This window comes from Streptomyces sp. NPDC058579 (genome assembly GCF_042718575.1).
Taxonomy (GTDB): domain Bacteria; phylum Actinomycetota; class Actinomycetes; order Streptomycetales; family Streptomycetaceae; genus Streptomyces.
In genome coordinates this window covers 1-55,987 of sequence record NZ_JBHXPI010000040.1, presented here as the reverse complement: position 1 = coordinate 55,987, position 55,987 = coordinate 1, and the positions used below count along the sequence as shown (strand labels likewise).

The following is a 55,987-nucleotide window of genomic DNA, read 5'->3' as shown; positions in this document are numbered from 1 at the left end:
GCGGTTGATCTCGCCGGTACGGGCGAGGATCTTGCCGTCCGCGTACTTGTACACGTTGCTCTGCATGGTCGCCTGGGCGTTGGCCTGCGGCACCGGGACCATCAGGTAGATCGCGTAGAAGGCGCCCATCAGAAGCAGGCAGCCGACGAAGAACGTGCCCAGGAGTTTCTTCCAGGTGAAGAGGCGGCGTATCCGCCCGCCCTTCTTCCCCTGGCTCTTGTCCGCTCGGCCCATGTTCTCCGTCGCTCCGCTCGTCGTGGTGTCGGGCGTCTCCGCTCCGAATCAGCTCAGCAAGCTAACACCGCCGATGCTGACAAAGGGCGATCGATCCGGTCTTTCCGGACGTGACAATCAGCACCTGTCCCGGTGGAACCGACGCGCATGGGGCCCGGATGGTTGTGCGGCGCCGGTCACATCACTCCTTCGGGGCGAATTCGTTGGCTATGCGATGGGTACGCGATGGCCACGCGGCGGCTATACATCGTGCGTATACACCCGGTGTAGAGTGACCGCATGTCAATAGGACACACGCTCCTCGGGCTCCTGGAGTCCGGTCCGCGCCACGGCTACGACCTCAAGCGCGCCTTCGACGAGAAGTTCGGCCACGACCGGCCGCTGCACTACGGCCAGGTCTACTCGACCATGTCCCGGCTGCTGAAGAACGGCCTCGTCGAGGTCGACGGCATCGAGGCCGGCGGCGGCCCCGAGCGGAAGCGGTACGCCATCACCGAGGCCGGCGTCACCGACGTCGAGCAGTGGATCGGCCGGCCCGAGAAGCCGGAGCCGTACCTCCAGTCCACGCTCTACACCAAGGTCGTCCTCGCCCTCCTCACCGGCCGCGAGGCCGCCCAGGTCCTCGACGTGCAGCGCGCCGAGCACCTGCGCCTCATGCGCGAGCTGACCCGGCGCAAGAAGGACGGCGACCTCGCCGACCAGCTGATCTGCGACCACGCCCTGTTCCACCTCGAAGCCGACCTGCGCTGGCTGGAACTGACCGCTGCCCGCCTCGACCGGCTCGCCGAGGAGCTCCACCGATGACCACCACCCCCCTGCTCCGCGCGACCGGCCTGACCAAGGCGTACGGGCCGACGCCCGCGCTCTCCGGCGCCGAGTTCGCCATCCGGTCCGGCGAGGTCGTCGCCGTGATGGGCCCCTCGGGCTCGGGCAAGTCCACGCTGCTGCACTGCCTCGCCGGGATCGTCCGGCCCGACGCCGGCACCATCACCTACGACGGGCGGGAGCTCACCGCCCTCTCCGACGGCGCCCGCAGCGCGCTGCGCCGCACCGACTTCGGCTTCGTCTTCCAGTTCGGCCAGCTGGTGCCCGAGCTGACCTGCGCCGAGAACGTGGCCCTTCCGCTCCGCCTGAACGGCGAGCGGCGCAAGGCCGCCGAGGCCCGGGCCCGGGAGTGGCTGGACCGCCTGGAGGTCGGCGACGTCGCCGGCAAGCGGCCCGGCGAGATATCCGGCGGCCAGGGCCAGCGCGTCGCCGTCGCCCGCTCCCTGGTCACCGCCCCGCGCGTGCTCTTCGCCGACGAACCGACCGGCGCCCTCGACTCCCTCAACGGCGAGCGCGTGATGCAGCTGCTCACGGACGCGGCCCGGGACACCGGCGCCGCCGTCGTCCTGGTCACCCACGAGGCGCGGGTCGCCGCCTACTCGGACCGCGAGATCGTCGTCCGCGACGGCTCCGTGCGCGACGCGGAGTGGGCGGTATGAGGCTCCGTACCTGGTTCCGCGATCTGGCGCTCGGCGCCCGGTTCGCGGTCACCGGCGGCCGCAGGGGCTGGATCCGGACGGCCCTGACGGCCGTCGGCATCGGCCTCGGGGTGGCCATGCTGCTCGTCGCCTCCGCCGTGCCGCACATGTCCTTCGCCCGCGAGGTGCGCGAGTCGCAGCGCAGCGTCGACGCGAGCGGGAACAACCCGAACCCCACCGCGGACTCCTTCCTGTACGCGACCCCGTCGACCGTCTACCGCAGCGACTCCGTCACCGGCCTGGTCCTGCGCCCCGAGGGCACGGACGCGCCCACCCCGCCGGGGCTGCCGAGGATCCCCGCGCCGGGCGAGATGTGGGTCTCCCCCGCGCTCGCCGACCTGCTCGACTTCCCCTCGGGCGCGCTCCTGAAGGAGCGGCTGCCGTACAAGGTGGCGGGCACGATCACCGAGCCCGGGCTCATCGGCCCGGCCGAGCTGCGGTACGTCGCCGGAAGCGCGACGCTTAACCCCGACACGTACGACGGCCGCGGCCGTGCCTACGGCTGGTCTGTGCCGGAGGAGCCGTTCAACGCCTTCCTGCTGCTGCTCGTCGTCATCGCCTGCGTCGTGCTCCTGCTGCCGGTCCTCGTCTTCGTCGCGACCGCCGTCCGCTTCGGCGGCGAGCAGCGCGACCGGCGCCTCGCCGCGCTGCGGCTCGTCGGCGCGGACACCGCCATGGTGCGGCGGATCGCGGCCGGCGAGTCCCTCGCGAGCTCCCTCCTCGGCCTCGCGCTCGGCGGCGTCTTCTTCGCCCTGGGCCGGCAGGCCGTCGGCCTGGTGACGGTCTGGGACGTCAACGCCTTCCCCTCCGACGTCGTACCGCTGGCCCCGCTCGCCGCGCTCGTCCTCACGGTCGTCCCCGTCTCGGCGGTCGTGGTGAGCCTCTTCGCGCTGCGCGGGGTCGCGATCGAGCCGCTGGGAGTCGTACGGTCCGCCACGCCCCGCCCCCGCAGGCTGTGGTGGCGGCTGCTGCTCCTCGCGGCCGGGCTCGCGCTGCTCCTGCCGATGGCCGGCGACGTCAACCTGCGGGACACGGCGATCAACACCACCGGGGTCGCCGCGGGCGCCACGCTCACCCTGATCGGCCTGACCACGCTGCTGCCCTGGCTGGTGGAGGCCTGCGTCAAGCGGCTGCGCGGCGGCCCGGTTGCCTGGCAACTGGCGACCCGCCGCCTGCAGTTGAGCAGCGGCACTGCGGCCAGGGCGGTCAGCGGCATCGTCGTCGCGGCGGCCGGGGCGATCGCCCTGCAGATGATGTTCCACGCGATGCAGGACGACTTCATGAACGTCACGGGCGCCAACTCCGAGCGGGCACAGATCCAGTCGACGATCGACGCCAAGGACGGCGGCGAGGCCCGCGAGATGATCGAGAAGTTCTCGAGGACCGAGGGCGTCACGGCCGTCGTCGGCACGATCGAGTCGCACGCCTGGCGGCCAGGACCGCTGAAGCAGGGCGAGCAGTTCGCCCCGATCACCCCGCTCGTGGTCGGCGACTGCGCCTCGCTCAAGGAGCTGGCGAACCTGCCCTCCTGCGCGGACGGCGACGTCTTCGTCTCCCTCGCCCACGGGCAGCGGGGCGCGGCGGACGACGACTGGGTCAAGCGGACCGCGAGGCCCGGCGCCGACATCGCGCTCCGGGACCCGGGCGAGCGCCGCACGGCGGCGCCGACCTGGCGGATCCCGGCCTCGGCCCGCACGGTCGACGCGCGCGTCGACCCGGTCGGCCACTACCAGTTCGGGATCTTCGCCACCCCGTCGGCGATCGACGTCACGCGGATGGACGCGCCGGAGGCGACCGCGCTGGTGCGGGTCGACCCGGCGGTGCCGGACGCCACCGAGCACGTACGGAACACGGCGGCGTCGATCACCCCGCTGGCCTGGGTCCGCACCCTGCAGAACATGGAGCGGGACGAGCAGTACTCCAGCGTCCGCACGGGCATCCTGGCCGGTGCCACCGCGACGATGACACTGGTCGCGGCCTCGCTCCTGGTCACGACCCTGGAGCAGCTGCGGGACCGCAAGCGGCTGCTGTCCTCGCTGGTCGCCTTCGGCACCCGGCGTACGACGCTCGGCCTGTCGGTCCTCTGGCAGACCGCGGTCCCGATCGGCCTCGGCATGGCGCTCGCCGTCGTCGGCGGACTCGGGCTCGGCGTGGTGCTCCTGAAGATGATCGGCAAGCAGGTCGTGGACTGGTGGGTGTTCCTGCCGATGGCGGGCGTCGGCGCGGCGATGGTCGCGCTCGTGACCCTGCTCTCCCTGCCGCCGCTGTGGCGCCTGATGCGCGCGGACGGCCTCAGGACGGAGTAGCGGCTCTCCAGTAGCGGGTCGTACGAGTACGGGTGGTGGGCGTCGGTCAGTGGCCGGCGCCCACCACCCGTACCGGCAGCCGCTTCATCGCGCCGCGCAGCGCGCCGGCCAGCTCCTCGAACTCGGCCTGCCGTGCCGAGCCCGTGCGCATGGCGAGGGCGACCTGCCGGGTCGGCGCGGGGTCGGTGAAGCGGCCGGTGAACAGGGCCGTGTTGCGCGCCGTCTCGACCTTGACCGCCGTGTGCGGCAGCAGGGTCACCCCGAGACCGCCCGCGACGAGCTGCACGAGCGTGGAGAGCCCGGCGGCGGTCGTGGTGACCGGCGCCCCCTCCGTGCGGCCGGCCTCCCGGCAGATGTCGAGGGCCTGGTCGCGCAGGCAGTGACCCTCGTCGAGGAGCAGCAGGTTGAGCTCCTTGAGGGCCTCGCGCGGAATGTCGTCGCGGCCGGCCAGCGGGTGGCCCTGCGGGGTGACGAGCACGAAGTCCTCGTCGAAGAGCGGGAGTTCGGTGACCCCGGGCATCCCGAGCGGCACGGCGAGCAGCAGCAGGTCGAGCCGCCCGGCCGCGAGCCCCTCCAGGAGCGAGGAGGTCTGCTCCTCGTGGACCTGGAGGTCCAGTTCCGGGTAGCGCTCGTGGACCAGGCTCAGGACGCTGGGCAGCAGGTACGGGGCGACGGTCGGGATCACGCCGAGCCGCAGCACCCCGGTGAACGGCGCCTGCGCCGCCTCGGCCTCCTCCATCAGCTCCGACACGGCGTCCAGCACCGCCCGGGCCCGGGCCGCGAGCCGCTCACCGGCGGGCGAGAGCAGCACCTTCCTCGTCGTACGCTCGAGGAGCTGGACACCCAGTGCCTCCTCGAGGGCCGAGACCGCGCCCGAGAGCGCCGGCTGGCTCATCCCTATGGCCGCCGCCGCGTCCCGGAAGTGCAGATGCTCCGCGACCGCCGCGAACGCTCTGAGCTGGGACAAGCTGGGCTGCTTCACACGCCGCACCGAAACCACTGATAACCACCTTCGATCAACCCGACCCAGTCTAGCTATTTCACTGATCAATGCACTCCGTGCCAGGATGGCGACCGTCCAACCCCTCACGGAAGCCCCAAAAGGGATCTTCCAACCTGCAAGGAGAGCGCGTGCTCACTGTCGGCGACCAGTTCCCCACCTACGACCTGACCGCCTGCGTGTCGCTGGAGAGCGGCAAGGAGTTCGATCAGATCGACCACAAGTCCTACGAGGGCAAGTGGCGCGTGGTGTTCTTCTGGCCCAAGGACTTCACCTTCGTCTGCCCGACCGAGATCGCCGCCTTCGGCAAGCTGAACGACGAGTTCGCGGACCGCGACGCCCAGATCCTCGGCGTCTCCGGCGACTCCGAGTTCGTCCACCACGCCTGGCGCAAGGACCACGCCGACCTGCGTGACCTGCCCTTCCCGATGCTCGCCGACTCCAAGCACGAGCTCATGCGCGACTGCGGTGTCGAGGGCGAGGACGGCTTCGCCCAGCGCGCCGTCTTCATCGTGGACCAGAACAACGAGATCCAGTTCACCATGGTGACCGCCGGCTCCGTGGGCCGTAACCCCAAGGAGGTCCTGCGGGTCCTGGACGCCCTGCAGACCGACGAGCTGTGCCCGTGCAACTGGAACAAGGGCGAGACCACTCTCGACGCGGCCTCGCTCCTGTCGGGCGAGTGATCTGACATGGCTCTCGACGAACTCAAGTCCGCCGTACCGGACTTCGCCAAGGACCTGAAGCTGAACCTCGGTTCGGTCATCGGCAACAGCGAGCTCCCGCAGCAGCAGCTGTGGGGCACGGTCCTCGCCTGCGCGATCGCCTCGCGCTCGCCGAAGGTCCTGGCGGAGCTGGAGCCGGAGGCCAAGGCCAACCTCAAGCCCGAGGCGTACACGGCGGCCAAGTCCGCCGCCGCGATCATGGCGATGAACAACGTCTTCTACCGGACCCGGCACCTGCTGTCGGACCCCGAGTACGGGACGATGCGCGCCGGTCTGCGGATGAACGTCATCGGCAACCCGGGCGTCGAGAAGGTCGACTTCGAGCTGTGGTCGCTGGCCGTCTCGGCGATCAACGGCTGCGGCCAGTGCCTGGACTCGCACGAGCAGGTCCTGCGCAAGGCCGGTGTCGACCGCGAGACGATCCAGGAGGCCGTCAAGATCGCCTCGGTCATCCAGGCCGTCGGCGTCACGCTGGACGCGGAGGCGCTCCTCGCCGAGTAAGGCGTACGAGCGTACTCACGCGAAGGGCCCCGGGGCGCAAGACCCGGGGCCCTTCGCGTCACTTCTTCAGCGCGGCCATCAGCGCGGTCAGGTCCTGCGCGAAGACGGTGTCGATGCCCGAGAGATCGACCTTCTTCGTGTCTCTGACCGCCTGGCCCGCTTCCTCGTCCCAGACGGTGTTCATGCTGACCGAGATCTCCAGCTCCACCTGACCGTCCAGGACGGCCATCTCCGCACCCTCGTCGCCCGGGTGCGGCAGGTAGAAGGCGGCCTCCCCCACGCCGTCGACGCGCTGGAAGTCCCCCCACGAGGACCCCTCGTAGCGGGCGAGGAACTCCGGCCCCGGGTCGGTCACCTTGTGCAGCCGGTAGCTGATCGAGACCCCGTGTCCGGTCGCCGGGTCCCCCATCGTCAGCGAGCAGTGCGCCGTGTCCAGCGCCTCGTGGTCCTCCGAGGAGGCCCCGACGTCCGCGGACTTCGGGCCCAGGACGCCGGCGAGCCCCTTCAGTTCGGCCGCCACGCAGAGGTCCGCGACGGTCCGGTACCCCGCGAGGTCCGGGCCGCCGTCCTGGCTCCGCCCGTACGCGTAGAGCCCACCGGCCCACACCGCCGAGGCCACCACCGCGCCGCCGAGCGCCCACAGCCAGGGGCGGCCCGGGCCCTTCGGGCGGTCGGGCGGCTCGACGGTCTCCGGCACCGGGATCTGCCCGGCCGGGAAGTCCTCACCGCCCACCAGCTCCGGCTCCGATATCACGCGTCGTCCCGTCCCTTCGTGCCCGGCGCGGGTGTGGGCGCCACCGCCCACGCGGTCGCGCCGCGCGGTTCCGGGGTGCTGAGCAGCGCCTGTTCATGGCTGTACGCGCGGAGGTAGCCGACCACGGTGTTGGTGACGGCGACCAGCGGCACCGCGACCACCGCGCCGCCGATGCCCGCGGTCAGTCCGCCGGCCGCGACCGCGAGGACGACGGCCAGCGGGTGGACGCGTACCGCGCGGCCCAGGATGAACGGCTGCAGCACATGGCCCTCGATCTGCTGCACGGCGAGGACCACCACCAGGACCATGAGGGCGGTGAACACGTCGTTGGTGACCAGGGCGACCACGACCGCGAGGGCGCCGGAGATGACGGCGCCGACCAGCGGGATGAACGCGAACAGGAAGATGAACACGGCCAGCGGCACGGCCAGCGGCACGTCGAGGAAGTACAGGCCGAGGCCGATGAAGACGGCGTCGATCAGGGCGACGAGCACCGTGCCGCGCACATAGGCGGTCAGCGTCCGCCAGGCCCGGGGCCCCGCGCCCGCGACACCGGGGCGGGCCTGCGCGGGCACCAGCTTGAGCGTCCACTGCCAGACCTTCTTCCCGTCGTAGAGGAGGAAGAGGGTGCAGAACATCGCGAGCAGTATCCCGGTGATCGCCTCGATGACGACGGTCACGCCCTGGAGTCCGGCGGAGGTGATCTGCTCGGTGTTGGAGCCGATGGTGTCGCTGAGGTTCTTGGCGATGTCGTTGATCTGGTTCTCGGTCACATGGAACGGGCTGTCCAGGAGCCAGCGCTTGAGCTCCTCGATGCCGTCCCGGACGCGGTCCGAGAGGTTGTCGATGTTGTCCAGGACCTGCCAGACCACGAACCAGCCGACCAGGCCGATGATCACGAACCCGGAGACGGCGGTGACGGCCGTGGCGACCCCGCGCGGCAGCCCCATGGAGCGCAGCCGGGCGACGGTGGGCTGGAGCAGGGCGGTGATGAGGAGCGCGGCGACGAAGGCGAGGACGACCAGCTGCACCTCGCTGATCACCTTCATCAGCACCCAGACCGTGCCCGCGAGCACGAGCAGCCGCCACCCGGCCTCGGCGGCGACCCGCATGCCCCACGGGATCGCGGCGACGGGATCGGGGCGCGCCGCTATGGCCGGGGCGTAGGCGGGCGGCGCGGGTACGGAGGTGACGGCGCCCTGCGGCGCACGGCGGCCGGGCCACCGCTCACCGGCGGGCGTTCCCTCACCGGCGGCCGGTCCGCCTGCGGCCGGTCCGTCCGCGGCCGGTCCGCCGGCGGACTCCTCGGGCGACTCCTGCCGTGACTCCCGCTCGGCGCCCGCGCCCGTGGCGGGGCCCGCGCCCGTGGGCGGCTCGGCGCCCAGGTCGTCCGCGCGCTCCGCGCGGGCGCGGCGCTCGCCCATGCGGCTGAGCTCCTCGCCCAGCCGGCTCAGCCATCCTGGCAGTCTCGACATCCTCTTCCCTCTTCCCCCGCTCACTCCCCCGGGGAGCACATGGGCCCGAACCTACACGCATGAAGCCCCCCACCGTAGGACGGTGAGGGGCTCAGCGAGGTTGAGAGCGCCGGTACTAGTACCAGCGGTTGGCCTGCCAGAAGTTCCACGCGCCGCAGGGGCTGTCGTAGCGGTTGTTCATGTAGTTCAGGCCCCACTTGATCTGGGTGGCCGGGTTCGTCTGCCAGTCGGCGCCGGCCGACGACATCTTCGAACCCGGGAGGGACTGAACGAGACCGTACGCGCCCGAAGACGGGTTGGTCGCGCGGTAGTTCCAGCCGGACTCGTGGTCCACGATGTTGCTGAAACACTGGAACTGCGAGGCCGGGATCATCTGCCTGGCCATGGCCTTGACCTCGGCGATGGAGTAGGAGCCCTGCGCGGAGAAGCTCGACGCGTCGCGGACCGAGGAACGCTCGGCGCGCTCGGCGGCCTCCTTGCGGTCCTTCTCCGCCTTGTCAGCGACCTTCTTCTTCGCCTCGGCGTCCTTGGCGGCCTGGATGCGGGCAGATTCCTCCGCGGACTTCTTCGCGGCCGAGTCGGCCGCGGCGGCCTGCACATCGGCCTGCTCCGAGAGCGAGGAGATCTGAACCTGGGCCTGCTCGCCCACGGGAATGTCCGCGAGCAGCGTGGTGTCGGCCGCGGTGGCCTCGAAGTTGTCGCCCGAGGGCTGGGTGTCGCCCGAGGCAACACCCACGACGGCGCCGACGGTGGTGACCGCAGTGGCCGAAGCCACCGCGAATCCCCGGACCGAGATCCGGCTCACACGGTTTCCTTCCAGCATCGCCCACGCAGGTGACCAAGCGGGCGAAATCGTGCCCCTTGCGCTGGTCTCCGACGTACTGGGTCACAGAAGACACGGGCCCGTGGTGCTGTGGGCGGCATACGGCAAACGACTGTTGAGTTGTGTGGTGCCACACCTCTGGAGGTGTGCGTGGGCCGTATGCGGGGCCTGACGGAAGCAAGACTCTGCCGGACGCCGACACCGCAAGGCAATTCTGTGTTGCGTGTGAAAGCTCACACCTCGTAAGTCACAGAAGTTTTGGCCTATTTACCGGACAGCACGACGCCGCCCGGCTAAGCTCCTGCGCTCTGCCGGGCGGCGCCAACTCCCGTATCCCTACGGGATCATCCGAATCGGATCAATCAGCTCAGATCTGACCTTCCTCCAGCATTTCGGTCACCAGCGCGGCGATCTGCGAGCGCTCCGAGCGCGTCAGCGTGACGTGCGCGAAGAGCGGATGCCCCTTCAGCTTCTCGACGACGGCGACGACTCCGTCGTACCGGCCGACCCTGAGGTTGTCGCGCTGGGCCACGTCATGGGTCAGCACAACACGGGAGTTCGCCCCGATCCGGGACAGAACGGTCAGCAGGACGTTCCGCTCCAGGGACTGGGCCTCGTCCACGATGACGAACGCGTCATGGAGGGAACGGCCCCGGATGTGCGTGAGCGGCAGGACCTCCAGCATCCCCCGGCCGAGCACCTCCTCGATGACCTCACGGCTCGCGACGGCCGACAGCGTGTCGAAGACGGCCTGCGCCCAGGGGCTCATCTTCTCGGCCTCGCTGCCCGGCAGATAGCCGAGCTCCTGGCCGCCGACCGCGTACAGCGGACGGAACACCATCACCTTCTTGTGCTGCTGGCGCTCCAGGACCGCTTCCAGGCCCGCGCAGAGGGCCAGCGCCGACTTGCCCGTACCGGCCCGGCCGCCCATCGAGATGATGCCGACGTCCGGGTCGAGGAGCAGATCGAGCGCGATCCGCTGCTCGGCGCTGCGGCCACGGATGCCGAACGCCTCCCGGTCGCCGCGCACCAGGCGGACGTTGCCCTCCGCCGTGATCCGGCCGAGCGCCTTGCCCCGCTCGGACTGCAGGACCAGGCCCGTGTGCACCGGAAGCTCGGCGGCCTCCGGCACGTACAGCGTCTCCTGGTCGTAGAGGATGTCGACCTGGTCGGCGGAGAGCGCCAGTTCGGACATTCCGGTCCAGCCGGAGTCCGTGATGGCGAGTTCCGCGCGGTACTCCTCGGCGAGGAGCCCGACCGAGGACGCCTTGATGCGCAGCGGCAGGTCCTTGGAGACGACCGTGACGTCGTACCCCTCGGCCTGCAGATTGCGCGCGACGGCCAGGATCCGGGAGTCGTTGTCCCCGAGCCGGTAGCCGGCCGGGAGGACACCGGGGTCGGAATGGTTCAGCTCGACACGCAGGGTGCCGCCCAGCTCCCCGATGGGGAGCGGGGCGTCCAGGCGCCCGTACCGGACCCGGAAGTCGTCCAGGAGGCGCAGGGCCGCCCGGGCGAAGTAGCCGAGTTCGGGGTGGTGGCGCTTGGCCTCCAACTCGGTGACCACGACGATCGGGAGCACGACCTCGTGCTCGTCGAACCGTGACACGGCGTTGGGGTCGGCCAGCAGGACGCTGGTGTCGAGAACATAGGTGCGCCTGTCGGACAAGCGGCGCTTAGTGCTGGTCACCACGGAAGGACAGACCCCCTTTGACGACCCCTGAGAGGTCGGGGCGCGACGGAAGCGGTGTCGCTGCGGGATGGGACCGGGCTCTGGCCACGATGCGCGGGCCGAGCTCCGGCCCTCCGCTCCGTCCGTACATGTCCTGCACGGTCGTCCTGGTGCAACGGGCCTCCCGGGTGGCGGTCTCCGTGCCGCTCACTCTGGAAGGGATATGCCCTCGATCACGCGCCGCCATGCCATGGCATATGACGACGTGTTCGTGAACAGAGTCGAACGTGCGGTGATCGCTCCCGCGGACGGACCAGGGAGGAGGGGGTGAAGAGGGTGAAGGGGGGTGCCGGGCGTGCCGGGGTGCCAGGCGTGCCGGGGGGTGCCAGGAATGTCGGGGGGGTGACGCGGATGTGGTTCAGGATCCGTAGCGGCGGTGGCGCGCCGCGTAGTCGCGCAGCGCCCGCAGGAAGTCGACCTTGCGGAAGGCCGGCCAGTGGACCTCACAGAAGTAGTACTCCGAGTGCGCGCTCTGCCACAGCATGAAACCGGACAGCCGCTGCTCGCCACTGGTCCGGATCACCAGGTCCGGGTCCGGCTGGCCGCGCGTGTACAGGTGCTCGGAGATGTGTTCGACGTCGACGATCTCGGCGAGCTCCTCGAAGCTCGTCCCCTTCTCCGCGTGCTCCAGGAGCAGCGAGCGGACCGCGTCCGCGATCTCCTGGCGGCCGCCGTAGCCCACCGCGACGTTCACGAGTATCCCCGTGTTGTCGTGCGTGGACTGCTCGGCCTCCTTCAGCACGGACTGCGTACGGGCCGGCAGCAGGTCGAGCGTGCCCACGTGGTGCACCCGCCAGCGGCCGTCCGCCGCCAGGGCGCGCACGGCGTCCTCGATGATGGCGAGCAGCGGGCGGAGCTGGTCCTCGGGCCGGTTCAGATTGTCCGTGGACAGCATCCAGAGCGTCACGACCTCGACGTCCGTCTCGGCACACCAGCCGAGCAGCTCCTGGATCTTGTCGGCGCCGGCCTTGTGGCCCTGCTCGGGGGTGCCACCTGAGGCCTTGGCCCAGCGCCGGTTGCCGTCCAGGATGACGCCGATGTGCTTGGGCACCTGGGCGTGGTCGAGGCGGCCTTCCACCCGGCGTGCGTAGAGCCCGTACACCAGGTCGCGCAGGTTCACTGTTCTTAACCCCTCCATGCCGCGGCGGTCCCCGAATCCGACACCCTACTGCGGACGGGTAACAGGCTCCCAGCCCGGGACTGTCACAAGTACGTGATAAGCAGAGATACGTGACTGATTCCCCGATCTACACCGCCTCCGCGGACCGCTACGAGCACATGGAGTACCGCCGCACCGGCCGCAGCGGACTCAAGCTCCCCGCCGTCTCCCTCGGCCTCTGGCACAACTTCGGCGACGACAAGGCCCTCGGCACGCAGCGCGCGATCCTGCGCCGCGCCTTCGACCTCGGCGTCACCCACTTCGACCTGGCGAACAACTACGGGCCGCCGCCCGGCTCCGCCGAGCTGAACTTCGGCAAGATCTTCGCCCAGGACTTCGCGCCGTACCGGGACGAGCTGATCGTCTCGACCAAGGCCGGCTACGAGATGCACCCCGGCCCGTACGGCGAGTGGGGCTCCCGCAAGTACCTGATGTCCTCGCTCGACGCCTCCCTGAAGCGGATGGGCCTCGACTACGTCGACATCTTCTACTCGCACCGCTTCGACCCGCACACCCCGCTGGAGGAGACGATGGGGGCGCTCGCCTCCGCCGTCCAGCAGGGCAAGGCGCTGTACGTCGGCGTCTCCTCCTACAACAGCGAGCAGACCGCCGAGGCCGCGCGGATCCTCAAGGAGATGGGCGTCCCGGCCCTCATCCACCAGCCGTCGTACTCGATGATCAACCGCTGGACCGAGGAGGACGGCCTCCTCGACACGCTGGAGGCGGCCGGCATGGGCTGCATCTCCTTCGTGCCGCTGGCCCAGGGCCTGCTCACCAACAAGTACCTGAAGGGCATCCCGGAGGGTTCGCGGATCACGCAGGGCAAGTCCCTCGACCCGAACCTGCTCTCCGACGAGGTCCTGCGGCGGCTGCGCGGCCTGGCCGAGATCGCCGAGCGGCGCGGCCAGGCCCTGGCGCAGCTGGCGCTGTCGTGGGTGCTGCGCGACGAGCGGATGACCTCCGCGCTGATCGGCGCGTCCAGCGTCGCCCAGCTGGAGGAGAACGTGGCCGCGCTGACGGCGCCGCCGCTGACGGAGGAGGAGCTGAAGGAGATCGACTCCTTCGCCGTGGACACCGCGGGCACCAACATCTGGGCCGGCCGGGGCTGACGTGCCCTGAGGCGCCGACGTGCCCTTCGGGGCTGAGGCGCCGGGGCGGGTGCGGGTGCGGGGGAAAGAAAAACGGGCCGGTCCGTGGGGGGGATACGGACCGGCCCGAGGGGGGGGTTTCCACCATAACCCTTCATAAGCGGTCCTGCGTGCCACACGACAGCGCCGGTCCCACCCGGATTACCCGGAGCCCAGTCGCGACAAGGGCCGTGAGGGTCTCTGGCGGGTTTGCGCCCCGGCGTGGCGGCGGATTCCGTACCTCCCAAGAGGGACCCCCTCGGATGGGCCTCCGGTTGACGGACACCCACCGCCCGGCGCAGGTCAGGCGGCCTTCACCGCGCGCCGGTCCTCGCCCTCGACCGCGGGCTCGGGAGCGTCCTCGGGCTCGTCCTCGGCCGCGCGCCGGGCCTCCTTGATCTTGGCCATCGCCAACTCCTCGTCCGGCCCCGACTCTTCGGCGTCCACGCCCACCCCCTGGGCAAGGCGGACAGGCCCTGACCTATTCCGCGCCTACCGTCGGAACATGACGACCTCCACCCCACCAAAGGTCAGCTGGGCGCAGGCCGACGCCCGCAGGATGCACCGGCAGTTCCTGGCCGAACCCACGGACGCACCGCCCGCGACGGTGGCCGCCGCGATGCTCGGCGCCCACGCCCAGGTCCTCTCCGCCGCCGAACTCTCCCTCGCGCTGCGCACCACGGACGGCACCCGGGCGGACGTACGGGCGGCGCTCTGGGAGGACGGCACGCTCGTCAAGACGCACGGCCCGCGCGGCACGGTCCATCTGCTGCCCGCCACCGACCTGCCCATGTGGACCGGCGCCCTCTCTGCCATCCCCACCGGCGCGAACCCGATGCCCGCGGACGTACGGATGACGGAGGAACAGACCGACCAGGTCCTGGCGGCCATCGCCGACGCCCTCACGGACACGGAACTCACCGTGGACGAGCTGACCGACGCGATCGTGGCCCGCACCGGCCCCTGGGCGGGCGACCGGGTCATGGAGGCCTTCCAGGACAAGTGGCCGCGCTGGCGCCAGATCACCCATCTGGCGGGCCACCGCGGAGTGCTGTGCTTCGGCCGGGACCGCGGCCGGAAGGTCACGTACACCAACCCCGGGGTCCGCCCGGCGGAGGGGACGGGGGCGCTCGGCGACCTCGTGGAGCGCTACCTGTACGCGTACGGCCCGGCGGGCCCCCGGCACTTCGCCAAGTGGCTCGCGGCCCCGGTCGGCTGGGCGACCGGGCTCTTCACCTCGCTCACCGGGGCGGGGCGGATCGAGGAGGTGGAGTTCGAGGGGGCGCCGGGGTGGGTCGTCGCCGGGGACACCGCGTTCCCGGACGCCCGTCCGGCGCGCGGGGTGCGGCTGCTGCCCTACTTCGACGCCTTCACCATCGCCTCGCAACCCCGCGAGGCCCTCTTCCCCGGCGACGCGTACGACCGCGCACTCGCGGGCGGCCAGGCCGGGAACTACCCGGTGCTCCTGATCGACGGCACGGTCGCGGGCGTCTGGCACCAGCGCCGTTCGGGCAGACGGATCACGGTGACGGTCGAACCGTTGACGTCGCTGAAGACGCCGAAGACTACGACGGCTCCGAAGGCTCCGAAGGCGCTTCACCCGCTGAGCGCGACCCGGCTGCGGGCCCTGGAGGCGCAGGCCGAACGTGTCGGCACGATCCTGGAGGGCCGTGCGGAGCTGGTGGTCGGGCAGGTGACGGTGGGCCCGCACGCGTAGTCATGCTCCGCTAGGTGGTACGGCGCAGGAGGGTCACGCCGTCCCGGGCGGCCACCACCTCGTAACCGTGCTTCTCGCGCGCCGCCCGCAGCTCGGCCTCCTGCTGCTCGGCGGGGTAGGGCCACGGGCCGCTCTTCTGCGGCCACGCCTGCGGCGGTACGGAGTCGTAGACGATCCACTCGGCCGTCGGGGCGGGCAGCGGGCCGGTCTCCCGGCGGTCGAGGCGGGTGTCCACCGGGAACGTCGGGAAGATCACGACCTCGCAGCGCGACGTGAGCTGCGGGGCCAGCCGGTTGGAGGCGGCGACGGTCGCCCCGTCCGGAACGCGCGCGAGCAGCGCGCGGGCGGCCTCGATGTGGGGCGTCGTCCGCCAGGTGGGCCGCTGCGCGAGCTGGGCCAGCGGGAACGACGGGAGCAGCACGGCGGTCACGGCGAGGACGGTGACGAGGGAGGCGCGCACGTTCCGGGCGGACCGCTCCCGTGCGAGGACGTCGATCAGGCCGGCGAGGACGACGGGCATGAGGATCGCGCTGTAGTGGTACGCCGTGCCCCAGTGGAAGGGGTTCTCGGAGACCATCCGCCACGCGAGCGTGGGGACGGCGATCATCGCGAGCGGCGAGCGCAGCGCGAGCAGCGCGGACGGGGCGAAGACCAGGATCAGGGTCAACGCCTTGACGTCGGGGCGCAGCGCGTCGAGCGGCGCGTGGGCCAGGGTGGAGAGCAGCGAGCCGTGGCCGTCGGCGAGGTTGCCGCCGTGGGCGTAGCCGCCGCCGATGTTGAAGGCGGGCAGCAGGACCTTGATCTCGACGAGGGAGCCGAGCAGCCCGACGGCGGCGGTGGCGATCCCGAGCCGCCGGGGCCCCTTCACCGCGACATAGACACCGACGGCGGCGAGGGTGAGCCCCAGGTCCTCCTTGATGAGCAGGAGCGGCGCGGCCCAGGCGACGGCGGCGCGCCAGCGGCGGTGGGCGAGCGCTTCGAGGGAGAAGGCGAGCAGCGGTACGGCGAGGGCGACCTCGTGGAAGTCGAACGCGGCGGCGGAGGCGATGCCCCAACTGAGCCCGTACCCGGCGGCGACGGCGTGCGCGGCGCGCACACCCAGCGCGCGCCGCGCCCAGCGGGCGAGGGGGACGACGGCGAGGGCGAGGAGGGCGGACTGGGCGACGAGCAGACAGAGGGGCGAGGGCCAGAGGCGGTAGAGGGGGGCGAGGGCGGCGAGGAGGGGGTGGAAGTGGTCGCCGAGGAGGTTGAAGCCGGGGCCGCGCAAGGGGACGACGGGGGCGCGGAGTTCGGCGTAGGCGCGGACGGCCTGCTCGAAGATGCCCAGGTCGTAGCCGGTGGTCCGGAGGAGCTGGTGACGGCGGACGGCGACGGTCGCGTAGAGCAGACAGAGCCCGGCGGCCCACGCCCAGGGGAGGAGGGCGGGGCGGCGGTACCAGGGGGCGGGGGCGGGAGGGGCCTGCGCCGGCTTCCTCTCCGACCCAACGGGCAGATTGTCATTGATTGTCCGCATGTGCCGGAATGCTAGGTCGCGAACCTCAGGGGGAGGCGGAGAGCGCGCCGAGGAGCAGCCCGAGCAGGGCCCCACCGATCATGAACGGCCCGAACGGGATCGCGGACTTCCGGCTCCCGCGCCGGACGAGGACCAGACCGAACCCGTACAGCGAACCGAAGAGGAAGCCCGCGAACGTACCGGCGAACAGAACCCCCCAGCCGTACCAGCCGAGGACCGCGCCGACGGAGAGCGCGAGCTTGACGTCCCCGAAGCCCATGCCGCCCGGCCGGATCAGGTGCAGCAGGAAGTAGCCGCCGCCCAGGGCGAGTCCGCCGAGCAGGGCATGGAACCAGGATCCGGCGTCGTACGGGAGGAGTTCGACGGCCAGGAGGAGGAGCGGGGCGACGGCGGCGAGCGGGAACGTGAGCAGGTCGGGCAGCCGGTGCACGCGGACGTCGACGGTCGCGAGCAGCACGGCGACGGGCGCGCAGAGCAGCCAGACGACGAGCTCGGGCCGGGGCCCGGTGGCGGCGGCGAGCGCGGCGCAGGAGAGGCCGGTGAGGAGGACGGGGGTGAGTGCGGGCCCTAGGGGATGAGGCCGGCCCTCGGGCGAGCGGCAGCCCGGGGCGCCGAGCCAGCCGCGCGCCGGGCCGGCCAGGACGTGACCGGCCTCGCAGGCGTCGCGCCACGGCTCCTCCGGCTCGACCGACAGCCGGTACGCGGCGCGCGGCACGAGCAGCCCGGTGGCGGCGCCCCAGAGCGCGGCCACTGCGATCAGCATGGCGAACACCCGCCGCACCCTACCCAGCCGCACCGCTACCGTCTCCCCCATGGGGAGACCGGGGAAGTGGCGCGACGGCGGAGCGGGCTTGCTGGTCGGCGAAGCAGAGGACCCGATCCCACTGGAGGTGGCGGCCTCCTACCGGGCCCGGCGGCGCGGCCTGCTCGGCCGGGACGGTATCGAGGGCGCGATGCTCATCACCCCGACGAACAGCATCCACACCTTCGGCATGCGCTTCGCCCTGGACGTGGCCTACCTGGACCGGAATCTCCGCGTCCTGGACGTGGTGACCATGAGGCCCGGGCGGCTCGGCATGGTGCGCCCGCGCGCCCGGCACGTGCTGGAGGCGGAGGCCGGGGCGATGGCGGGCTGGGGGCTGCGGAAGGGCGTACGGGTACAGGTGCAGGTTCGGGTCACGGGGGTCCCGAGCCGAGAAGCGTGAAGGCGCCGTAGGCGCCGGACGCGAGCGCGAGCCCGGTGAGCACGAGGACCTGGTTGCGCGGGCGGAGCCGTACGAGCGCCACGGCGGGCGGCAGGAGCAGCCCGAACGCGGGCATCATCAGGCGCGGCCGGGAGCCGAAGTACGCGGCGCCGATGAGCGAGATCACGACGACCGCGATCGTGTACACGAGGAGCGGCAGGGGCTGCTTCTGCCGTACGCAGAGGGCGACGAGCCAGCCGAGCAGGCCGAGCGCGGCGACCAGGCCGAGCGCGGCGAGCGGCGGGAGCCCCCAGATGAAGCGGGCGAGGGCGACCCCGCCGTCGATGGAGTTGCCCCAGGCGGCCTGGACGTCGAAGTAGGCGGTGGGGCTGGATTCGCGGACGCCGACGTAGACGACGTACGCCAGCCAGCCCAGCGGCGCGAGGAGGACACCGGTCACCATGCGGACGGACAGCTTCCGTTCGCGTACGACGGTGACGACGGCCGTGATGCCGAGCGCGGCGATCAGGGCGGCGGCCGTCGGCCGGGTGAGCCCGGCGAACGCGCACAGCGCGCCGGCGAGGATCCAGCGCCCTCGGAGGACGGCCAGGATCGACCAGGCGGCGAGGGCTGTGAAGAGCGTCTCGGTGTACGCCATCGACTGGACGAACGCGGTCGGGTACACGCCCCAGAGGACGGCCAGCACGACTCCGGCTCGGTGACCTGCGACGTGCGTGCCGACGGCGTAGATGCCCCAGGCGGCGGCGAGCGAGGCGGTCCAGGAGACGAGGAGTCCTGCGGTGGCCGCGTCGACGGGGAGGACGGCGGACAGGCCTCGTTCGAGCGCGGGGAAGAGCGGGAAGAAGGCGAGGTCGGAGTGGACGCTGCCATCGGGGAGGGTGACCTGGTGGCCGTAACCGTTCTCGGCGATGCGGACGTACCAGACGGAGTCCCAGCGACCGCGCAGCCGATGCAGCCCGTCCTTGCCGGTCGCGACGGCGGCGAGCGCGAGGATCGCGAGGCCGATGACGCGGGTGGCGGCGTAGCCGCCGAGGGCGAGGGGGAGGGTGGGGGCGGGGCCTGAGGTGGGGGCGGAGGTGGGGGCGGGGGCGATCGAATCGGGAGTTCGGCGCTTATCGGGCGCATCGGACGAACGGGACCGGTCTGGGGACATGCGCTCGATTATGTCCGGCGGGTGGAGGTGGCCGGGTCGGGGCGGGGCGGGGCGGGGCGCGGATCCGTACCCGTACCCGTACCCGTACTCGTACCTGTACCCCTATCCCCTGCCCGGTCAGCCCCCGGGGCGGATGCGGACGAACCTCGCCGCCATGACCGGGCCGAGCTCCTGGACGATGGCGTGCCCGGGCTCGTGCGGGTACGGCAGGTCGTTGAGGAACGAGGTGACGATGACCTCGTCGACGCCGAGGTCCCCGCGCGCGCTCTGCTCCTCCAGGAAGTCGAGCGTGCGCCGCCAGTCCGCCGCGGCCGGGTCCTCGCCGAGGTAGGACCGCACGCAGTTCTGGACGACGTCCCAGAAGAAGACGTGCGGCAGCACATCACCCTGACTGAAGATGTGGGACTCGTACGCTCCCCGGAACTCGGGGATGCACGTCACGAGGTCGCTGACCAGCCGAACGCTGGGGGATGTGGTCTTCATCGGCAGTCCACTTCGGTGCGGGCCCTGCGCCCGTTCGAACCAGGATGCGGCATGACGGCACGAGTTATCCACAGGGGGTGCGAATAATCCCCCGTCCGTGGATCGTTGAGTCATGGCGGGAGAGACGGAGGAGTTGGTGAGGGTCGCCCGGGGCGGGGTGCTCCTCACGGCGTGGGCCTACGAAGCGGGTTGGCCGCCGGGCAACGGCCGGCTCGGAAGACGGCTGCGCACGGAGGGCTGGCAGCGGATCTGCCGGGGCGCATGGGCGGCCCCCGGCAAGGACGTGGACTGGCGCGTCCGCGCCCGAGCCCACCAGCTGCTCCGCCCGGAGCTGGTGTGCAGCCACGGCACGGCGGCGACACTGCACCGCATCGAGGTACTCGGGGGGTGGGGGGAGGGGGTGGGGGTGGGGGGACCCCCCGGGGACAGGTAGTGGCGGGACACGTGGCACCTCGGCGGCGAGGTCGGCGGCAGCGTCGGCCGGCTCGGCGGCTTCGGCGGCTTCGGCGGTGAGGTCGGCGGCGGCAGCGGTGCCGGATGGGCCGGATGTCCTCGAGTTCACCGTGCGCCGCCCGTACTCCTCCCGTACCGGCGAGGGTGTGCGCGTCCATTCGACGGAGCACCTGGCCGACTCCGACTGCGTCATGCGCGCGGGCCTTCGGACGACGGGTCCGGCGCGGACGGTCGGCGACCTCCTGCGGAGGTGCCGTACGCGCGAGGCGGCGGTCGTGGTCGCGGACTCGGCGCTGTCGCGGCGCACGGTCCGGGGCGTCCGCCGCGAACCGCTCGTGCACCGCGCGCAACTGGCGGCCGAACTGTCGGCGCCCCGCCCCGGCGCCGCCCTGGCCCGCCGCTGGCTGAAGCTCGCGGACCCGGCGTGCGGCTCGCCGGCGGAGACGGTCGCCCGCCTCCACATGCGCGACGCCGGCCTCCACCCGGAGTCCCAGCCGCTCCTCGGGTCCCGCTCCGGCCGCACCCTGCGCCCGGACTTCCTCTTCCGGAGGGCGGGCCTGGCCGTCGAGATCGAGGGGTACGCCTACCACGGCACCCGCCAGGCCCACGACCACGACATCCGCCGCTACAACGACCTCGCCGACTGCCCGGAGGTCCGCCGGGTCCTGCGCTTCACGGCACGGGACGTCTTCCGCCGCCCGGACGCCGTGGTCGCCACGATCCGGGCGGTGCTGGGGCAATTGGCCGGAGGCTAAGGCTGAGGCTAGTACTCCAGCCGTAGATCGTGATCTCGGTGGCGAGGGGCGCCGAGGTGGCAGGTGGCAGGTGGCAGGTGGCAGGTGGCAGGTGGCAGGTGGCAGGTGGCAGGTGGCAGGTGGCAGGTGGCCAGCGTCGATCATCTCGCCCGAGATCGCCCACGCCGTCGCGGACGTCGGCTACTTCTCCGTCTACCCGAGTTCACCGAGACGGAGGGCATCCCTTATCTCGCTGAGCTTCGCGGTCGTGGCCGGGGTCCGCTCCTGCGCTTGTTCAGCGAGTCGGAGGGCGTCGTCAATCTCGCTGAGCTTCACGGAGGACAGGACGGCCGCCCGCTCTATCAGGTCGTCCCGGGACACAGTGGTCAGCCACGTGCACGGGGTGAAACCTGGGCGCGGGAACGCGAGCCGCAGCACGCCTTCGAACGGCAGTCCTTCACCGGCGCCGACCGTCACTTCGATGCCCAGACCGCTGATGTCGACGCCCGCCGGAGCGACGACCTGCATCACCCGGATCCCGGACGTGTCGTCTCCCGACAGCAGTACGACCAACCTCCGCTCGTCGAACTGGACCCACCAGACTTCGCCACGTTGCACAAGTCCTCCAGACACATGACGGCAGGCAGACGCTGCGGAGACTTTCCAGTCCGGCAAGGGCCTGGCGGCCTTGGACGAGCACCAGGTCCGCCGCTACCCGTCCTGGTCCCGCTGGGTCACCCTGGCCATGCTCGCGCACGCCTTCCTCGCCGTCGTCCGCGCGAACGAACACGATCGCGATCCCGCACCAGACGCCCTCATACCGCTCACCTGCAACGAGATCCAACGGCTGTTCATCACGCTCGTCATCCGGCCCGCCTTTGACCCGGTCCACCGGCTCGGCCGGTCCGGCTGGCGACGCCGCCACCAGGCCCGATCCCAGACCAGCCACTACCGGCGGCAAGCCGCTCGAACGTGAAGATCACGATTTACTGCTGGAGTACTAGGGGGCGGTAGTGGTCGTGGTTCGGGGGAAGGAGATCTCTACGCGGCGGTTCTTGGTGCGGCCTTCCTCGGTGGTGTTGGAGGCGATCGGGTAGTCCTCGCTGTAGCCGCGGATGTCGAAGGTCTTCCCCGGTTCGAGCGTCTTGGCCAACTCCTGCTGCACGGCGTCGGCGCGCTCCTTGGAGAGCTTGAGCCCGTGCTCGTACGTCCCGAGGTCGTCGGTGAATCCGAAGACGCGGACGCGGCTGGAGTCCTGCTTGTTGATCTCGACGGCGATGGCGGCGATACGGGCGGTGGCGGCGGGGCCGAGTTTGGCGCTGTCCTTCCCGAAGAGCACCTCTGCCTGGAGCGCGAAGGTCACGTCGACGTTGGTGTCCTCCCGCCGCTGCTCGCCGCCCTCTTCTTCGACGACCTGCTTGATGTCGAGCACCTTGGGCGCGGCGAGGGTGGCCCCGTCGGGAAGCATCAACTCGGGTGAATTGGCGTCGATCTCGGGGGGCGGGGAGGCGCTGGAGGTGGAGTTGGGGGGATCGTCGGCGAGGACGGGACCGGTTGCGGTGACGTAGAGGAGGAGGGTGAGGGCGGCGAGGGGGGCGAGGCGGCGGGGTGTCATGGCGGCGTCCGTCAGGTGAGTTTGATGGTGCCGGGTTCGAAGGTGGGGAGTTGGAAGGTGACTTCGGTGGTGCCGGCGGGGGGTGCGGGGAATTGCATGAAGACCTGGGCGGAAGACTTCTTGCTGAAGATGTTGAGGCCCGTCGTGGTCAACGGCCGACCGTCCGTGTCCCGAAGCACGTAGTAGCGCTTCTTCCCGATCGCGTCCACGAGGGTCGCCCCGCCCAGGGAATCGCCGTGCTCCAGCACCTCGGTCTCGGTCCCCACCACTCCACCGGGAAGCGCCTTCGCTTCGTCGGACGTGTTCGTCAGCTTTCCCTTGACCGTGAGGAAGCCGCCGGGGTCGCGCTTCGCCGATGTGACGGTCAACTCGAAGCCGTCCTGGCCCTTGAGTACGGCCAACGTCTCCTCCGGCGCTTCCGACTGAGGCTGCTTGTCGCCCTCGTCGGTGCCCCCGCCGCTCTTGGAAGCCGCAGAGCTCGTGGCGGGCTGGGTCTTCGGAGGTTCGCCGTCACTGCCGCAGCCGGCTACGCCGAAGACCAGGCCGGCCGTGGTGACCGCCACGGCCCACCTCCTGAGGGCCGTCGTTGCGTACCGAACACTCATGAACGGGATTCCTTCGTTTGTCAGTCGGCCAGTCGTACGGTGAAGAGGTCAGCGGCGCTGGGAAGCTCCGGATCGTCGGGGTCGATCGTCCAGGGGACACCGTCGCACGTGAGACCCAGAATCGGGGCGGGTTCCGTCGGTGTGGGTTCCGGCTCGGGTTCTGGCTCCGGATCCGGGTCGGGCTCCGGGCCGGATTCGGGCGGCTCAGGTTCCGGAGTCGGTTCGGGGGCGTCGAACGTACAGAGCGGTTTGAGCACTGCTGTCGCCGTTGCCACAGCGTGCTGGTTCTCCGTTCCGGGGATGATGGAATCGCCGACAGGGTCCAGGGTGCGGACCTCCGCCAGGAATCCGGGCTCCCCGAAGGCGAGGGGGTCACATCCCTTGCCCCAAAGTTCCGCGCCGTTCTTGGTCGCGAAGGAAGCCGCGCGCCCGCATGCGGCCTCTACGTCGTACTCGCGGCCAGCGATGAAGTCGCCCCATTGTGTGGGGTCGAGGATGACTCCCAACCAACCGTCCCGAAGCTGGTCGCGGGCGTCCTGCGCTGCAGCCAGTGCCGCAGCGTCTGCCGCTGTCTGGGCACCGTTCCGGGTTGCCGCGGCCTGGCCGACGGCGAAGTACGCGAACGCGAGAAAGAGCAGGCCCGCCATCACAGTGATGTAGACGGGGAATGCCTGCCCCGAATCCGTGCGGCATCTGCCGACCGGCCCTAGTCGATCAGGTCGGCGATCTTGTTCGAAATTGCTGTCTTGATCGTCGTGCCGATACTCGTCCCGCTGATCGCCACCACGATCGCCACGACCACCACGATGATCCCCAGGTACTCGACCGCCGTCTGGCCGCGGTCGTTTGTCGTCCTCGTGCGGAGCCAGGCTTCGACGTGCAGTTTTGCCTTCGTCGCAGCCTTCAGCATGAGGTCGCTCATGGTCGCCGTCCCCTCCGGATTCGTACATCCCCGTGCCGCTGCCGAGTTCGGCACGCGCACGGTACGTCAACACCACCTCCTCCCCACAGGGCCCGTAGGCCCAAACACGGGCCCATCTCCCGTTGTGGCGCCGGTCGGTGGTCATGAGGCGGCCCTTGTGCCGAGCCAGGCGGCTATGGCTTCGCTGCGGGAGGTGGCGTGGAGTTTGGCGAAGATGCGGTTGATGTGGTTCTTGACCGTTTTCTCGCTGATGAAGCAGGTGTCGGCGATCTGCCGGTTGTTGAGGCCTGACGCGATCAAGTCCATCACCTCCCCCTCCCTCACGCTCAGTCCGAAGCGTGCCACATTTGGTTGCATCTGCGAAGCCATCGAACCAAATCGCCATCCAGTCGAGACAATTGGCCGCACGCTACCGTGTGCAGTCGCACCTCGCACCACCCCCACCAACGCGTTCGCCGCCGTCGGTGTGAAGCGGGCGCGGCCCGCTCGTACGTCGCGGACCGCTGATACCAGCTCCTCCGCCGTGAACTCGCCGTGGACCAGGTAGCCCCCGGCTCCCAGGCGGAGTGCCTCCTGGACGACCTCCGTCTCGACGCTGTACGTGAGCATCAGGACCGGGGCCACGCGCACCAGGTGCGGGAGGGCGGTGAGGCCGTCGACGATGGGCATGCGGACGTCGAGGAGGATCACGTCGGGGCGGGTGCGGCGGGTTTCGTCCATCGCCGTGCGGCCGTCGGGGGCCTCCGCGACGACCCGGATGTCGGGGGTCGCCGCGTCGAGCAGGGCGCGTAGGCCCGCGCGGACGACCGGGTTGTCGTCGGCGACGAGCACTCTGAGCGTCATCGTGTCATCACCTTCACTCCCCCGTGATCGAGCCGAGGTTCGTCCCCGAGCCGAGGAACAGGCCGGCGCCCAGCAGGATCATCGTCGCGGGGACCATGAGCGTGGTGATCACCATGGTGGCCTTGGGGACGGCCTTGGCGGCCTTCCGGCGGGCGTTCTGGGCGTCGGTGCGGCGCATGTCGTTGGCGATCTGTATCAGGGTCTCGACGATCGGCGCGCCGAGCTCCTCGCCCTGCTGGAGGGCGGTGACGAACTGGGCGACCTGCTCGCTGTCGTTGCGGCGGCGCAGTTCGTCGAAGGCCTGGCGTCGGCTCACGCCCATGTCCATCTGCCGGAGGGTGATGCGGAGTTCGTCGGCCCAGGGGCCTTCGTACTTCTCCGCGACCCTGTCCAGTGCCTGGCGGAAGCCGAGGCCCGCGGAGACGACGACCGCGAGTACGTCGAGGAAGTCCGGGAGCGTGCGCTCGATCTGGTCCTTGCGGATGCGGATGGCCGACCAGATGCCGACCTCGGTCCAGAAGGCGCCGAAGGCGAAGAGCAGCAGCGCCACCAGTACGTCGCCGTCGGAGAGCATGATCAGGCCGCCGAAGCCGCCCAGGAAGCCGTAGACGGCCCGCCGGGCTCCGTAGCGGTCGATGGTCAGGCCGCCGGGGTTGCCGGCCAGGTCGATGCGGCGGCGGACGGAGTCGACGCGCTTGGGGCCCATCGCGCGCAGTACGGCGGCGGAGTAGCGCATGCCGAGGCGGTCCACGACGGAGTAGACCGCGCCGGTGCGGGTGGAGCCGACTTCCAGGGCGAGTTGGAGGTCGTCGGGGAGTCTGGCGTCGGCCCGGTAGAGGCGGATGCCGTAGAGGATTCCGGTGACCGACACGGCGGCGGCCAGTGCGAGAAGAAGGTCCATGTCCGTCAGTACGCCCCTCACACGTCGATCTTCGAGAAGCGGCGGATGATCACGAAGCCGACGACGTAGAGCGCGAACGCGGCGACGACGGCGGCCTGGCCGAGGCCCGAGCCGGTCATCCGGTCCAGTGCTCCTGGCTGCATGTTGTCGATGAGGAGGAGGGAGCCGATGCCGATCACGGGGACCGAGTACGCCGTCATGCTCACCTGGGAGAGTTGGGTACGGACCTCCCTGCGCGTCTCCTTGCGTTCCTCGAGGGTCTCGGTGAGGTTGCGCAGCGAGGAGACGACGGTGCCGCCCGCCTTGTTGGCGAGGACGAGGGTGGTGACGAGGACGACGAGTTCGCGGGAGGGCAGGCGTTCGGCGAGTTCGCCGAGCGCGTCGTCGATCGACGTGCCTACGGCGAGTTGCTGGGCGACCTTCTCGAGTTCGTCGCCGGCGGGTGCGTCGAGTTCGTCGGCGGCCATGCTGAGGGCCATGCGCAGGGCGAGTCCGGCCTGGGTGGCGTTGGCGAGGATCCGGGAGAGTTCGGGCAGTTGGTTGATGAACTTCTCGATGCGTTTCTGGCGTTGCCAGTTGAGGAAGCCCAGGGCGACCCAGATGCCTACTAGTCCGCAGATCGGGCCGAAGAAGGGCGAAAGAACGGCCTGGCCGGCGATCCAGAGCAGGAGCACCATGATCGTCATGGCGGCGACGAACTCTCCCGGGGTCACGTCGAGGCCCGTGGCTGAGATCCGTAGCTCCAGCTTCCGGCCGAACGCCGTGCGCCGTACGCGCCGGTCGATGCCGCGGAAGCGGCGCCTGCGGCGGCCGGTGATCTCCGGTTCGCCGCTCTGCTTGAGCCGGGCGACCAGGGCGGCGCGGTCGGCGGTGCCGCGTGCGTACGTGTGGATGCCGAGCACCCCGAGGACGCAGGCGAGCAGCACGACGCCGGTCACCAGCCATGTCGACGAAAGCATCTCTGTGCCCCTCTCCTCACTACTTCGCTTCTCGGGTGGTCAGCTGGTCCTCGGACGTGGCGACGCCGAAGGCCTGCGGGACGGGCTGGCCCGCCAGGTAGAGCCGGTCGGCGACGCGGCGGGGCAGCGGGTGGTACGCGTACACGCCGTACACGCGGCCGTCGGCGGCGAGGGGCTGGGCGCGGAAGGAGCAGACGGTGGCGAGGGTGAAGCGTTCGCGGCCGCGGGAGGCGAGGACGGCGATCTCGGTGACGCGGCGGGTGCCGTCGGGGTGCCGGGTGAGCTGGACGAGGACGTCGACGGCGCTGTTGATCTGGTCCCTGAGCGCCTCGAAGGGGACTTTGACCTCGGACATGGAGGCGAGGGTCTGGAGCCGCATGAGGGCGTCCTCGGCCGAGTTGGCGTGGACGGTGGCGAGGGAGCCGTCGTGGCCGGTGGACATGGCCTGGAGCATGTCGAGGGTCTCGCCGCCGCGGACCTCGCCGACGATGATGCGGTCGGGGCGCATGCGCAGGGAGTTGCGGACGAGGTCGCGGATGGTGACGGCGCCGCGGCCCTCGATGTTCGGGGGGCGGCTCTCCAGGCGGATGACGTGGGCCTGGCGTAGCTGGAGTTCGGCGGAGTCCTCGATGGTGATGACGCGTTCGCCGTCCGGGATCAGTTCGGAGAGGGCGTTGAGGAGGGTGGTCTTTCCGGTGCCGGTGGCTCCGGAGACGATCAGGTTGAATTTGGCCTGGACCAGTCCGGCGAGCAGCAGCACCATCTGTTCGTCGAGCGAGCCGAGGCCGACCATCTCGCGGAGCGTGTACGCGCGCGGGAAGCGGCGGATCGTCAGGGTCGCCCCGGTGAGGGAGAGCGGCGGGATGATGACGTTGACGCGTTCGCCGGAGGGCAGGCGGGCGTCGACCATCGGGTTGGATTCGTCGACGCGGCGGTTGACGGTGGAGACGATCCGCTCGATTGTCTGCATCAGCTGTTCGTGGGAGGCGAAGCGGAGCGGGAGGAGTTCGACCCGGCCGGCCCGCTCGATGTAGATCTGGTCGGGGCCGTTGACCATGATCTCGGTGATGGAGGCGTCTTCGAGGAGGGGTTCGAGGACGCCGAGGCCGAGGGCCTCGTCGACGACGCGGCGGATCAGCTGGGCGCGTTCGGCGGTGGAGAGGACGGGGCCTTCGCGGCTGATGATGTGGCCGAGGACGCGTTCGAGGCGGGCGCGCCGCTCGGTGGCGACGAGCGCGGACATCTCGGTGAGGTCGATCTCCTCCAGGAGCTTCGCGCGGAAGGTCGCGACGAGGTGGCCGTCCTCCTTGGCGCCTCCGACGCGGGGCTCGTCGGGGGTACTGATGCGGGCTCGCAGGCTCATGGCTACTCGCCCTCCTCGGGCACGGGCATGGTGGCGCTCTTCTCGATCCGTCCGAAGTCCCAGAAGGGGACGACGGACGGGATGTCCACGCGGACAGTGGCCACGGCCTCGCCGGCGCCTTCGCGGACGACGACCTCGGCGTTCGACGCGATCCAGCCGCTCATCGCGGACCGGCCGGCCTGCCGCGGGTCGATGGTCGCCTCGTCGTGGCCTTCGGCCCGGGCCGCGGCGCGCGCTCCCGTACCGGCCTGCTGGGCTGCGTACGCGGCGATGCCGAGCTGGATTCCGGCGAGGGCCACGAGGAGGAGGATGGGGAGGAACCCGAGGTATTCGACGGCTGCTTGGCCGCGGTCGTTCGACACGCGGGCGCGCTCCTGCCACGTCCCGGCCGTGTCCCGTCGTCGGCTCATCCGGCACCCGCCCCCTCTTCCTCCCGTACGACTCCGGCCTCACCAGTCACCGGGAAGGGGAACGAGACCGTGCCCGGGAAGAGGACCGGGACCTGGAGCCTCACCGTCGCCTGGGCCAGGTCGCCTGACGCGTCGCAGCCCACACGGGCCCCCCACGCCTCGCCCACGTGCCGCTTCCCCGCCGCGCCGTAGTCGCCGCCCACCGCGCAGACGCGGGCCGCCTCGTCGGCGGCGTTGGCGGCCAGCGTGAAGGTGTAGCCGACCAGGACGCACTGCCAGAGCAGGACGAGCGTGATCAGGATGAGCGGCACCATGCCGAGGAACTCGACGGCCACCTGCCCCCTGTCGTCGTCCCCTCGCGCACACGCTGTACGCCCCGAAGTCGGCATGGCTCAGCGCCCGCCCTTGCCGCGGGTCAGCCGGGCGAGCTGCCTCCCGGAACCGGAACCAGGCCCCAGCGCGGGCCGCTGATCGCTGGCCGAGCCGACCGCCCCGGGCGGCGGGCCGACGAGCCCCAGCTCGCCGGCGAGCGCCCACAGGGCCTGCTTGACGCTGGACCGGGCGTCGAGTTCGTGCATGCGGCCCGCGTCGACGACGCTCTGCAGCTCCTTGAAGTTGGCGGGGACGACGACGCCCGCCATCCTCGTCCCGGTGATCTTCTGGATGAGGGCGGGCTGGATCTCGGTGCCGCGCGTGTGCCGGTTGACCAGGAGGGTCGTCTCCTCCGCCTTGCGGATCTGGAGGCGGTCCCACATCCGTACGGTCCGCTTGGCCGCCCGCACCGCGACCACGTCCGGGGTGGTGACGAGGACCGCCGCGTCGGCCATCTCGACGGCGGCCGCGTTGGCCCCGTTGAGGTACGTGCCGCAGTCGACGATCACGACGTCGTGGCGGGAGCGCAGGGCGCCGAGGATCTGGCGGGCGGAGCGGTCGGCGACGTCCTCGCCGCGTTCGCCCTCGCCGGGGGCGAGGAGGAGGGCGAGGCCCGTCTCGTGGACGTACACGGCTTCCTGGAGGACGCGGGGCGAGATGTCGTCGACGGCGGCCAGGTCGGCGACCGAGCGGCGGAACTGGACGTCGAGGTAGGAGGCGATGTCGCCGCCCTGGAGGTCCATGTCGACGAGGGCGACGTTGCGGCCGGAGGCCCGGGAGGCGAGGGCGAGTTGGACGGCGGTGACGGTGGTGCCGACGCCGCCCTTGGCGCCGCTGACGGTCACGACGGTGCCTCCGGGGCCGGTGAGGACGTCCGTTCCGCCGCCGAGGTGACGTCGGACGCCGACGGACCACTGGGCGGCGGCCTGGACGCGGCTGGCCAGCTCCTCGTACCCGAGCGGGAGGGTGACCAGGCCGCGGGCGCCTGAGTCCATGGCGGCGGAGAAGAGCACGGGGCTCGCGTCGGCGGTGATGAGGACGACGCCGACGGCGGGGAAGCGGAGGGCTACCTCGCGGACGAGTTCGAGGGCAGGGACCGGGCCGATCCGCTCGTGGACGAGGACGACTTCGGGGAGTTCGTCGAGGGACTGGGCGGCCAGCCGGGCGAGGGTGTCGACGAGCTGGGTGGAGTCGGCGACGGGCTGGGCGGGTTCGGCGCCGGGGAGCTGGCTGAGGAGGCTGATGACGGCGCGGGCCGCGTCGGGGTCGGCGACGGCCGGCAGGATCCTGGTGGTCATACCGGCCTCACTTGTCCTTGTCGAGCGTGTAGGTGCGGTCGTCGGGGGTGAGGGCGGGCTCGCTGCCGGGGGCGACGAGGGCGAGCCGTACGTGCTCGGCGAAGGACTCGGCGTACGCGACGCGCTGGGTGTCGAGCGTGGAGAGCGCGAAGGTGATCGGTACGGCTTCGGTGGGGCCGTTGCTGCGGTCGTCGCGGTCGGAGATGGGGGTGAGCTTGCCGACGTCGATGACGCGGGCGTTGCTGACGATGACCTTGGACTGGGCGGCCTTGCCGCCCTTCTCACCGGCGAACGTGGCGTAGATGTTGACCGTCGCCCCGGGGGTGATCTTGCCCGCGACGCCCGTCGCCGCGTCGATCATGATGGCGATCTCCTGCTGGCCGGGCTGGAGCGCCGGCCGCTTGACGATCATGTCCGACTGGAGGAGGGAGCCGGCTTCGAGCCTGGTGACGGCGATCTTCCCCCTGATCTGGTCGAGGTCGGTCACGGCGGTCTTCGAGAGCCAGCGCTTCGGCATCGAGATCTCCTCGAACTGCCCGTCGTCCAGCGGGGTGTGGGGCGCCACGTCGCCCTTGACGCGGTACGCGGTCACCTCGGGTCCGACCTTGGAGTTGACGTCGTCGATCACGGAGAGGACGCCGGCGAACGCACCGAGGGCGCACAGGACGGACAGCAGCAACAGGATGACGCCACGACGCTGGCGAGAGTTCATTGCCGGACAACCTCGATCGGGGGTACGGGGGTCAGCGGACGGGGTGGGTGTGGCTCGGCGGACGGGTACGTGTGGCTCGGCGGACGGGTACGTGCGGCTCGGCGGACGGGTCGTGTGGCTCAGCGGACGGGGTGCGTGGCGGGCGGGATGTCTCCCGGCGGCGCCGGTGACGGCGTCGACGGCCACGGGGGCGCTGTGGCGGGCAGCGCGCGGGACGGGCGGGCGCCGGCGGCGGTCGGCAGCGCGTTCGGCGTCGGCGGGGCGGCGGACGCGGGGGCCACCGAGCGGGCGGCCGCCGACCCCACCGACCTGGCGCCCGACGGCCCCACCGCCCGAACGCCCTCCCCCGCGCCGGACGCGGCGCGCGACGGCGCGGCCGTCGACGCGACCCACGGTGCGGCGCAGAAGCCGCAGCGGTCGCCGATGAGTTCCATCCGGCACCAGTGGCAGGTCTCGCGCCGTACGGAGGCGACGAGCCGGTGGAGTACGGCGATGTCGGGGAGGTACGCGGTGAACTCGATCAGCCGCCCCGTCCCCCACCAGCGGGGCGACTCGGCGGGCAGCGGCGCCTCGTGGACGGCCTGGACCTGCCAGGTCGGGGCGAGGGTGCCGGTGGGCCAGTCGGTCTGGAGCTGGCCGCGGGCGACGACGAGTTGGGTGGCGAACTCGGGGCCCGCGGGCGGTGCGACGCCCGCGCCGATCCGGACGAGCTGCGGGACGGGCCCGGCGAGCACGGCGAACTGGGCGCCGGGGAGCCAGCCCTTGACGTGCGACTTCAGGGTCACAGGCACCCGGTCGAGCTTGGCGACGGAGCCGAGGACGGCGCCGGCGTAGATGTAGTGGGTGAGCAGCCGGGCGGCCGAGGCGATGACGCCGGGGCTGAAGTCGCAGGCGGAGAGCTGCCGCAGCTGCCGGGCCAGTACGGCGGTGCCCAGTGGCGGCAGGTCGGTCTTGACCAGGGCGATCCGGTCGCTCTCCAGGAGGGAGCGGATGGCGTGCAGCCGCTGTTCGGCCGGCTTGGGCAGGGAGCTCGGGCAGAGGACGATCACATGGCCGTAGCGGTCGAGGAGGAGCTGGAGGTCGGCCACGGCGGAGGCGAGGCGCTGGGTCTCGGGCGCGGGCAGGACGGCGGCGGTGGGTGTCTGCTGGTCGGTCGGTGGCAGCACCAGGTCGGCACTGGTGACCGCGATCGCTGTCGGCACGTCGGGCTCCCCGTCCCCAAGTCCCCATGTCCCATGACTCACTGCGTTCACCGCGTTACTGCACAGCGCGATGCTGGCACTTTATCCACGGACCGTGGGCTGGTGAACACACAATCCGGCAAGCACAACGAGAATTCTTGGTCCGGATGGGTCTTGCGCTGGGCCTGACGCCGGACCCAGCGCTGGGCCCATAGGTGGGCCCGGGACTGGGTCCACCTATGGGCCCAACACGGCTCCCCAGGCCCACCCACCCAACTCCCCACCCCCGTCAGAGGTCTTGACAACTCGATTGGTCTGGACCAGCTTGTTGCCCCAACGGTGGCCACCGTGACCTACCTCCCCTCTCCTTACCTCCCCTCCCCCATCTCCCCCACCGGAGGCAGCAAGTGGACCGCACCACCACACGCTCGCGCAGATGGATCGGCGGCGCCCTCGCGCTCGCCGTAGGCTCCGGGCTCGCCCTCGTCGGCGGCACCGGCACCGCGCAGGCCGCGGACATCAACGTGGCCAAGAACGCGGGCTTCGAGTCCGGCCTGGCCAACTGGAGCTGTTCGGCGGGCAGCGGCGCCGCCGTCTCCTCGCCCGTACGGACCGGCGCGGGCGCACTCAAGGCGAGCCCGGCGGGCCAGGACAACGCCCGCTGCAGCCAGGTCGTCACCGTCAAGCCCAACTCGACGTACTCGCTGAGCGCCTGGGTGCAGGGCGGGTACGCCTACCTCGGCGCGACCGGCACCGGAACCACCGACGTCTCCACCTGGACCCCCGACAGCACCTCGTGGAAGCAGCTGACCACCAGCTTCACCACGGGCGCGAGCACCACCCAGGTGACCGTCTACACCCACGGCTGGTACGGCCAGGCCGCCTACCACGTCGACGACGTCTCCGTCTTCGGCCCCGACGGCGGCGGCCCGGTCGACCCCGACCCGGTCGTCCCGGCGACCCCGGCGGGCCTCGCCACCGGCTCGGTCACCTCGTCCTCCGTCGCCCTGAGCTGGAACGCGGTCTCCGGAGCCACCGGCTACAAGGTGTACCGCGACGGCTCCCTCGCCCAGACCGTCTCCGGCGCCTCCGCCACGGTGACGGGCCTCGCGGCCAACACGACGTACCAGTTCCAGGTCTCGGCGACCAACGCGGCGGGCGAGTCCGCCAAGTCGACCGCCGTCTCCGCCCGTACGACCAACCCGGGCCCCGGCCCGTCCGTACCGAAGCACGCGCTGACCGGCTACTGGCAGAACTTCAACAACGGCGCGACCGTCCAGAAGCTGCGGGACGTGCAGGCGCAGTACGACATCATCGCCGTATCGTTCGCCGACTCGACGACCACGCCCGGCCAGATCGTCTTCAACCTCGACCCGGCCGTCGGCTACGCCTCCGTCGCCGACTTCAAGGCCGACGTCGCCGCGAAGAAGGCCGCGGGCAAGTCGGTCATCATCTCGGTCGGCGGCGAGAAGGGGAACGTCACCATCAACAGTGACGCCTCGGCGACCGCCTTCGCCGACAGCGCGTACGCCCTGATGCAGGAGTACGGCTTCACCGGCGTCGACATCGACCTTGAGCACGGCATCAACTCCACGTACCTGACGAAGGCGCTGCGCCAGCTCTCCGCGAAGGCCGGCTCCTCGCTGGTCCTGACGATGGCCCCGCAGACCATCGACATGCAGAACACGGGCACCGAGTACTTCAAGACCGCGCTCGCCGTGAAGGACATCCTCACGGTCGTCAACATGCAGTACTACAACAGCGGTTCGATGCTCGGCTGTGACGGCAAGGTGTACAGCCAGGGCTCGGTGGACTTCCTCACCGCGCTCGCCTGCATCCAGCTCCAGGGCGGCCTCGACGCCTCCCAGGTCGGCCTCGGCGTGCCGGCCTCGACCCGGGGCGCGGGCAGCGGCTACGTCGACCCGTCGATCGTGAAGAACGCGCTCGACTGCCTGGCCCGCGGCACCAACTGCGGCTCCTTCAAGCCCTCGCAGACCTGGCCGAACCTGCGCGGCGCGATGACCTGGTCGACCAACTGGGACGCCACGGCAGGCAACGCCTGGTCCAACGCGGTCGGCCCGCACGTCCACAACCTGCCGTAACAACCGTCAGGCATACGTACGACAGCGGCGCCGTCGCCCCCCAGCGACGGCGCCGCGCCATGTTCGTCTCGTCCTACGCGCTACGCGCTACGCGGGAAGGTAGCGGCGCAGGACCAGGTCCAGTTGGCGCGCCCACGCCTCGGCGCGCTCGGTGCCGCGGCCGTCGACCTCGCAGGTGTAGGTGGAGCCGTCGTACAGCGTGAGGGTGACGGCGAGCCGCCGGCCGCGCCGGGTCAGCTCGCTCGCGACGGACCCGATCTCCTCCCAGCCGAACTCCGCCTCGACGTCCGAGATCACGAAGACCACCCCGTCGGCGTCGACGGCGATCCCGGAGGACCTGTCGGCGGCCTCGAACGTCGGCGCGGGCCCCGGCGGCGCGGCGGGCTGCGGCGGTACGACGACGGTGGGCAGCGCGTGTACGGGCGGGGGTAGGTCGTCCTGGACGTGGAGGGGTACGGCGTCCTGGACGCCGTCGCCCGGAGCGGGCGCGAGCGCGGGAACGGACACGACGGTCGGCGTGGGCGGAACGGGCTCCGCCACGAGCGCGTCGAGGAGCTGCGCCGGCGTGGGCCGCTCGGCCGGGTTCTTGGCGAGGCAGCGTCCGACGAGGCCGCGCAGCGCCTCCGGTACGGAGGCCAGGTCGGGCGCCTCGTGGACGGTGCGGTACATGAGCCCCATCGGGGTCCCGTCCCCGAACGCCCGCCCGCCGGCGGCCGCGACGAGGACGCCGCCGAGGGCGAAGACGTCGGCGGCACCGGTCACCTCCTCGCCGAGGGCCTGCTCGGGGGCGAGGTAGCCGGGGGTGCCGAAGGCCGTTCCGGTGGCGGTGAGCCGGGTCGACTCCAGGGCGCGGGCGATCCCGAAGTCCAGGACGCGGGGCCCGTCGGCGGCCATGACGATGTTGCCGGGCTTGAGGTCGCGGTGGACGAGCCCGCAGCCGTGGATGGCCTCCAGGGCCTCGGCGAGCGCGGCGCCCAGCGCCCGGATCCGCCGCTCGTCCATCGGGCCCTCCGCCGCGACGAGGCCGGCGAGGGTGGGGCCGGGGACGTAGGCGGTCGCGAGCCAGGGCGCCTCGGCGTCGGGGTCGGCGTCGACGACCTGCGCCGTGTGGAAGCCGCCGACCCGGCGGGCGGCGACGATCTCGGCCCGGAAGCGCTCGCGGAATCCGGGGTCTGCGGCGAGTTCCGGCCGGGCCACCTTGACGGCGACGGCGCGTCCGCCGCGCGAGCGCGCGAGCCAGACGGTCCCCATGCCGCCCTCGCCGAGCTTGCGTTCGATCTCGTACGTGCCGATCAGCGTCCCCACGCGGCACAGTATCGCCGAAGGATCTTCCTTTCGCGGATTTCGCCGTCCGGTGTGATCTCCTGTGGAACCCGGCCACGAAGGCGACCGTGACGACCGATGGCCGAACCGCACTCTTGACCCGTCCATGTCATAGCCCCACCATGTGCCCGAACACCCGAACACCCGCACAGCAATCCGGCACAGCAATCCCGCACAGCCTGTCGCACCCCCCACCCTCCCCACCCAGGAGACAGCATGCGACTTCGAACCCGCGGAAGCGGGACTCTCGGCATCCGCGCCGGCCGCGGCAGAAGGTCCGCCACGCTCGCGGCCCTGCTGGCGCTCGCCCTCGCGGCGCCGCTCTCGCTCGGCAGCCAGCAGGCCGGCGCCGACTCCGAACCGACGCCCGCCGCCGAGGAAGTGATCCGCCAGTACGAGATCCACGGCCCGTCCACCGTCGCCGAACGCACCGCGCTCGCCGCCACCGGCGTCTCCATCGACGAGGCCGACGACCACAGCGTCGTCGTCAGCGCCAACACCGCCCAGCTGCGCAAGCTCCGCGCCCTCGGCCACCGCCCGGAGGCGCTGCCGGCGCCGCCGGACCGGTCGGCGAAGGGCCTGGGCGTCGAGCCCTTCGACTTCCCCTCGGCCGACTCGAAGTACCACAACTTCGCCGAGATGAACGCGGAGATCGACCAGCGCATCGCCCAGTACCCGACCCTCATGAACAAGCGGGTCATCGGCAAGACCTACCAGGGCCGGGACATCGTCGCCATCAAGATCAGCGACAACGTCGGCACCGACGAGGCCGAGCCTGAGGTCCTCTTCACCCACCACCAGCACGCGCGCGAGCACCTGACCGTCGAGATGGCGCTGTACCTGCTGCGCGAACTCGGCGCGGGCTACGGCTCCGACAGCCGGGTCACGAACATGGTGAACAACCGCGAGATCTGGATCGTGCCGGACCTCAACCCGGACGGCGGCGAGTACGACATCGCCTCCGGCTCGTACCGCAGCTGGCGCAAGAACCGGCAGCCCAACGCCGGCTCCTCCTACGTCGGTACGGACATGAACCGTAACTGGGACTACAAGTGGGGCTGCTGCGGCGGCTCCTCGGGCACCAAGAGCTCGGAGACCTACCGGGGCACCGCCCCCGAGTCGGCCCCCGAGGTGAAGGTCGTCGCAGACTTCGTCCGCACCCGGGTGGTGGGCGGCAAGCAGCAGATCAGAGCGGCGATCGACTTCCACACGTACAGCGAACTGGTGCTCTGGCCCTACGGCTGGACCACCGCCAACACCGCGCCGGGCCTGACACAGGACGACCGGGACGCGTTCGCGGCGGTCGGCGGGAAGATGGCGGCGAGCAACGGCTACACGGCCGAGCAGTCCAGCGACCTCTACATCACGGACGGGTCGATCGACGACTGGCTGTGGGGCGCGCAGAAGATCTTCGGCTACACCTTCGAGATGTATCCGGCCTCGTCCTGGAACGGCGGCTTCTACCCGCCCGACGAGGTGATCGAACGCGAGACGAGCCGTAACAGGGACGCGGTCCTCCAGCTCCTGGAGAACGCGGACTGCATGTACCGCTCGATCGGCAAGCAGTCGCAGTACTGCACGACCTGACGGCAGCCGGCACGTGACGAGGAGGGCGCTCCCGGGAAGCCGGGGGCGCCCTCCTCCTTACGTATCCGAGGGGCTAGACGACCAGACTGAGCCCGGCGGCGACGGCGAACCCGGCGACGGAGAGGACCGACTCCAGGACGGTCCAGGACTTCAGGGTGTCCCGCTCGGAGATGCCGAAGTACTTCGAGACGATCCAGAAGCCGCCGTCGTTGACGTGCGAGGCGAAGATCGAGCCGGCCGAGATCGCCATGATGACCAGGGCGAGGAAGGCCTGCGAGTGGTCGCCGCCCTCGACCAGCGGCAGGACGATGCCGGCGGTGGTGACGATCGCGACGGTCGCGGAGCCCTGGGCGACGCGCAGCACGAGGGAGATCAGGTAGGCGAGGACGATGACGGGCAGGCCGACGTCGTTGAAGGTGTCGGAGAGCGCCTGCGCGACCCCGCTGGCCTTGAGCACGGCGCCGAACACTCCGCCCGCGCCGACCACGAGCAGGATGTTGCCGACCGGCTTCAGCGAGGACGTGGACACCTGCTCCAGGGACTTGCGTGACCAGCCGCGCCGGATGCCGAGCAGGTAGTACGCGAGGACCAGCGCGATCGTGAGGGCGACGAACGGGTTGCCGAAGAACTCGATCACGGAGCGGGCGGTCGACTCGTCGAGGGCGATGGAGGAGAAGGTCGCGGCGAGGATGAGGACCAGCGGCGTACCGATGATGAGGAGCACGGTGGCGAGGGAGACGGGCGCTTCGGAGGCGCCTTCCCTGCGCTCGGCGGCGACCTGGGCCTTGGCGTCCTCGGCGGCCTCCAGCATGTCCTGTGGGACCTCGACGAAGATGCGCTTGCCGATCCAGGCGGCGTAGGCCCAGGCGGCGAGGACGGCGGGGATGCCGACGACGATGCCCATGAGGATGACCCAGCCGAGCGAGACGTGGAGCAGTCCGGCGGCGGCGACGGGGCCGGGGTGCGGCGGCAGGAAGGCGTGGGTCATCGACAGGCCCGCGAGGAGGGGCATGCAGTAGAGCAGGATCGATTTGCCGGACCGCTTGGCGGCGGCGTAGACGATCGGCGCGAGGACGAAGATGCCGACGTCGAAGAAGACGGGGATGCCGAAGATCAGTCCGGTCAGGCCCATCGCGAGCGGGGCGCGCTTCTCGCCGAAGAGGCCGAGGAGGCGGGAGGACAGCACCTCGGCTCCGCCGGAGACCTCGAGGATCGCGCCGAGCATGGTGCCGAGGCCGATGATGATCGCGACGTGGCCGAGGATGCCGCCCATGCCGTTCTCGATGACGGAGGTGGCGGCGGACTTCTGGACGGTGCCGAAGAGTTCGGTGACCGAGAGGCCGGCGGCGAGGCCGACGCTGATGGAGACGGCGAGCAGCGCGACGAAGGGCTGGAGCCGGAGCTTGATGATGAGGACGAGGAGGAGGGCGATGCCGAGGGCGGCGACGGTCAGCAGACCGGCCGTGCCGGGTATGAGGAGGAGCAGTCCTCCGGTGTGGGGTGGCGCCTCGGCGGCGGGGGATGCGGCGGCGAGCAGCATGGCGGGGGCCTCGTTTTTGGGTAGGGGGGAGCGCGGCACGGCGTCCCGGGGACGGACGCCGTGCCGTGGAGCGGCGTTCTCAGCAGAATCAGCTCAGGTTCAGGGGATGCAGACGCAGACTCGGAGTCGGACTCAGACGCGGACTCGGACGCGGACTCAGGAGAGGACGGCCAGGGCGTCGATCTCGATGAGGAGCCCCTTGGGGAGGCCGACGTAGACCGTCGTACGGGCGGAGGCGGGGGCCTTCAGGCCCTGCTCCTCGAAGTACGCGTTGTAGATCTCGTTCATCTCGGCGAAGTGGTCGACGTCCGTGAGGTAGACGCGCGTCATCATCACGTCGTCCCAGCTCGCGCCGCCCTCCTCCAGGATCGCCTTGACGTTGGCGAAGGTCTGCAGGGTCTGCTCACGCAGGGTCGGCCCGGCGGGCGTGGGGGCCTTGCCTTCCTCGGCGGGCAGGAATCCCACCTGCCCGGCGACCTGCAGGATGTTCCCCTTCTTGACGCCGTGCGAGAACTTCGCGGGCGGGGCGGTGTGGGTGGCGGGGGTGAGCGCGATCTTCTCGGTCATGTCCGGTCCTTGGTAGGGGTGTTGCCTGAGTAGTCCCGGCTGATGGCGTCGGCGGTGCGGCGCACCAGCGGGAGCAGGGTGAGGAGTTCCTCGGCGGTCACGACCACATTGGGCGCCGAGACCGACATGGCGGCGACGACACGGCCGTCGGCGCCGCGGATGGGCGCTCCGACACAGTTGATGGACTCCTCGTGGCCACCGAGGTCGGTGGCCCAGCCCTGTTCGCGTACGGTCGCCAGCTCCTTGAGGAAGGCGGCGGCGTTGGGGGTCGAACGGGGCGTGTACATGGGGTAGTCGAGCTTGGCGGCGATGGCGCGCCGCTCGGGCTCGGGGAGGTCGGCGAGCAGCAGCTTGGCGACGGCGGCGACGGTGATGGCGACGGGCTTGCCGATACGGGAGTACATCCGGACCGGGTAGCGGCTCTCGACCTTGTCGATGTAGAGCACCTCGCTCTCCTCGTAGACCGCGAGATGGATGGTGTGCCCGATCTGTTCGTTGAGCGCGGTGAGGTGGGAGTGCGCGATCTCGCGGATGTCGAGGTTCTCGACGGCCTCCTGCGCGAGGGCGAAGAGGCGGGCGCCGAGGCGGTAGCGCTGGTCCTGCTGGCGGTAGACGAGGCCATGCTCGTGCAGGGTGCGGAGCAGCCGCAGGGCGGTGGACTTGTGCACCCCGAGCCGGTCGGCGACCTGGCCGAGGTCGGCGGGCCCCTGGGCGAGCAGCGGCAGGATGCTCAGCGCGCGGTCGACGGTCTGACTCATGGCGTACGTACCTCCTGGTCCGGCCCCGTCCAGCCGGGGCCGAGGTGCAGTGTCTCCCAGGCGGAGTCGTCGAGTGCGACGAGCCGGTCGGCGAGGCGGCGGGCGGGCGGCGCGGCGAGATCCCCGGCCACGGTGAGCGCGGCGGCGGCCATGAGATGCCCATGCCGCCCCCGCTCCCGCACCCCGAGCCCCCGAAGGGTCCCGGACAGAAACCCAGCGGCGAACGCGTCCCCGGCCCCGACGGCAGCGACGACGTCGACGCGGGGGGCGGGGACGAAGGTGACGGTGTCGGGTGCGGGTGCGGTGCCGCTGCGCGGGGCTTTCCCCCACCCCGCCCCTTCCCGAAAAATTCCAGCCCCGCTGGGGGTCCCCCCACGCCCCTGGGCGTAGGGGGAGTTTGAGGCACGGGGGTCTGGGGGCAGAGCCCCCAGTTCGGGAAGGGGCGGGGTGGGGAAAGAAGCCGCGCAGCGCTCAAAGACGACCGCACCCGCCGCCCCCCGCTTCACGACCACCACCGCCGGCTCCGGCAGCGCCTCGCGGATCGCGTCCGTTCCGACAACCCCCCACGCCTCCTCCGCCTCGTCCTCCCCCACGAAGACCAGGTCGGCCCCGCGCGCAAGGTCCAGCAGCACCCGCCCACCGTCAACGGCGTCCCGCCAAAGTCCCGCCCGAAAGTTCACGTCGAACGAAACAACAGGCCGCCCCACCCGCGGAGCGGTCAGCGCCCGCATCAGCGCCAAACTGTCCCCCGAAAGCGCCGCGGTGATACCCGACAGATGCAGCACCCGCCCATCCGCGACGGACTCGTACGGAACGTTCCCCGGCGACATCGCCGAAGCCGCCGACCCAGCCCGGTAATACGCGACCTCATGCGCCGCCGTCGCCCGATCCGTGGCCGTACGGAAGTAGATCCCGGTCGGCCGCAAGGCATCCCGCCCCACCGCCGACACATCGACCCCGTACGCCCCGATCGCCTCGACGAGATGATCACCGAACCCGTCCGCACCCACCCGGCTCACCCACTTCGCGCGGTGTCCCGCGGAGGCGAGCGCGCAGGCGACATTGGACTCGGCGCCGCCGATGGCACGGGCGAACGTGGGCACGTCGGCGAGGCGTCCCGGCCGGGAGGGCAGAAAGGTGACCATGGACTCGCCGAGGCAGACGACGTCCACGGGTGGCGCGTCCACGGTCGGGTGGTCTCCGGTCACGGCGGTCACCGCGGGCTCCTCGTGGATCATGCGGGTCCATTGACCCGGCGTTGGCCCGGATGTTAGACACCATCAAGCGATATGCGCAATGACCGTTGCGCACACTGCAACGCAATGACGCGAGGCCTGGAGGAACCATGCAGCAGGAGCAACAGCACACCCCCACTCCAACTACAACTCCCACCCCCGCTCCAACCCCCACCCAGCAACTCGCACACGAACGCGTGGACCACCGCTTCAAGGCCCTACCCCCCGACGCCGAAGGCCTGACCGTCGGCGAGCTGGCCGCCCAGCGCCGCAACCTCTTCACCGGCGGCTTCACCACCCCCGTCCTGGCCCTCTCCGCCGAGTCGGTCGAGCACAACCTCGACCTCCTGGAGACCTACGCCGAGCGCCACGGCCTCGCCTTCGCCCCGCACGGCAAGACCTCCATGGCCCCGCAGCTCTTCGACCGTCAGCTGGAGCACGGCGCCTGGGGCATCACGGCGGCCGTCCCCCACCAGGCCCGCGTCTACCGCGCGCACGGCATCGCCCGGATCTTCCTCGCCAACGAGCTCGTCGACGCCCCCGCCCTGCGCTGGCTGGCCTCCGAGCTCGACGCCGACCCCGACTTCCGGTTCATCTGCTACGTCGACTCGGTCCGCGCCGTCGAGCTGATGGACGCGGCCCTCACCGAGGCCGGCGCGCGGCGCCCCGTGGACGTAGTCGTCGAGCTCGGCGCCGGCGAGGGGGCCCGTACCGGAGCCCGTACCGAAGCCGACTGCACCGCTGTAGCCGTCGCGGTCGCCGCGACGAGCACGCTCCGCCTGGTCGGCGTGGCGGGCTACGAGGGCGAGGTCCCGCAGGCGGACGCCGACCGAGTCCACGCCTGGCTGAACCGCCTGATCTCCCTCGCATCCGACTTCGACAAGGCGGGCCGATTCACCCCCGGGATCGAGGAGATCGTGATCAGCGCGGGCGGCAGCGCCTGGTTCGACGCGGTCGCCGACGTCTTCGCGGAGATCCCGGAACTCTCCCTCCCCGTACTGAAGTTGCTCCGCTCCGGCGCGTACGTCTCGCACGACGACGGCCACTACCGGCACCTCACGCCCTTCAACCGGGTCCCCGAAGAGGGCGCGCTGCAGCCCGCGTTCCGGCTCTGGGCGCAGGTCGTCTCCCGTCCGAGCCCCGAACAGGCCTTCACCAACGGCGGCAAGCGCGACGCCGCGTACGACCTCGACCTCCCCGAGGCGCAGGTGGTGCGTGACGCCCGTACGGGAGCGGTCCGCCCCGCCGACGGCATCACGGTCACCGGTCTGTCCGACCAGCACGGCTGGGTCCGCACGGAACCGGGCGCCGAGATCGAGGTCGGCGACTGGCTCGGCATGGGCCTCTCCCACCCCTGTACGTCCTTCGACAAGTGGCAGTTGATCCCGCTGGTCGAGGCGGACGGCACGGTCGTCGACTACATCCGTACGTTCTTCTAGAGGAGCCGGTCACCATGGACCTCGTCATCCGCGACGTGGACGTCATCGACGGCTCCGGCGGGGAGTCGTACCGCGCCGATGTCGCCGTCGACGGCGGCCGGATCGCCGCGATAGTCAAGGAGGGCGCGGCGGCGGGCTGCCAGCGCCCCACCGCCCGGCGCGTCCTGGACGCCGAGGGCCTCGCCCTGTCGCCCGGCTTCATCGACATGCACGCGCACTCCGACCTCGCGCTGCTCCGGGACCCGGAACACACCGCGAAGGCCGCGCAGGGCGTGACCCTCGAAGTCCTCGGCCAGGACGGCCTCTCGTACGCGCCGGTCGACGACCGCACGCTCGCGGAGGTCCGCCGGGCGATCACCGGCTGGAACGGCGACGGTTCGGATATCGACTTCGACTGGCGCACGGTCGGCGAGTACCTGGACCGCCTGGACCGCTCGCACGACGGCCAGGGCATCGCGGTGAACGCGGCGTACCTGATCCCTCAGGGCACGGTCCGGATGTACGCGGTCGGCTGGGACGACCGCCCAGCAACCGAGGCCGAGCTGGCCCGGATGCGGCAACTGGTCGCGGAGGGCATGGAGCAGGGCGCGGTGGGCATGTCCTCGGGCCTGACGTACACGCCGGGCATGTACGCGAAGGACGCGGAACTGACCGACCTCTGCAAGATCGTCGCCCGCTACGCCGGTTACTACTGCCCGCACCACCGCTCGTACGGCGCCGGTGCGCTCCAGGCGTACGAGGAGATGGTCGCCCTCACCCGTGACGCGGGCTGCGCGCTGCACCTGGCGCACGCGACGATGAACTTCGGCGTGAACAAGGGCAAGGCCCCGGACCTCCTGTCCCTCCTGGACGAGGCACTCGCCGGCGGCTCGGACATCACCCTGGACACGTACCCCTACACGCCGGGCTGCACGACCCTGATGGCGATGCTCCCGAGCTGGGCGGCGGAGGGCGGCCCGGAGGCGCTGCTGACCCGCCTGAAGGACGACGAGACGGCGGAACGGATCCGCCACCACCTGGAGGAGATCGGCTCGGACGGCTGCCACGGGGTGCCGATCGAGTGGGACACGATCGAGATCTCGGGGGTCAGCGACCCGGGCCTGGCGTCGTGCGTGGGCAAGACGATCGCCCAGTCGGCCGAGATGCGCGGCGAGGCCCCGTGGGTCACGGCCCGCCGCCTCCTGATCGACGACCGCCTGGGCTCGACGATCCTCCAGCACGTCGGCCACGAGGAGAACGTCCGCACGATCATGCGCCACCGGGTGCACACGGGCGGCTCGGACGGCATCCTCCAGGGCTTCAAGCCCCACCCGAGGGCGTACGGAACGTTCCCGCAGTACCTGGGCAAGTACGCACGCGAGGAGGGCGTCCTCTCCCTGGAGGAGTGCGTCGCCCACCTGACCTCCCGCCCGGCCGCCCGCCTCCGCCTCCCCGACCGCGGCCTGATCCGCGAGGGCTACGTCGCGGACCTGGTCCTCTTCGACCCGACAACGGTCGCGGCCGGCTCGACGTACGACTCCCCCCGCACCCTCCCGGTGGGCATCCCGCACGTCCTGATCGACGGCAAGTTCGTGATGGAGGACGGCAAGCGGACGACGACCCTGGCGGGCAAGTCGATCCGAAGGACACCGACCCCCTGACCGCACCAGGCGGGTCCGCGCCCCGCGCAGCCCGCCGACACCCGGTCCCGACAGCGCCGCCCCCACGCCCGATGGGGCACCCCCGCTCCCCACCCCTGGGGGGCGGGGCCCCCGGCCGTCTCCCCGCCGGTGCGGGCACATGTCCCGCCCCGCACCCCCCGTGTGGGCGATCGCCCCGCCCCCGCCCGCTCCCGTGCGGGCAGCCGTCCCGCCCCTACCCACCCCCGTGTGGGCAATCGTCCCGCAGGGCGGGACGGGTGGGCACACGGGACGGCGCCCTTACGGGCGCGTCCGCTCCAGGTCCCCGCCCACCACGGGTCCGGCGCCCACCGCCAGGCGCGCCCACAACGACCGCCGCACCCACACGAGCCCCGCCGCCAGCACGACCCCGGCGGCCACGAACCCGTACCACGGGGTGGATCCGGACGGAGCGGTCTCGTAGACCAGCGCGGCCGACAGGACGGCCAGTACCTGCCCCACCCGCGTGTCCCAGGCCGTCACCGCCACCGCGCACACGCCCCACAGCAGGTACCAGGGCTGCACCATCGGCGACAGCGCGACCAGCGCCACCAGCGAAAGCCCCAGCCCCAGCACCGGGTCGATCCGGCCCTTCCACGCCCGCCAGGCGAGCACCAGGATGATCGCCGCCGCAGCCGCGAGGCCGAGCTTCTGCATGACCGCCTTCACCGGGTCCGGGTCGTCCCCGAGCAGCAGCCCGAGGCCCAGCCCGACATCACTGGTCACCGACAGCGCGGTATGGATCGCCCCGGCGACGCTCTGCGTCCGCAGCCACCCGAACCCGGTCCCGGCCGCCACCGTCGCGCCGACGGCCACCGCCCCCGCGACGACCCCGGGCCCGACGAGCCCCTTCGCCACACCCCGTACGCGCCCGCCGGACGCACGCGCCACCATCACGCCGATGAAGAGCAGGGCGACCGCCGCCGGCGACTTGACCATCATCGCCAGCCCCACCAGCACGCTCCCGAGCACCCACCGCCCCCGCGTGGCCAGCAGCACGCCGCCGAGCATGAGCCCGATCATCAGCCCGTCGTTGTGCATCCCGCCCACGACGTGGATCAGCAGCAACGGGTTCAGGACCGCGAGCCAGAGCGCCCCGCTCTCACCCCCGCTCCCGAGACCGCGCCCACCCGCAAGCCCCCGCACCGCCCACACGATCAGCGCCAGCGCGCCCAGCGCGAGCAGCCGCATCCCGAACACCGCCGGGACGACCGCCCCGCCCGTCACCTTCACCACGGCCTGCGCGAGGACCAGGAAGACCGGCCCGTACGGCGCCGGGGTGTCCGTCCAGTGCCCCCCGACGCTCCCCGCCGCCTCCACACCGAGGTCCCCCGGCCCCAGGACCGACGGCCCGGCCCCGTACACGTCATACCCCTCCAGGACCATGGCGCCCTGGGCGATGTAGCTGTAGACGTCCGCGCTGTACAGCGGAGGCGCGAGCACCAGCGGCGCGCACCACCACCCCAGGGTCACCAGGACTCGGTCCCGCTCCCCCCGCGCCAGCAGCACCCCGTACCGCCCCCACGCCGCCACGAGCAGCGTCAGCCCCAGGTACGCCAGGACCGCGCCCGCCACCGTCGCCGCCGACCCTCGGGCGGCCCACAGCCCCCACGGCTCCGGCCGGTCCGGCAGCGTCCCGGCGGCGTAGCCGCCCACGGCGACGGCGAGCGCCCCGACGGCACCCGCCCACCTGCACGCCGAAACACCGACCGAGCGACTGAAAACCCACATGACGCGCCAACCTACCCGCCCTCCCGTCCCACCCCGATTCCGCCCGACGTGTCCCAAAACACGAGGCGCCCCGCGCGACCCCGCCGTAAGCTCTCGGCATGCAGGTGATCCAGTCCACGAAGCTCGCCAACGTCTGTTACGAAATCCGGGGCCCGGTGCTCGAAGAGGCGATGCGGCTCGAGGCTGCCGGTCATCGCATCCTCAAGCTCAACACCGGAAACCCGGCCGCGTTCGGCTTCGAGTGCCCGCCGGCGATCCTCGAGGACGTCCTGCGCAACCTGGCCGACGCGCACGGTTACGGCGACGCGAAGGGCCTGCTGTCCGCCCGCCGCGCGGTGATGAGCCACTACGAGACCAAGGGCATCCCGCTCTCCGTCGAGGACATCTACCTCGGCAACGGCGTCTCCGAGCTGATCCAGATGTCGATGCAGGCGCTGCTCGACGACGGCGACGAGGTGCTCGTCCCCGCCCCGGACTACCCGCTGTGGACGGCCTCGGTCTCGCTGGCCGGCGGCACGGCCGTGCACTACCGCTGCGACGAGCAGTCGGACTGGATGCCGGACCTCGCGGACATCGAGCGGAAGATCACTGACCGCACCAAGGCGATCGTGATCATCAACCCGAACAACCCGACGGGCGCCGTCTACGACGACGAGATGCTCCGCTCCCTCACGGAGATCGCCCGCCGGCACAACCTGGTCGTCTGCTCGGACGAGATCTACGACAAGATCCTCTACGACGGCGCCACGCACACCCCCACCGCCGCCATCGCCCCCGACCTGCTCGTCCTCACCTTCAACGGGATGAGCAAGAACTACCGGGTGGCCGGCTTCCGCTCCGGCTGGCTCGCGGTCTGCGGGCCGAAGGCGCACGCCTCCTCGTACATCGAGGGCCTGACGATCCTCGCCAACATGCGGCTCTGCGCCAACATGCCGGCGCAGCACGCGGTGGCCGCCGCCCTGCAGGGCCGGCAGTCGATCGAGGACCTGGTGCTGCCGGGCGGGCGGCTCCTGGAGCAGCGGGACGTGGCGTACGACCTGCTGACGCAGATCCCGGGCGTCACCTGCGTGAAGCCGAAGGGTGCGCTGTACCTGTTCCCGCGGCTCGACCCGAGCGTCTACAAGGTCAAGGACGACCGTCAGATGGTCCTCGACCTGCTGCGGGCCGAGAAGATCATGGTGGTCCACGGCACCGGGTTCAACTGGCACGAGCCGGACCACTTCCGGATCGTCACGCTGCCGAACGCCATCGACCTGGCGGACGCGGTGACCCGCATCGGCACGTTCCTGGACGGCTACAGCCAGCCGTAACCACCCGGACCACACCACCCCCGCCCCTTCAGACCACACTCAACTTTAGATTGAATCTAAGCTAGGATGGCTCCAGACACTCAGGAGGCCATCCCATGTACGAACCGATCCGCGCGAAGTCGGTCCACCGGATGGCCGACGACGACCAGAACGCGTACCCGCACCGCTCCCGCGAGGAGGAGCTGGACATTCAGCTCGCCGGACACCTCGCCGCCCTGCTCGCCGTCACGGACGAGCTCGGCGACACGGAGGCCGGCGATCTCATCGCCCGCCAGGTCGCACGCCTTCGCGGCGCGCCGCCGGCCAGGCACGCGGGACTGAGCGGCTCGAACACCCCGTCGCTGCACCAGCGCGCCCACACCCTCGCGGGCCGCGCCCTGGTCGTCGCCGCCTCCCGGGCCGACACGGCCTCCGCGATCCTCGCCGCCGAGCGCATGGACGCCCACTCCGAGGCCCTGACCACCCCCGAGCCGCTGCTCACCACCCCCTGACGGCCCCGGTCCGCGCGCGCCAGGGCCGCGCGGACCGGGCGCCACCACACTCCGCCGCAGCCGAGCACCGCCCAAGCTCGTGCCCACCCCGGGTCCGCCCCCTGACCCGCACCCCCCAACTCCTCGCCCCCACACACCAGTCCACCACACTCCGGTTCCGTACCGGGATCACCACTTCACTCTCCGTACACCCAACTCCCCCTGGAATGTGGGCTTCCGCGAGCAATCTGCCCCCGTGAGACGCATCCTGGGAATCGTCCTGGCCGTCCTGCTCCTGGGCGGCGTGGCCGCCGTCCTCGTAGTGGGCGGCGACAAGGACAAGGGCACGGCAACGAAGACCGTGCGAGGAGTGATCGGGTCGGAGAAGGCGGAGTTCTTCGCCGACCCCAAGGTGGTGCAGGCCCTGGCCGACGAGGGTCTCACCGTGCGGACGGAGACCTCCGGGTCCTGGGACATGGAGGAACTGCCCCTCAAGGGCTACGACTTCGCGTTCCCGTCCTCCAAGGCCCCCGCCGACGAGCTGCGCGCCAAGAACGGGGTGAAGACCGCCGCGCTGCGGCCCTTCTACTCCCCGCTCGTCGTCGTCGCCCACCGCGGCGCCGCCGACGTCCTCGCCGACAACGGCCTGGTGGCCTTCAGCCCCGGGGGCCAGACCGGCACCCTGCGCATGGAGCCGTACCTGAAGGCCGCGCGGGCCGACCGGACCTGGCAGCAGCTCAAGGGCTCGGCCGGCCGGCCGGAGCTGAGCGGCACGTTGTTCATCACCTCGACCGACCCCGTCGCCTCCAACTCCGGCGCGCTCTACCTCGCCGCCGCGAGCTTCGTCGCCGACGGCGGCAGGGTGGCCGGGGACAAGGCCGACGTGCGCCGAACGGCCCCGCTGATGCGCAAGCTGATCCAGGTCCAGGGGGCCCAACAGTCCGGCTCCGACGCCCCGTTCCGCGACTTCATCAGCGGCGTCGGCAACCAGCTGGTGCTCGTCTACGAGTCCCAGGTCGCCTCCCAGCTCCTCGCGAAGCGACAGATGGGCGACCTGGTCGTGCTCTACCCGGACACCACGGTGATCAGCGACCACACGGTCGTACCGCTCACCGACGCCGGTCGCGAACTCGGTGAACTCCTCACCAACGACAAGGAGTTGCGCGAGCTCGCGGTGCGCCACGGCTTCCGCCCGCAGGGCGCCGCCGCCGAGTTCACGGCCGCGACCGCGGACCTCGCGGACCGCATCAACCAGAATCTGACCGGGGTCCGCCAGGCGCCCGTGCCCACCAGCGAGGTGCTGCACGACATGGCGCGCCGGGCCCGCAACCAGGGGGACACCGCATGACCACGCCCGACCCTCGCATCAGCACGCCCCACGACCCCGGCACCGCCCAGCTGATCCTGACCCCGCCCGAGCCGGTGCCCCCGGTCCGCGCCGAGCAGGCCTCGGGCCTCGTGCCGCTGGACGAGTCGGTCCGTACGGAGATGAGCCGGCGCGCGGTCGAGTACGTCGACTCGCTCGCCGGGCTCGACACCCGCTCGCCCGAGTTCGCGGGCCGCATCGGGGAGATCGCGGCCCTCGGGGCCGGCGAGATGCGCAGCGCGGCCGCCCAGTCGAACCGGATGCTCGACCGCACGGTCCGCTCGCTGAGCGAGGGCGGCGGCGACGCGCAGTCCCGGGTCGGTTCCTCGCTCGTCGAGCTGCGCCGCACCGTCGAGGACCTCGACCCCCGGGACACCCCGGGCAAGGGCGCGCGGAAGTTCCTGTCCAGGCTGCCCGGCGGGAACAAGCTGCGCGACCACGTCGCCAAGTACGCCTCCTCGCAGGGCACGTTGACGAAGATCGTCGGTACGCTCCGCGGCGGTCAGGACGAACTGCGGCGCGACAACGCGGCGTTGCAGACCGAGCGGGGCCGGCTCTGGGAGACCATGGGCAAGCTCCAGGAGTACGCGGTGCTCACCGAGGCCCTCGACGCGGCCGTCGAGGAGCGGATCACGCTGACCCCGGACCAGACGGCCGCGGACGCGCTCCGCTCCGACGTGCTCTTCCCGGTCCGCCAGAAGCACCAGGACCTGCTGACCCAACTCGCCGTCTGCGCGCAGGGATACCTGGCGATGGACGTGGTCCGGCGCAACAACGACGAGCTGATCAAGGGCGTCGAGCGGGCGGCCACCACCACGGTCTCGGCGCTGCGCATCGCGGTCATGCTGTCCTCCGCGCTGGAGAACCAGCGCAAGGTCGCCGAGCAGGTGAACGTGCTCCGCTCGACGACGGAGGACCTGATCCGCGGCAACGCGGAGATGCTGGCGACCCAGAGCGGCGAGATCCAGCGCATCGCGGCCGACCCGGCGGTGGGCGCGGAGACGCTGCGCACGGCGTTCCAGCAGATCTACCGGACGCTCGACGCGATCGACACGTACAAGGTCCAGGCGACCGAGTCGATGGCGGCCACGGTCGAGTCCCTGACCGCCGAACTCCAGTCGGCCGGCGCGTATCTGGCCCGTACCCGCCGCACGAGCGCCCTGGAAGGCGGCCTCGAATGAGATCCACCAGCCGAGGTCTCCCCCGAGGCCTCCCCCGCGGCACGAGATCCCTCCCCCGCCGCGCCGCGTCCACCGCCGCCGCCCTCCTGGCCGCCCTGTCCCTCGCCGCCTGCACCGCCGACGGCGGGGGCAGCGGAAGCAGCAACGGCGGCGGCACGGGGAAGGGAGGCGAAGCCGGCGCCCCCTACACCCTCCGCGTCCTCGCCTCCTCCGAGCTCTCCGACATGGAGCCCGTCCTCGAAGAGGCCCGGAAGAAGACCGGGGTCACCGTCGAGCCGACGTACGCCGGCACGCTGGACGCCGTCGAGCGGATCGCGTCCGGCGCGGCGGAGAAGTCGTACGACGCGGTCTGGCTCTCCTCCAACGACTACCTGCGGCTGCGCCCCGACACCGCGAAGCGGATCACCGCCGAGACGCCGATCATGACCTCCCCCGTCGCGCTCGGCCTGCGCCCCGAGAAGGTGAGCGCGCTCGGCTGGGATCCGGCCAAGGTCACCTGGTCGCAGATCCACAAGGCCGTCGCGGAGAAGAAGCTCGGCTACGGCATGACCGACCCGGCCCGCTCCAACTCCGGCTTCTCCGCCCTGGTCTCGATCGCCTCGGGCCTCTCCGGCGCGCAGTCGGCGCTCACCGAGCAGAACGTCACGGCGGCCACGCCGAAGCTGAAGGAGTTCTTCGGCGGCCAGAAGCTGACCTCCGGTTCCTCCGGCTGGCTGGCGACCGCCTGGTCGCGCCGCGAGGACGTCGACGCGCTGATCAACTACGAGTCGGTGCTGCTCAGTACGGGCAAGGAGCTCACGGTCGTCCGCCCGGCCGACGGTGTCGTCACCGCCGACTACCCGTTCACCCTGCTCACCGCGGCGAGCCCGGACGCCAAGCAGGCGGCCGCGCGCCTCACCGCCCACCTCCGCACCCCCGACGCCCAGCGGCTGATCACCCAGCGGACACTGCGCCGCCCGGTGGTCCCCGGCGTGGAGCTCGCGAAGCCGCTCGCCGCCGACCAGCGCCGCGAACTGCCGTTCCCCGGCAGCCGCGCCGTCGCCGACGGCCTCCTGGACGCGTACGAGAACAAGCTCAGGCGCCCCTCGCGCACGGTCTACGTCCTCGACACCTCGGGCTCCATGGAGGGCGAGCGGCTCGCCCGGCTGAGGTCCGCGTTCGCCGAGCTGACCGAGGACTTCCGGGACCGCGAGACGGTCACCGTGATGCCGTTCGGCAGCTCGGTGAAGCGGAACGAGGTCCGCACGTACACGGTCGACCCGGCGGCTCCGAAGAAGGCCATCGGCGCGATGCGCGCCCAGGCGAACGGGCTTTCCGCCTCGGGCGGTACGGCGATCTACTCCAGCCTGGAGGAGGCGTACGAACACCTCGGCACCGGCCGCGGCGGCGCCGACACCTTCACCTCGATCGTGCTGATGACGGACGGCGAGAACACCGACGGCGCACCGGCCGCCGCGTTCGACGCCTTCTACCGGGACCTCCCGCCCGCCCAGAAGCGGACGCCGGTCTTCCCGATCGTCTTCGGGGACTCCGACCGCGCGGCCCTCGACCACATCGCGGGCCTCACCGGCGGCCGGCTCTTCGACGCCACCAAGGGCTCGCTGGACGGCGCCTTCGAGGAGATCCGTGGCTACCAGTAATCCGGTCGTGCGGTACCTGGAGTCCCGCAAGAACCTCACCGGCAGCGCCTGCGGCATCGCGGGCCTCGCCCTCTCCTTCACCGGGGCGGCCGGCTCACTCTGGCCGCTGATCGTGGTGGCGCTGTACGCGGCGGGGGCGCTGATCGCCCCGCCCGAGCGGACGCCGCCCCCGCCGTTCCCGAACGCGGAGGAGCAACTCGACGCGCTGCGCGCGGACTTCGCGACCCTGCGCGCCTATCTGGCCGAGGTCGAGCTGCCGTCGGCCGCGGCCGGCCGCCTCACCGACCTCGACACCCTCTTCGAGGCGCTCTTCGAACCGGGCTGGGTCAGCGACCCGGAGCACCTGCACATGCTGGCGCGCGCGGTGCGCCAGGACATCCCGGAGGCGGTGGACACCTTCGTACGGACCCGCTGGTGGCACCGGGTCACGCCGGGTTCGGAGCCGCCCGAGTCCCACCTAGAACGGCAACTGGACGCGCTGCACGAGGAGGCGGGCCGGATCGCCGCGGCCCTCCAGGACGCGGAGTCGATCCGGCAGGAGGCGCACACCCGCTACCTGGAGGAACGCGGCAAGTCCTGACCTGACAGGGCACGGGCGGCACCTTCAGCCGCCGCTACCGCCGCCACGAGCAGTTCGACACCTCGATGACCACCGTCGCCCCGGTCCGGCGCACCGCGATCCTCGCGCTGCACGGCGGTGGCATCGAGATCGGCACCAGCGAACTCTGCCTGGGCATCGCCGGATACAGCCCCAGCGACCCGGACGGCGCCCCGATCCTGCCGACCGTGCACGACTACTGGATGTTCGAGGGCCTGCTCAAGGCCGACAACAAGGACCTGCACGTCACCTCGAAGAACTGCGACGACCACGTCGCACTGTCGACGGCGGCGAGCCACCTCAACGTCCTCAGCCTGCACGGCTGCCAGTTCGACCAGCTGAAGCTGCCCACCTCCACCTTCCCGCCCACCGGCGACCGGGAGGTGGCCGTCGTCGGCGGCCGCAACAAGGCCTTCCGCACCGCGCTGGTGAACGAGCTGAACGCGGCGGGCTTCGTGGCGATCGACTCCCTCGCCCCCCAGTGGGCGCCGCTGCTCACGGAGTTCAACGGCGACCACACGGCGAACCCCTGCAACAAGACGATGCTCGGCATGGGCGCACAGCTGGAGCTCACGACGGAGCTGCGCAAGGGCCTGTTCGGCGACCCCAGCAGCCGGGGCGGCCGGGCGGCGTCCTGGAACGAGAACGGCAAGTTCGTGCTGTTCCGCGACGCCTGCCGCCGCGCGATCGCGACGGTCGAGGCCGGCCAGCCCCTCCTGTAACGGAACATGCACCGGCCCCCGGAGCCGTGAGGGGGCTCCGGGGGCCGGTGCGCATCGTGACGAGCCGTTCGTGACCCCACTGGTCAGGGCGGCGTTTCGGGGCGGCCCGCCACGCGTCTCGGGTCGTACCTCAGCGGGTACGGGGCTCAGCCCAGGCGCTCGACCAGCGCGCGGTACTCGTCCCACAGCTCCTTCGGCGTGTGGTCGCCGAAGGTGTTCAGGTGCTCGGGGACCAGAGCGGCCTCCTCGCGCCAGACGTCACGGTCGACCTTGAGCAGGAACTCCAGGTCCTCCGCCGGCAGGTCCAGGCCCTCGGTGTCGAGCGCCTCGGCGGTCGGCAGGATGCCGATCGGGGTCTCGACGCCCTCGGCCTTGCCCTCGAGGCGCTCCACGATCCACTTCAGGACGCGGCTGTTCTCGCCGAAGCCGGGCCAGACGAACTTGCCGGCCTCGTTCTTGCGGAACCAGTTGACGTAGTAGATCTTCGGGAGCTTCGCGGCGTCCGCGTTGGCGCCCACCTTGATCCAGTGCGCCATGTAGTCGCCCATGTTGTAGCCGCAGAACGGCAGCATGGCGAACGGGTCGCGGCGCAGCTCGCCGACCTTGCCCTCGGCGGCGGCGGTCTTCTCGGAGGCGACGTTCGCTCCGAGGAAGACACCGTGCTGCCAGTTGAACGACTCGGTGACCAGCGGGACGGCGGAGGCGCGGCGGCCGCCGAAGAGGATCGCCGAGATCGGCACGCCCTTCGGGTCCTCCCACTCCGGCGCGATGGTCGGGCACTGGCCGGCCGGGACGGTGAAGCGGGCGTTCGGGTGGGCGGCCGGCGTCTCCGACTCCGGCGTCCAGTCGTTGCCCTTCCAGTCGGTGAGGTGCTTGGGCAGCTCCTCGGTCATGCCCTCCCACCACACGTCGCCGTCGTCGGTGAGCGCGACGTTGGTGAAGACGGAGTTGCCCCACAGGGTCTTCATGGCGTTGGCGTTGGTGTGCTCGCCGGTGCCGGGCGCGACGCCGAAGAAGCCGGCCTCGGGGTTGATCGCGTAGAGGCGGCCGTCCTCGCCGAAGCGCATCCAGGCGATGTCGTCGCCGATGGTCTCGACCGTCCAGCCGGAGATCGTGGGCTCCAGCATGGCGAGGTTGGTCTTGCCACAGGCGGACGGGAAGGCGGCGGCGACGTACTTCGACTCGCCCTGCGGCGGGGTGAGCTTCAGGACGAGCATGTGCTCGGCGAGCCAGCCCTCGTCACGCGCCATGACGGAGGCGATGCGCAGCGCGTAGCACTTCTTGCCGAGCAGGGCGTTGCCGCCGTAGCCGGAGCCGTACGACCAGATCTCGCGGCTCTCGGGGAAGTGCGAGATGTACTTGGTGGAGTTGCAGGGCCACGGCACGTCCTCCTGGCCCTCCGCCAGGGGGGCGCCGAGGGTGTGGACGGCCTTGACGAAGAAGCCGTCGGTGCCGAGCTCGTCGAGGACGGCCTGTCCCATGCGGGTCATGGTGCGCATGGAGGCGGCGACGTACGCGGAGTCGGTGATCTCGACGCCGATCGCGGAGAGCGGCGAGCCGACGGGGCCCATGCAGAAGGGCACGACGTACATGGTGCGGCCGCGCATGGCGCCGCGGAAGATGCCTTCCTCACCCGCGAAGATGGCCTTCATCTCCGCCGGGGCCTTCCAGTGGTTGGTCGGGCCCGCGTCCTCTTCCTTCAGGGAGCAGATGAAGGTCCGGTCCTCGACGCGCGCGACGTCGGACGGGTCGGAGGCGGCGTAGTACGAGTTCGGGCGGAGCGTCGGGTCGAGCTTCTTGAAGGTGCCCTTGGCGACGAGCTCCTCGCACAGGCGCTCGTACTCGGCCTCGGATCCGTCGCACCAGACGATGCTGTCCGGCTGCGTGATCCCGGCGATCTCGTTCACCCAGGCGACCAGTTCCTGGTGCCGGGTGGGGACTGCGGTGGTGGGAGCCGCGTTGTCGCGCGCCACGATTGCTCCTTGATGAGGGGTTTAAGTTGTCTGCCCCGTGGGGGCTGCGACCCGGATGCGTCGTAGCTGCTCATCCGGTGCCGACCACACTCATTTGATCATCCGACGCATACGCCCATATGTCCAGAGGGCCGCACACGTGAGCATCGCCACTCATATCCGGGACCTACGGTTGCGTAGGTAGCATTCGTCTCATGACTTCTGCCGCGCCGGACGTGCCGGACGTGACCCGTACCGATCCCACCCCGTCCCTCCCGGCGCACGCGCTGAAGCCGCGGCTGCGGGGCTGGCTGCACGCCGGCATGTTCCCGGCGGTGATCATCGCGGGCCTCGTCCTCGTCGCCCTCTCCGACTCGCCCCGCGCCCGGATCGCCTGCGGTGTGTACGTCATCACCGCCTGCCTGCTCTTCGGCATCAGCGCGCTCTACCACCGGGGTAACTGGGGCCCGCGCGGCGAGGCCGTCCTACGACGCCTGGACCACGCCAACATCTTCCTGATCATCGCGGGCACCTACACCCCGCTGACCCTGCTGCTCCTCCCCGACTCGACCGGCCGCCCGCTGATGTGGGCGGTCTGGGTCGCCGCGGCGGCGGGCATCGCCTTCCGGGTCTTCTGGGTCGGCGCCCCTCGCTGGCTGTACACGCCCTGCTACATCGCGATGGGCTGGGCGGCCGTCTTCTTCCTGCCCGACTTCATGCGGGCCGGCGGCATCGCCGTCCTCGTCCTGGTCATCGTCGGCGGACTGCTCTACAGCGCGGGCGGGGTCATCTACGGCATCAAGCGCCCGAACCCGTCCCCGCGCTGGTTCGGCTTCCACGAGGTCTTCCACTCCCTGACCCTCGCGGCCTTCATCGTCCACTACGTAGGCATCTCCCTGGTCGCCTACAAGGCCTAGGTGTATTGACCCGCAGGGTTGTTGACGCGGCTGATGGGCGGGTGTCCGTCGAGTGCGGTGTGGCAGCGGTGGTGGTTGTAGGTGTGGAGGAAGGCT

General features: G+C 71.2%; 53 protein-coding genes and 3 pseudogenes (1 of these 56 cut by a window edge). 23 read left to right on the top strand and 33 right to left on the bottom strand.

The window, feature by feature from the left end; translation table 11 throughout:
* On the bottom strand, window positions 1-234 hold the beginning of the coding sequence (locus ACFWRO_RS30540; protein ID WP_384515787.1) for a transglycosylase domain-containing protein. The gene continues 1,968 nt to the left of window position 1, outside the view; only the first 234 of its 2,202 coding nucleotides appear in the window; the start codon lies at window positions 232-234; its stop codon lies off the left edge, out of view.
* 279 nt (window positions 235-513) lie between these two features.
* On the opposite strand from ACFWRO_RS30540, the gene ACFWRO_RS30535 reads away from it, so the two are divergent.
* The 3 genes from ACFWRO_RS30535 to ACFWRO_RS30525 are packed head-to-tail and all read left to right on the top strand — an operon-like array spanning window position 514 to window position 4,063.
* Window positions 514-1,038 (top strand): PadR family transcriptional regulator, encoded by a 525-nt coding sequence (locus tag ACFWRO_RS30535; protein ID WP_362014608.1) that lies wholly within the window; start codon window positions 514-516, stop codon window positions 1,036-1,038.
* Complete coding sequence (locus ACFWRO_RS30530) at window positions 1,035-1,718, top strand: ABC transporter ATP-binding protein (protein WP_384515784.1); 684 nt, start codon at window positions 1,035-1,037, stop codon at window positions 1,716-1,718. The genes ACFWRO_RS30535 and ACFWRO_RS30530 overlap by 4 nt, the downstream gene beginning before the upstream one ends.
* A complete protein-coding gene (locus tag ACFWRO_RS30525; RefSeq protein WP_384515781.1) occupies window positions 1,715-4,063 on the top strand; it encodes an FtsX-like permease family protein in 2,349 nt (782 codons plus the stop codon). Before ACFWRO_RS30530 ends, ACFWRO_RS30525 begins: the two co-directional genes overlap by 4 nt.
* A 46-nt stretch (window positions 4,064-4,109) precedes the next feature.
* On the opposite strand, the gene ACFWRO_RS30520 is transcribed toward ACFWRO_RS30525, so the two are convergent.
* Entirely contained in the window at window positions 4,110-5,063 is a 954-nt protein-coding gene (locus tag ACFWRO_RS30520; RefSeq protein ID WP_384515779.1) for a hydrogen peroxide-inducible genes activator, read from the bottom strand.
* A gap of 131 nt (window positions 5,064-5,194) precedes the next feature.
* On the opposite strand from ACFWRO_RS30520, the gene ACFWRO_RS30515 reads away from it, so the two are divergent.
* Both ACFWRO_RS30515 and ACFWRO_RS30510 read left to right on the top strand, forming a co-directional pair.
* The gene (locus ACFWRO_RS30515; protein ID WP_384515776.1) at window positions 5,195-5,749 is read left to right on the top strand and encodes a peroxiredoxin; all 555 of its coding nucleotides are present in this window, start codon (window positions 5,195-5,197) and stop codon (window positions 5,747-5,749) included.
* Between the two features lie 6 nt (window positions 5,750-5,755).
* A complete protein-coding gene (locus ACFWRO_RS30510; protein ID WP_362014617.1) occupies window positions 5,756-6,289 on the top strand; it encodes an alkyl hydroperoxide reductase in 534 nt (177 codons plus the stop codon).
* A gap of 58 nt (window positions 6,290-6,347) precedes the next feature.
* Here ACFWRO_RS30510 and ACFWRO_RS30505 read toward each other — a convergent pair whose 3' ends face one another.
* The 5 genes from ACFWRO_RS30505 to ACFWRO_RS30485 form a co-directional block, all read right to left on the bottom strand.
* On the bottom strand, window positions 6,348-7,043 hold the full coding sequence (locus tag ACFWRO_RS30505) for a hypothetical protein (RefSeq protein WP_384515773.1): 696 nt from the start codon (window positions 7,041-7,043) through the stop codon (window positions 6,348-6,350).
* Window positions 7,040-8,518 carry an AI-2E family transporter gene (locus tag ACFWRO_RS30500; RefSeq protein WP_384515770.1) on the bottom strand — a complete coding sequence of 493 codons (1,479 nt, stop codon included), beginning with the start codon at window positions 8,516-8,518 and terminating at the stop codon, window positions 7,040-7,042. Before ACFWRO_RS30500 ends, ACFWRO_RS30505 begins: the two co-directional genes overlap by 4 nt.
* 115 nt (window positions 8,519-8,633) lie before the next feature.
* Window positions 8,634-9,323, bottom strand: a complete 690-nt coding sequence (locus ACFWRO_RS30495) for a transglycosylase SLT domain-containing protein (protein WP_384515767.1) — start codon at window positions 9,321-9,323, stop codon at window positions 8,634-8,636.
* 385 nt (window positions 9,324-9,708) lie between these two features.
* Window positions 9,709-11,031: a PhoH family protein gene (locus ACFWRO_RS30490; RefSeq protein ID WP_384515764.1), complete on the bottom strand. Its 1,323-nt coding sequence runs from the start codon at window positions 11,029-11,031 to the stop codon at window positions 9,709-9,711.
* 397 nt (window positions 11,032-11,428) lie between these two features.
* Entirely contained in the window at window positions 11,429-12,190 is a 762-nt protein-coding gene (locus ACFWRO_RS30485) for an isoprenyl transferase (protein ID WP_384515761.1), read from the bottom strand.
* 110 nt (window positions 12,191-12,300) lie between these two features.
* Here ACFWRO_RS30485 and mgrA point away from each other — a divergent pair, with 110 nt between their 5' ends.
* Window positions 12,301-13,338 (top strand): L-glyceraldehyde 3-phosphate reductase, encoded by a 1,038-nt coding sequence (gene mgrA / locus ACFWRO_RS30480; protein ID WP_384515758.1) that lies wholly within the window; start codon window positions 12,301-12,303, stop codon window positions 13,336-13,338.
* Window positions 13,339-13,659: 321 nt separating this feature from the next.
* Here mgrA and ACFWRO_RS30475 read toward each other — a convergent pair whose 3' ends face one another.
* A complete protein-coding gene (locus tag ACFWRO_RS30475; protein WP_384515755.1) occupies window positions 13,660-13,803 on the bottom strand; it encodes a hypothetical protein in 144 nt (47 codons plus the stop codon).
* A 58-nt stretch (window positions 13,804-13,861) separates the two neighbouring features.
* Between ACFWRO_RS30475 and ACFWRO_RS30470 the strand changes: the two genes are divergently transcribed.
* A complete protein-coding gene (locus tag ACFWRO_RS30470; protein ID WP_384515752.1) occupies window positions 13,862-15,073 on the top strand; it encodes a winged helix DNA-binding domain-containing protein in 1,212 nt (403 codons plus the stop codon).
* A gap of 10 nt (window positions 15,074-15,083) precedes the next feature.
* On the opposite strand, the gene ACFWRO_RS30465 is transcribed toward ACFWRO_RS30470, so the two are convergent.
* Together ACFWRO_RS30465 and ACFWRO_RS30460 are read right to left on the bottom strand one after the other, a co-directional pair.
* Window positions 15,084-16,586, bottom strand: a complete 1,503-nt coding sequence (locus ACFWRO_RS30465) for a DUF2079 domain-containing protein (protein WP_384515750.1) — start codon at window positions 16,584-16,586, stop codon at window positions 15,084-15,086.
* Between the two features lie 25 nt (window positions 16,587-16,611).
* On the bottom strand, window positions 16,612-17,358 hold the full coding sequence (locus tag ACFWRO_RS30460) for a prepilin peptidase (RefSeq protein ID WP_384515747.1): 747 nt from the start codon (window positions 17,356-17,358) through the stop codon (window positions 16,612-16,614).
* Window positions 17,359-17,398: 40 nt separating this feature from the next.
* Between ACFWRO_RS30460 and ACFWRO_RS30455 the strand changes: the two genes are divergently transcribed.
* A complete protein-coding gene (locus ACFWRO_RS30455; RefSeq protein ID WP_384515744.1) occupies window positions 17,399-17,791 on the top strand; it encodes a DUF192 domain-containing protein in 393 nt (130 codons plus the stop codon).
* Here the strand turns inward: ACFWRO_RS30455 and ACFWRO_RS30450 are convergent.
* Together ACFWRO_RS30450 and ACFWRO_RS30445 are read right to left on the bottom strand one after the other, a co-directional pair.
* Complete coding sequence (locus ACFWRO_RS30450) at window positions 17,763-18,944, bottom strand: hypothetical protein (protein ID WP_384515741.1); 1,182 nt, start codon at window positions 18,942-18,944, stop codon at window positions 17,763-17,765. The two genes, ACFWRO_RS30455 and ACFWRO_RS30450, sit on opposite strands and share 29 nt — an antisense overlap.
* A gap of 117 nt (window positions 18,945-19,061) precedes the next feature.
* Window positions 19,062-19,427 carry a hypothetical protein gene (locus ACFWRO_RS30445; RefSeq protein WP_384515739.1) on the bottom strand — a complete coding sequence of 122 codons (366 nt, stop codon included), beginning with the start codon at window positions 19,425-19,427 and terminating at the stop codon, window positions 19,062-19,064.
* Window positions 19,428-19,539: 112 nt separating this feature from the next.
* Here ACFWRO_RS30445 and ACFWRO_RS30440 point away from each other — a divergent pair, with 112 nt between their 5' ends.
* Complete coding sequence (locus ACFWRO_RS30440; protein ID WP_384515736.1) at window positions 19,540-19,860, top strand: hypothetical protein; 321 nt, start codon at window positions 19,540-19,542, stop codon at window positions 19,858-19,860.
* A 97-nt stretch (window positions 19,861-19,957) separates the two neighbouring features.
* Window positions 19,958-20,635 (top strand): endonuclease domain-containing protein, encoded by a 678-nt coding sequence (locus tag ACFWRO_RS30435; RefSeq protein WP_384515733.1) that lies wholly within the window; start codon window positions 19,958-19,960, stop codon window positions 20,633-20,635.
* 192 nt (window positions 20,636-20,827) lie between these two features.
* Here the strand turns inward: ACFWRO_RS30435 and ACFWRO_RS30430 are convergent, their stop codons facing one another.
* Window positions 20,828-21,232: an mRNA interferase PemK gene (locus tag ACFWRO_RS30430; protein WP_023547126.1), complete on the bottom strand. Its 405-nt coding sequence runs from the start codon at window positions 21,230-21,232 to the stop codon at window positions 20,828-20,830.
* A gap of 37 nt (window positions 21,233-21,269) precedes the next feature.
* Between ACFWRO_RS30430 and ACFWRO_RS30425 the strand changes: the two are divergent.
* Window positions 21,270-21,590 (top strand): annotated as a pseudogene (locus ACFWRO_RS30425) (IS701 family transposase); the annotation flags it as partial.
* Window positions 21,591-21,614: 24 nt separating this feature from the next.
* Here ACFWRO_RS30425 and ACFWRO_RS30420 read toward each other — a convergent pair.
* The 13 genes and pseudogenes from ACFWRO_RS30420 to ACFWRO_RS30360 all read right to left on the bottom strand — a co-directional run.
* Window positions 21,615-22,229 carry an OmpA family protein gene (locus ACFWRO_RS30420; protein ID WP_384515730.1) on the bottom strand — a complete coding sequence of 205 codons (615 nt, stop codon included), beginning with the start codon at window positions 22,227-22,229 and terminating at the stop codon, window positions 21,615-21,617.
* An 11-nt stretch (window positions 22,230-22,240) separates the two neighbouring features.
* Window positions 22,241-22,792, bottom strand: coding sequence for a hypothetical protein (locus tag ACFWRO_RS30415; protein WP_384515727.1), 552 nt, complete (start codon window positions 22,790-22,792; stop codon window positions 22,241-22,243).
* A 62-nt stretch (window positions 22,793-22,854) separates the two neighbouring features.
* Window positions 22,855-23,499 (bottom strand): annotated as a pseudogene (locus tag ACFWRO_RS30410) (pilus assembly protein TadG-related protein); the annotation flags it as partial.
* Window positions 23,500-23,540: 41 nt separating this feature from the next.
* Window positions 23,541-23,756 carry a Flp family type IVb pilin gene (locus ACFWRO_RS30405; protein ID WP_384515725.1) on the bottom strand — a complete coding sequence of 72 codons (216 nt, stop codon included), beginning with the start codon at window positions 23,754-23,756 and terminating at the stop codon, window positions 23,541-23,543.
* Between the two features lie 141 nt (window positions 23,757-23,897).
* Window positions 23,898-24,599: a response regulator gene (locus ACFWRO_RS30400; protein WP_384515722.1), complete on the bottom strand. Its 702-nt coding sequence runs from the start codon at window positions 24,597-24,599 to the stop codon at window positions 23,898-23,900.
* A gap of 13 nt (window positions 24,600-24,612) precedes the next feature.
* On the bottom strand, window positions 24,613-25,500 hold the full coding sequence (locus ACFWRO_RS30395) for a DUF5936 domain-containing protein (protein ID WP_384515719.1): 888 nt from the start codon (window positions 25,498-25,500) through the stop codon (window positions 24,613-24,615).
* Between the two features lie 17 nt (window positions 25,501-25,517).
* Window positions 25,518-26,459 (bottom strand): type II secretion system F family protein, encoded by a 942-nt coding sequence (locus tag ACFWRO_RS30390; protein WP_384515716.1) that lies wholly within the window; start codon window positions 26,457-26,459, stop codon window positions 25,518-25,520.
* Window positions 26,460-26,478: 19 nt separating this feature from the next.
* Window positions 26,479-27,822 (bottom strand): CpaF family protein, encoded by a 1,344-nt coding sequence (locus ACFWRO_RS30385; protein WP_384515713.1) that lies wholly within the window; start codon window positions 27,820-27,822, stop codon window positions 26,479-26,481.
* Between the two features lie 2 nt (window positions 27,823-27,824).
* Complete coding sequence (locus ACFWRO_RS30380; protein ID WP_384515710.1) at window positions 27,825-28,184, bottom strand: TadE family protein; 360 nt, start codon at window positions 28,182-28,184, stop codon at window positions 27,825-27,827.
* Window positions 28,185-28,228: 44 nt separating this feature from the next.
* Entirely contained in the window at window positions 28,229-28,621 is a 393-nt protein-coding gene (locus tag ACFWRO_RS30375; protein ID WP_384515707.1) for a TadE/TadG family type IV pilus assembly protein, read from the bottom strand.
* Window positions 28,622-28,624: 3 nt separating this feature from the next.
* Window positions 28,625-29,902 (bottom strand): CpaE family protein, encoded by a 1,278-nt coding sequence (locus tag ACFWRO_RS30370; protein ID WP_384515705.1) that lies wholly within the window; start codon window positions 29,900-29,902, stop codon window positions 28,625-28,627.
* 7 nt (window positions 29,903-29,909) lie between these two features.
* Window positions 29,910-30,614 carry a Flp pilus assembly protein CpaB gene (gene cpaB / locus ACFWRO_RS30365; protein WP_384515703.1) on the bottom strand — a complete coding sequence of 235 codons (705 nt, stop codon included), beginning with the start codon at window positions 30,612-30,614 and terminating at the stop codon, window positions 29,910-29,912.
* 380 nt (window positions 30,615-30,994) lie between these two features.
* Window positions 30,995-31,816, bottom strand: a pseudogene (locus tag ACFWRO_RS30360) (hypothetical protein); the annotation flags it as partial.
* A gap of 386 nt (window positions 31,817-32,202) precedes the next feature.
* Here ACFWRO_RS30360 and ACFWRO_RS30355 point away from each other — a divergent pair.
* Window positions 32,203-33,897, top strand: a complete 1,695-nt coding sequence (locus ACFWRO_RS30355) for a chitinase (protein ID WP_384515700.1) — start codon at window positions 32,203-32,205, stop codon at window positions 33,895-33,897.
* Between the two features lie 87 nt (window positions 33,898-33,984).
* Here ACFWRO_RS30355 and ACFWRO_RS30350 read toward each other — a convergent pair whose 3' ends face one another.
* Complete coding sequence (locus tag ACFWRO_RS30350; protein WP_384515796.1) at window positions 33,985-35,148, bottom strand: serine/threonine-protein kinase; 1,164 nt, start codon at window positions 35,146-35,148, stop codon at window positions 33,985-33,987.
* A 288-nt stretch (window positions 35,149-35,436) separates the two neighbouring features.
* On the opposite strand from ACFWRO_RS30350, the gene ACFWRO_RS30345 reads away from it, so the two are divergent.
* Complete coding sequence (locus ACFWRO_RS30345; RefSeq protein ID WP_384515697.1) at window positions 35,437-36,807, top strand: M14 family metallopeptidase; 1,371 nt, start codon at window positions 35,437-35,439, stop codon at window positions 36,805-36,807.
* 73 nt (window positions 36,808-36,880) lie between these two features.
* Here ACFWRO_RS30345 and ACFWRO_RS30340 read toward each other — a convergent pair whose 3' ends face one another.
* From ACFWRO_RS30340 to ACFWRO_RS30325, 4 genes are all read right to left on the bottom strand, one after another.
* The gene (locus ACFWRO_RS30340; protein WP_384515694.1) at window positions 36,881-38,347 is read right to left on the bottom strand and encodes a GntP family permease; all 1,467 of its coding nucleotides are present in this window, start codon (window positions 38,345-38,347) and stop codon (window positions 36,881-36,883) included.
* 156 nt (window positions 38,348-38,503) lie between these two features.
* On the bottom strand, window positions 38,504-38,914 hold the full coding sequence (locus ACFWRO_RS30335; RefSeq protein WP_384515691.1) for a RidA family protein: 411 nt from the start codon (window positions 38,912-38,914) through the stop codon (window positions 38,504-38,506).
* Entirely contained in the window at window positions 38,911-39,672 is a 762-nt protein-coding gene (locus ACFWRO_RS30330; RefSeq protein ID WP_384515688.1) for an IclR family transcriptional regulator, read from the bottom strand. The genes ACFWRO_RS30335 and ACFWRO_RS30330 overlap by 4 nt, the downstream gene beginning before the upstream one ends.
* Complete coding sequence (locus tag ACFWRO_RS30325; RefSeq protein ID WP_384515685.1) at window positions 39,669-40,910, bottom strand: sugar kinase; 1,242 nt, start codon at window positions 40,908-40,910, stop codon at window positions 39,669-39,671. Before ACFWRO_RS30325 ends, ACFWRO_RS30330 begins: the two co-directional genes overlap by 4 nt.
* Before the next feature lie 107 nt (window positions 40,911-41,017).
* Between ACFWRO_RS30325 and ACFWRO_RS30320 the strand changes: the two genes are divergently transcribed.
* Both ACFWRO_RS30320 and ACFWRO_RS30315 read left to right on the top strand, forming a co-directional pair.
* On the top strand, window positions 41,018-42,346 hold the full coding sequence (locus ACFWRO_RS30320; protein WP_384515683.1) for an amino acid deaminase: 1,329 nt from the start codon (window positions 41,018-41,020) through the stop codon (window positions 42,344-42,346).
* Between the two features lie 14 nt (window positions 42,347-42,360).
* Window positions 42,361-43,986, top strand: a complete 1,626-nt coding sequence (locus tag ACFWRO_RS30315) for an amidohydrolase family protein (RefSeq protein WP_384515680.1) — start codon at window positions 42,361-42,363, stop codon at window positions 43,984-43,986.
* Window positions 43,987-44,265: 279 nt separating this feature from the next.
* On the opposite strand, the gene mptB is transcribed toward ACFWRO_RS30315, so the two are convergent.
* Window positions 44,266-45,735, bottom strand: coding sequence for a polyprenol phosphomannose-dependent alpha 1,6 mannosyltransferase MptB (gene mptB / locus ACFWRO_RS30310; RefSeq protein ID WP_384515678.1), 1,470 nt, complete (start codon window positions 45,733-45,735; stop codon window positions 44,266-44,268).
* Window positions 45,736-45,833: 98 nt separating this feature from the next.
* Between mptB and ACFWRO_RS30305 the strand changes: the two genes are divergently transcribed.
* The 7 genes from ACFWRO_RS30305 (at window position 45,834) to ACFWRO_RS30275 (ending at window position 53,022) form a co-directional block, all read left to right on the top strand.
* Complete coding sequence (locus ACFWRO_RS30305; protein ID WP_384515676.1) at window positions 45,834-47,045, top strand: pyridoxal phosphate-dependent aminotransferase; 1,212 nt, start codon at window positions 45,834-45,836, stop codon at window positions 47,043-47,045.
* Between the two features lie 95 nt (window positions 47,046-47,140).
* A complete protein-coding gene (locus tag ACFWRO_RS30300) occupies window positions 47,141-47,536 on the top strand; it encodes a hypothetical protein (protein WP_384515673.1) in 396 nt (131 codons plus the stop codon).
* A gap of 208 nt (window positions 47,537-47,744) precedes the next feature.
* The gene (locus tag ACFWRO_RS30295) at window positions 47,745-48,863 is read left to right on the top strand and encodes a hypothetical protein (protein WP_384515670.1); all 1,119 of its coding nucleotides are present in this window, start codon (window positions 47,745-47,747) and stop codon (window positions 48,861-48,863) included.
* Window positions 48,860-50,062, top strand: coding sequence for a toxic anion resistance protein (locus ACFWRO_RS30290; RefSeq protein WP_384515667.1), 1,203 nt, complete (start codon window positions 48,860-48,862; stop codon window positions 50,060-50,062). The genes ACFWRO_RS30295 and ACFWRO_RS30290 overlap by 4 nt, the downstream gene beginning before the upstream one ends.
* Window positions 50,059-51,702, top strand: a complete 1,644-nt coding sequence (locus ACFWRO_RS30285; protein WP_384515664.1) for an extracellular solute-binding protein — start codon at window positions 50,059-50,061, stop codon at window positions 51,700-51,702. The genes ACFWRO_RS30290 and ACFWRO_RS30285 overlap by 4 nt, the downstream gene beginning before the upstream one ends.
* Window positions 51,689-52,282 (top strand): hypothetical protein, encoded by a 594-nt coding sequence (locus tag ACFWRO_RS30280; RefSeq protein WP_384515662.1) that lies wholly within the window; start codon window positions 51,689-51,691, stop codon window positions 52,280-52,282. The genes ACFWRO_RS30285 and ACFWRO_RS30280 overlap by 14 nt, the downstream gene beginning before the upstream one ends.
* Before the next feature lie 65 nt (window positions 52,283-52,347).
* On the top strand, window positions 52,348-53,022 hold the full coding sequence (locus ACFWRO_RS30275) for a poly-gamma-glutamate hydrolase family protein (RefSeq protein WP_384515659.1): 675 nt from the start codon (window positions 52,348-52,350) through the stop codon (window positions 53,020-53,022).
* A gap of 146 nt (window positions 53,023-53,168) precedes the next feature.
* Here ACFWRO_RS30275 and ACFWRO_RS30270 read toward each other — a convergent pair whose 3' ends face one another.
* Window positions 53,169-54,995 carry a phosphoenolpyruvate carboxykinase (GTP) gene (locus ACFWRO_RS30270; protein WP_384515656.1) on the bottom strand — a complete coding sequence of 609 codons (1,827 nt, stop codon included), beginning with the start codon at window positions 54,993-54,995 and terminating at the stop codon, window positions 53,169-53,171.
* Window positions 54,996-55,189: 194 nt separating this feature from the next.
* Here ACFWRO_RS30270 and ACFWRO_RS30265 point away from each other — a divergent pair, with 194 nt between their 5' ends.
* Window positions 55,190-55,891, top strand: a complete 702-nt coding sequence (locus ACFWRO_RS30265) for a hemolysin III family protein (RefSeq protein WP_384515653.1) — start codon at window positions 55,190-55,192, stop codon at window positions 55,889-55,891.
* The last annotated feature ends 96 nt before the right edge of the window (window positions 55,892-55,987 follow it).

Excerpts from the sequence above, each read along its gene's own strand:
- ACFWRO_RS30265 (WP_384515653.1), top strand. The coding sequence starts at position 55,190 with ATGACTTCTGCCGCGCCGGACGTGCCGGACGTGACCCGTACCGATCCC.
- ACFWRO_RS30530 (WP_384515784.1), top strand. The coding sequence starts at position 1,035 with ATGACCACCACCCCCCTGCTCCGCGCGACCGGCCTGACCAAGGCGTAC.
- ACFWRO_RS30455 (WP_384515744.1), top strand. The coding sequence starts at position 17,399 with ATGGGGAGACCGGGGAAGTGGCGCGACGGCGGAGCGGGCTTGCTGGTC.
- cpaB (WP_384515703.1), bottom strand. The coding sequence starts at position 30,614 with ATGAACTCTCGCCAGCGTCGTGGCGTCATCCTGTTGCTGCTGTCCGTC.
- ACFWRO_RS30290 (WP_384515667.1), top strand. The coding sequence starts at position 48,860 with ATGACCACGCCCGACCCTCGCATCAGCACGCCCCACGACCCCGGCACC.
- ACFWRO_RS30390 (WP_384515716.1), bottom strand. The coding sequence starts at position 26,459 with ATGCTTTCGTCGACATGGCTGGTGACCGGCGTCGTGCTGCTCGCCTGC.
- ACFWRO_RS30525 (WP_384515781.1), top strand. The coding sequence starts at position 1,715 with ATGAGGCTCCGTACCTGGTTCCGCGATCTGGCGCTCGGCGCCCGGTTC.
- ACFWRO_RS30340 (WP_384515694.1), bottom strand. The coding sequence starts at position 38,347 with ATGCTGCTCGCCGCCGCATCCCCCGCCGCCGAGGCGCCACCCCACACC.
- ACFWRO_RS30330 (WP_384515688.1), bottom strand. The coding sequence starts at position 39,672 with ATGAGTCAGACCGTCGACCGCGCGCTGAGCATCCTGCCGCTGCTCGCC.
- ACFWRO_RS30535 (WP_362014608.1), top strand. The coding sequence starts at position 514 with ATGTCAATAGGACACACGCTCCTCGGGCTCCTGGAGTCCGGTCCGCGC.
- ACFWRO_RS30350 (WP_384515796.1), bottom strand. The coding sequence starts at position 35,148 with ATGGGGACCGTCTGGCTCGCGCGCTCGCGCGGCGGACGCGCCGTCGCC.
- ACFWRO_RS30400 (WP_384515722.1), bottom strand. The coding sequence starts at position 24,599 with ATGACGCTCAGAGTGCTCGTCGCCGACGACAACCCGGTCGTCCGCGCG.
- ACFWRO_RS30345 (WP_384515697.1), top strand. The coding sequence starts at position 35,437 with ATGCGACTTCGAACCCGCGGAAGCGGGACTCTCGGCATCCGCGCCGGC.
- ACFWRO_RS30305 (WP_384515676.1), top strand. The coding sequence starts at position 45,834 with ATGCAGGTGATCCAGTCCACGAAGCTCGCCAACGTCTGTTACGAAATC.
- ACFWRO_RS30275 (WP_384515659.1), top strand. The coding sequence starts at position 52,348 with ATGACCACCGTCGCCCCGGTCCGGCGCACCGCGATCCTCGCGCTGCAC.
- ACFWRO_RS30320 (WP_384515683.1), top strand. The coding sequence starts at position 41,018 with ATGCAGCAGGAGCAACAGCACACCCCCACTCCAACTACAACTCCCACC.
- ACFWRO_RS30335 (WP_384515691.1), bottom strand. The coding sequence starts at position 38,914 with ATGACCGAGAAGATCGCGCTCACCCCCGCCACCCACACCGCCCCGCCC.
- ACFWRO_RS30405 (WP_384515725.1), bottom strand. The coding sequence starts at position 23,756 with ATGAGCGACCTCATGCTGAAGGCTGCGACGAAGGCAAAACTGCACGTC.
- ACFWRO_RS30370 (WP_384515705.1), bottom strand. The coding sequence starts at position 29,902 with ATGACCACCAGGATCCTGCCGGCCGTCGCCGACCCCGACGCGGCCCGC.
- ACFWRO_RS30510 (WP_362014617.1), top strand. The coding sequence starts at position 5,756 with ATGGCTCTCGACGAACTCAAGTCCGCCGTACCGGACTTCGCCAAGGAC.
- ACFWRO_RS30385 (WP_384515713.1), bottom strand. The coding sequence starts at position 27,822 with ATGAGCCTGCGAGCCCGCATCAGTACCCCCGACGAGCCCCGCGTCGGA.
- ACFWRO_RS30465 (WP_384515750.1), bottom strand. The coding sequence starts at position 16,586 with ATGCGGACAATCAATGACAATCTGCCCGTTGGGTCGGAGAGGAAGCCG.
- ACFWRO_RS30440 (WP_384515736.1), top strand. The coding sequence starts at position 19,540 with ATGGCGGGAGAGACGGAGGAGTTGGTGAGGGTCGCCCGGGGCGGGGTG.
- ACFWRO_RS30420 (WP_384515730.1), bottom strand. The coding sequence starts at position 22,229 with ATGACACCCCGCCGCCTCGCCCCCCTCGCCGCCCTCACCCTCCTCCTC.
- ACFWRO_RS30375 (WP_384515707.1), bottom strand. The coding sequence starts at position 28,621 with ATGCCGACTTCGGGGCGTACAGCGTGTGCGCGAGGGGACGACGACAGG.
- ACFWRO_RS30325 (WP_384515685.1), bottom strand. The coding sequence starts at position 40,910 with ATGATCCACGAGGAGCCCGCGGTGACCGCCGTGACCGGAGACCACCCG.
- ACFWRO_RS30395 (WP_384515719.1), bottom strand. The coding sequence starts at position 25,500 with ATGGACCTTCTTCTCGCACTGGCCGCCGCCGTGTCGGTCACCGGAATC.
- ACFWRO_RS30300 (WP_384515673.1), top strand. The coding sequence starts at position 47,141 with ATGTACGAACCGATCCGCGCGAAGTCGGTCCACCGGATGGCCGACGAC.
- ACFWRO_RS30470 (WP_384515752.1), top strand. The coding sequence starts at position 13,862 with ATGACGACCTCCACCCCACCAAAGGTCAGCTGGGCGCAGGCCGACGCC.
- mptB (WP_384515678.1), bottom strand. The coding sequence starts at position 45,735 with ATGTGGGTTTTCAGTCGCTCGGTCGGTGTTTCGGCGTGCAGGTGGGCG.
- ACFWRO_RS30445 (WP_384515739.1), bottom strand. The coding sequence starts at position 19,427 with ATGAAGACCACATCCCCCAGCGTTCGGCTGGTCAGCGACCTCGTGACG.
- ACFWRO_RS30450 (WP_384515741.1), bottom strand. The coding sequence starts at position 18,944 with ATGTCCCCAGACCGGTCCCGTTCGTCCGATGCGCCCGATAAGCGCCGA.
- ACFWRO_RS30315 (WP_384515680.1), top strand. The coding sequence starts at position 42,361 with ATGGACCTCGTCATCCGCGACGTGGACGTCATCGACGGCTCCGGCGGG.
- ACFWRO_RS30285 (WP_384515664.1), top strand. The coding sequence starts at position 50,059 with ATGAGATCCACCAGCCGAGGTCTCCCCCGAGGCCTCCCCCGCGGCACG.
- ACFWRO_RS30500 (WP_384515770.1), bottom strand. The coding sequence starts at position 8,518 with ATGTCGAGACTGCCAGGATGGCTGAGCCGGCTGGGCGAGGAGCTCAGC.